This is a genomic window from Pseudomonas emilianonis, assembly GCF_023072625.1.
GTDB lineage: Bacteria > Pseudomonadota > Gammaproteobacteria > Pseudomonadales > Pseudomonadaceae > Aquipseudomonas > Aquipseudomonas paraveronii.
Window position 1 is genome coordinate 1 of the sequence record NZ_JAKNRV010000011.1, and the last position, 40,824, is coordinate 40,824.

At 56.7% G+C, this 40,824-nt stretch carries 28 protein-coding genes and 8 pseudogenes; 22 read left to right on the top strand and 14 right to left on the bottom strand.

What is annotated here, in order from left to right:
• The 3 genes and pseudogenes from L9Z73_RS02680 to L9Z73_RS02690 form a co-directional block, all read left to right on the top strand.
• Positions 1-653, top strand: a pseudogene (locus tag L9Z73_RS02680) (flagellar biosynthesis protein FlhF); the annotation flags it as partial.
• Between the two features lie 2 nt (positions 654-655).
• Positions 656-1,078 (top strand): hypothetical protein, encoded by a 423-nt coding sequence (locus L9Z73_RS02685; RefSeq protein WP_247396088.1) that lies wholly within the window; start codon positions 656-658, stop codon positions 1,076-1,078.
• A gap of 158 nt (positions 1,079-1,236) precedes the next feature.
• Complete coding sequence (locus L9Z73_RS02690) at positions 1,237-1,929, top strand: RNA polymerase sigma factor FliA (RefSeq protein ID WP_247396090.1); 693 nt, start codon at positions 1,237-1,239, stop codon at positions 1,927-1,929.
• Positions 1,930-1,980: 51 nt separating this feature from the next.
• On the opposite strand, the gene L9Z73_RS02695 is transcribed toward L9Z73_RS02690, so the two are convergent.
• On the bottom strand, positions 1,981-5,337 hold the full coding sequence (locus L9Z73_RS02695) for a tetratricopeptide repeat protein (RefSeq protein WP_247396092.1): 3,357 nt from the start codon (positions 5,335-5,337) through the stop codon (positions 1,981-1,983).
• A gap of 171 nt (positions 5,338-5,508) precedes the next feature.
• Positions 5,509-6,561 carry a FliC/FljB family flagellin gene (locus L9Z73_RS02700; protein WP_247396094.1) on the bottom strand — a complete coding sequence of 351 codons (1,053 nt, stop codon included), beginning with the start codon at positions 6,559-6,561 and terminating at the stop codon, positions 5,509-5,511.
• Positions 6,562-6,803: 242 nt separating this feature from the next.
• Between L9Z73_RS02700 and L9Z73_RS02705 the strand changes: the two genes are divergently transcribed.
• From L9Z73_RS02705 to L9Z73_RS02715, 3 genes are all read left to right on the top strand, one after another.
• Entirely contained in the window at positions 6,804-7,628 is an 825-nt protein-coding gene (locus L9Z73_RS02705) for a motility protein A (RefSeq protein WP_247396097.1), read from the top strand.
• On the top strand, positions 7,625-8,407 hold the full coding sequence (locus L9Z73_RS02710; protein ID WP_247396099.1) for an OmpA/MotB family protein: 783 nt from the start codon (positions 7,625-7,627) through the stop codon (positions 8,405-8,407). The genes L9Z73_RS02705 and L9Z73_RS02710 overlap by 4 nt, the downstream gene beginning before the upstream one ends.
• A 73-nt stretch (positions 8,408-8,480) precedes the next feature.
• Positions 8,481-8,810 carry a hypothetical protein gene (locus L9Z73_RS02715; protein WP_247396101.1) on the top strand — a complete coding sequence of 110 codons (330 nt, stop codon included), beginning with the start codon at positions 8,481-8,483 and terminating at the stop codon, positions 8,808-8,810.
• 44 nt (positions 8,811-8,854) lie between these two features.
• Here the strand turns inward: L9Z73_RS02715 and L9Z73_RS02720 are convergent, their stop codons facing one another.
• Positions 8,855-9,490: a LysE family translocator gene (locus tag L9Z73_RS02720; RefSeq protein ID WP_247396103.1), complete on the bottom strand. Its 636-nt coding sequence runs from the start codon at positions 9,488-9,490 to the stop codon at positions 8,855-8,857.
• Positions 9,491-9,613: 123 nt separating this feature from the next.
• Here L9Z73_RS02720 and L9Z73_RS02725 point away from each other — a divergent pair, with 123 nt between their 5' ends.
• A complete protein-coding gene (locus L9Z73_RS02725) occupies positions 9,614-9,880 on the top strand; it encodes a hypothetical protein (protein WP_247396133.1) in 267 nt (88 codons plus the stop codon).
• Between the two features lie 159 nt (positions 9,881-10,039).
• On the opposite strand, the gene L9Z73_RS02735 is transcribed toward L9Z73_RS02725, so the two are convergent.
• Positions 10,040-10,552 carry a type VI secretion system amidase effector protein Tae4 gene (locus L9Z73_RS02735; protein WP_247396107.1) on the bottom strand — a complete coding sequence of 171 codons (513 nt, stop codon included), beginning with the start codon at positions 10,550-10,552 and terminating at the stop codon, positions 10,040-10,042.
• Between the two features lie 369 nt (positions 10,553-10,921).
• Positions 10,922-11,299 carry a c-type cytochrome gene (locus L9Z73_RS02740; RefSeq protein WP_247396109.1) on the bottom strand — a complete coding sequence of 126 codons (378 nt, stop codon included), beginning with the start codon at positions 11,297-11,299 and terminating at the stop codon, positions 10,922-10,924.
• Positions 11,300-11,324: 25 nt separating this feature from the next.
• Between L9Z73_RS02740 and L9Z73_RS31155 the strand changes: the two genes are divergently transcribed.
• The 10 genes and pseudogenes from L9Z73_RS31155 to L9Z73_RS02785 all read left to right on the top strand — a co-directional run bounded on the left by L9Z73_RS31155 (position 11,325) and on the right by L9Z73_RS02785 (position 22,043).
• Positions 11,325-11,447 carry a hypothetical protein gene (locus tag L9Z73_RS31155; protein WP_282598495.1) on the top strand — a complete coding sequence of 41 codons (123 nt, stop codon included), beginning with the start codon at positions 11,325-11,327 and terminating at the stop codon, positions 11,445-11,447.
• Positions 11,448-11,685: 238 nt separating this feature from the next.
• On the top strand, positions 11,686-12,057 hold the full coding sequence (locus L9Z73_RS02745; protein ID WP_247396111.1) for a response regulator: 372 nt from the start codon (positions 11,686-11,688) through the stop codon (positions 12,055-12,057).
• 254 nt (positions 12,058-12,311) lie between these two features.
• Positions 12,312-12,506, top strand: a complete 195-nt coding sequence (locus L9Z73_RS02750) for a hypothetical protein (RefSeq protein ID WP_247396113.1) — start codon at positions 12,312-12,314, stop codon at positions 12,504-12,506.
• A gap of 124 nt (positions 12,507-12,630) precedes the next feature.
• Positions 12,631-13,578: pseudogene (locus tag L9Z73_RS02755) on the top strand (alkaline phosphatase family protein); the annotation flags it as partial.
• A gap of 82 nt (positions 13,579-13,660) precedes the next feature.
• On the top strand, positions 13,661-15,127 hold the full coding sequence (locus L9Z73_RS31270; RefSeq protein WP_247396114.1) for a tyrosine-type recombinase/integrase: 1,467 nt from the start codon (positions 13,661-13,663) through the stop codon (positions 15,125-15,127).
• Entirely contained in the window at positions 15,124-17,082 is a 1,959-nt protein-coding gene (locus tag L9Z73_RS02765) for a hypothetical protein (protein WP_247396115.1), read from the top strand. Before L9Z73_RS31270 ends, L9Z73_RS02765 begins: the two co-directional genes overlap by 4 nt.
• Entirely contained in the window at positions 17,079-19,088 is a 2,010-nt protein-coding gene (locus L9Z73_RS02770) for a hypothetical protein (RefSeq protein ID WP_247396116.1), read from the top strand. The genes L9Z73_RS02765 and L9Z73_RS02770 overlap by 4 nt, the downstream gene beginning before the upstream one ends.
• On the top strand, positions 19,085-19,519 hold the full coding sequence (locus tag L9Z73_RS02775; RefSeq protein WP_247396117.1) for a hypothetical protein: 435 nt from the start codon (positions 19,085-19,087) through the stop codon (positions 19,517-19,519). The genes L9Z73_RS02770 and L9Z73_RS02775 overlap by 4 nt, the downstream gene beginning before the upstream one ends.
• A gap of 323 nt (positions 19,520-19,842) precedes the next feature.
• Positions 19,843-21,216, top strand: a pseudogene (locus L9Z73_RS02780) (transposase).
• Between the two features lie 395 nt (positions 21,217-21,611).
• Positions 21,612-22,043 carry a hypothetical protein gene (locus tag L9Z73_RS02785; protein WP_247396118.1) on the top strand — a complete coding sequence of 144 codons (432 nt, stop codon included), beginning with the start codon at positions 21,612-21,614 and terminating at the stop codon, positions 22,041-22,043.
• Positions 22,044-22,166: 123 nt separating this feature from the next.
• On the opposite strand, the gene L9Z73_RS02790 is transcribed toward L9Z73_RS02785, so the two are convergent.
• The 4 genes and pseudogenes from L9Z73_RS02790 to tnpA form a co-directional block, all read right to left on the bottom strand.
• On the bottom strand, positions 22,167-22,613 hold the full coding sequence (locus tag L9Z73_RS02790; protein ID WP_054071054.1) for a GNAT family N-acetyltransferase: 447 nt from the start codon (positions 22,611-22,613) through the stop codon (positions 22,167-22,169).
• 67 nt (positions 22,614-22,680) lie between these two features.
• Positions 22,681-24,141, bottom strand: a pseudogene (gene tnpC, locus L9Z73_RS02795) (IS66 family transposase).
• A 113-nt stretch (positions 24,142-24,254) separates the two neighbouring features.
• Positions 24,255-24,590: an IS66 family insertion sequence element accessory protein TnpB gene (gene tnpB, locus L9Z73_RS02805; protein ID WP_177009613.1), complete on the bottom strand. Its 336-nt coding sequence runs from the start codon at positions 24,588-24,590 to the stop codon at positions 24,255-24,257.
• Positions 24,587-24,904, bottom strand: coding sequence for an IS66-like element accessory protein TnpA (tnpA, locus tag L9Z73_RS02810; protein WP_247396119.1), 318 nt, complete (start codon positions 24,902-24,904; stop codon positions 24,587-24,589). Before tnpA ends, tnpB begins: the two co-directional genes overlap by 4 nt.
• A 118-nt stretch (positions 24,905-25,022) precedes the next feature.
• Here tnpA and L9Z73_RS02815 point away from each other — a divergent pair, with 118 nt between their 5' ends.
• Positions 25,023-25,634: an HAD family hydrolase gene (locus tag L9Z73_RS02815; protein WP_247396121.1), complete on the top strand. Its 612-nt coding sequence runs from the start codon at positions 25,023-25,025 to the stop codon at positions 25,632-25,634.
• A gap of 551 nt (positions 25,635-26,185) precedes the next feature.
• On the opposite strand, the gene L9Z73_RS02820 is transcribed toward L9Z73_RS02815, so the two are convergent.
• The 4 genes and pseudogenes from L9Z73_RS02820 to L9Z73_RS02835 all read right to left on the bottom strand — a co-directional run bounded on the left by L9Z73_RS02820 (position 26,186) and on the right by L9Z73_RS02835 (position 36,065).
• Positions 26,186-26,605, bottom strand: coding sequence for a contact-dependent growth inhibition system immunity protein (locus L9Z73_RS02820; RefSeq protein WP_247396123.1), 420 nt, complete (start codon positions 26,603-26,605; stop codon positions 26,186-26,188).
• Between the two features lie 214 nt (positions 26,606-26,819).
• Positions 26,820-27,167: a DUF3969 family protein gene (locus L9Z73_RS02825; protein ID WP_247396125.1), complete on the bottom strand. Its 348-nt coding sequence runs from the start codon at positions 27,165-27,167 to the stop codon at positions 26,820-26,822.
• Positions 27,167-34,306, bottom strand: a complete 7,140-nt coding sequence (locus L9Z73_RS02830) for a DUF637 domain-containing protein (protein ID WP_247396126.1) — start codon at positions 34,304-34,306, stop codon at positions 27,167-27,169. The genes L9Z73_RS02825 and L9Z73_RS02830 overlap by 1 nt, the downstream gene beginning before the upstream one ends.
• Positions 34,307-34,339: 33 nt before the next feature.
• A pseudogene (locus L9Z73_RS02835) lies at positions 34,340-36,065 on the bottom strand (ShlB/FhaC/HecB family hemolysin secretion/activation protein).
• A gap of 683 nt (positions 36,066-36,748) precedes the next feature.
• On the opposite strand from L9Z73_RS02835, the gene L9Z73_RS02840 reads away from it, so the two are divergent.
• The 4 genes and pseudogenes from L9Z73_RS02840 to L9Z73_RS02855 all read left to right on the top strand — a co-directional run.
• On the top strand, positions 36,749-37,201 hold the full coding sequence (locus tag L9Z73_RS02840; RefSeq protein WP_247396129.1) for an Abi family protein: 453 nt from the start codon (positions 36,749-36,751) through the stop codon (positions 37,199-37,201).
• Between the two features lie 237 nt (positions 37,202-37,438).
• Positions 37,439-38,395: pseudogene (locus L9Z73_RS02845) on the top strand (alkaline phosphatase family protein); the annotation flags it as partial.
• A gap of 140 nt (positions 38,396-38,535) precedes the next feature.
• Positions 38,536-39,537 (top strand): sensor domain-containing diguanylate cyclase, encoded by a 1,002-nt coding sequence (locus tag L9Z73_RS02850; protein ID WP_247396131.1) that lies wholly within the window; start codon positions 38,536-38,538, stop codon positions 39,535-39,537.
• Between the two features lie 144 nt (positions 39,538-39,681).
• A pseudogene (locus L9Z73_RS02855) lies at positions 39,682-40,707 on the top strand (aspartate aminotransferase family protein); the annotation flags it as partial.
• On the opposite strand, the pseudogene L9Z73_RS02860 reads toward L9Z73_RS02855, so the two are convergent.
• Positions 40,702-40,824 (bottom strand): annotated as a pseudogene (locus tag L9Z73_RS02860) (ubiquinol-cytochrome c reductase iron-sulfur subunit); the annotation flags it as partial. The pseudogenes L9Z73_RS02855 and L9Z73_RS02860 overlap by 6 nt on opposite strands.

Consider the following 40,824-nt stretch of genomic DNA (forward strand, 5'->3'; position numbering starts at 1 on the left):
ACGCCTGGCCGTTGATGGCGTTACCGGCGGCGCAGCAACCTGCGCGCTGGGACGCGTTTATCCGCGCGCAAGAACCGTGCGCGCCCGTTGTAGCGGTGTGGGTCACCGCGACCCAGAGCAGCCAGCGCGTGGTGTATCGAGGTGAACGCCAACGCCTGGGCAACCTGGCCGGGCACGCTGAAGCCTTCGGCATCCGCGAGTTGCGCTACCGCAACCGCACTGCGCGACTGACCTTAAGCCATCTGCCGGTGGTGCTCAAAAATGCCCCCGCACGCGCCTGGTTCGGCACCTTGCAAGACAGCCACAGCGGTCAACACTTGGGCCAACGCTACTGGCTGAGCGTGGAGTCGCAAGGGTTGAAGGAACAGGCCGCCAACCTCCTGCTGCAGTTGAAGCACGATGAACTGGCCAGCCTGACTGCACGCGGCAAGACGCAGTTACTCGCCATGTCTGCGCATCTGCACGCCGAACTGCGCCTGTACCTGGCCGCCGGGCTCGCCGCCAGCGCCATGCGCCTGGCCAACGCCAGTGACGATTGGGCTTTCCAGGCCCGCACGCAACTGCTTGGCCTGCTGCCGAAAAAAACCAGGGGCCATACCGGTGAAATCCTCGAAGGCTTGCTGCACTTGTCCGCCGTCACGGGCAGCCTCTGAGCATGCACGACCAGGCCACCGGCCTGCGCCACTGGGCCAGGCAACAACAGGCTCCGGTCGTGGATCGCACCCTGATGCTATTCGGCGCGGCACAAGCGACCGTCCAGGCGCACAAAACCCTGGAGCGTTGGCACTGCCAAGGTCATCGCTGGGTCGGCGACCCCGCGCGCTGGCGCGTTCAGGCGGTGGATAACTATCACCGCGATCTGCCCGAACGTTGGAGCGTGTGGGTCGACAGCGACCTGGGCGCCTTCTGCCGCACGTTCAGCGCGTTGAGCCTGTTACGCGAACAGGGTGGCCCCGCGCAGGTATTGGCGCTGCACACCGGTTTTTCCCAGCAGGGCCTGCTGAACAATTTGCGCGAGGCCGCGCAGCGGTATCTGGGGATGCGGTTGTTGGTGATCGATGAGACTCGCAAATCCTGAGAACACCGCAGCGGCATTGTCCTGCCGACCACATTTCATTCCATTCACCGTGGGCTAAGCAGCGAATACGTCACCTGGCACACACCTGTTCCGCGCTTAAGCGGCCAGGACCAGCGGTAATAATCCCGTGGATTTTCTGTCTTTCGCAGGCGCGCACGATGTATACGGCACAGGGCAAGATTAACCAGCAGGAAGTCCTCCAGCAGTACCTCCCGATGGTCCGGCGCCAGGCACTGGGGTTGAAGACCCGGCTGCCTTCCAATATTGAACTGGACGACTTGATTCAAGCCGGCAGCATCGGTCTGCTCGATGCCATGACGCGGTATGACTTGAGCGTCGGCGCGACGTTCGCCACCTTCGCTTCGCAACGTATTCGCGGGGCGATGATTGACGAACTGCGCACCCGCGACTGGGTGCCCCGCAGCGTGCGCCGCAACGCGCGGGCCGTGGAAGACGCCATGCATCGCGTGGAACAGAACCTGGGGCGTCCGGCCCGGGAACGGGAAGTGGCGTCGGCCATGGGACTCACGCTGGAACAATACCAGAAGGTGCTCGATGACACGAACGGCAGCCAGATGCTGCCCTTTGACGACGTGGATGAAGAGCACAGCGAAGACGCCAGTTCGCGGCTGCGCACGCCCTTTGCCGAACTGATCAACGACCGCAACCGTGCCAACCTCACTCGGGCCATTGACGCCCTGCCTGCGCGCGAACGCCTGCTGCTCGCGCTGTGTCACCACGAGAAACTCAACCTGCGCGAGATTGGCGTGGTGCTGGAAGTGAGCGAATCGCGTGTGTGCCAATTGCATGCCCAGGCCATTGCCCGACTGCAGGCCAGAATGAAGGAATAGACCGCGCCTGCGGTGGTGGCGAGGGAGCACGCGCCCTCGCCACACATTTCCTCACCCCTCGGCGTACGCCACCTCGTTATAGCTTGCGATCAGCCAGGTCAACTGCTCACGCGGCAGGTGCATCATCGGCTGCAGATCGAACCGCGCCATACGCCCGACAAACTCGGTAGGCGCCAACAGCCGTTCGATCACATGGTAGTGCGGGCGGTCCAGGTAGTCGTCGAACAACACGATGATCGGCTTGGTCGCCCGCAAGTAAGCGGTGACAAAGCAGGCGATGCGGAAACGCCCATCGATCAGAATCACATCGGGTTGCTCGAAGAAGGGTTCATCCCAGACCTTCAGCGGGTAAGTGTGGAACTTCTTCCAGTGTCGGGCGTTCTTCGGCCGCGCCCATTTACCGGTCTCGCCTACATCCACCGCGTAAATCCGTGGCCGCGAGGGCAGCGTGGCATTGGCAATCCAGGTTTGCATGTCCTCGGCCCAGCGGGCGTCGTTCTCCACCGAGATCACGGTTTTGTCCGGCATGCTGGCGGCCAGTAGGGTGGAACCGCCGCTGCCGTATTCCAGGATCACTGAGGCCTGGGTATAGAGCGTCTTCACATAGGCGGCCACTTCTGCCGGAAAGGTCACTTGGGGCGCCTGCATCGGTGCCCGGGGCAGTTCGAGCGGTTGCGGCATGGCGCTCGGGTTCTGGCAGTGCTTGAGGTACTGCGCGGCCAGGTCGCTATCGATGGTGTTGAGCAGTTGCGTCGCCATATCAAAGGCGGCGTAGACCGTGTGCAGCACAAAGGCCAGCTTCAGACGCTGGTTGTCGGACAGTGCTGCCATGCGTGTCGCATCCGGCAAAAACAGTGCATCGGCGCACACCAGGTGGGAAGCGCGCAATTGATCCAGGCTTTGCCCTTCGGCCGGATGGCTGATGTGCTGCAGGTTATTGAGCCGGTAAAAACTGAACCCGCGCCGGGCCAGGCACCGGCTGATCAAGCCCACATCGGCTTGCTGATCATGCGTCGGTGCGAAGTTGACCCGCGCTTGCACCAACAGCGTATCGGCGAGGGTGCGTTGGCCATGTTCGATCACGGCCAGGCTGTCGTTGAGGTTGTCGAGCAACAACCAGTCCACCGACGGCAAGCCGTTGATCGCATCCAGCTTGAGTGTGGGCACCGCCAGTTTGGCCAGTACTGCGGACGCCGCCAGCGGTGCCAGCGTGGCGCTCATGGCCGGATCGAGGCAGGCGTAGAGCGTGGCGGGCTGACCATTGCCCAGCGCCGCATGGGGGTAGTAATGCAACTCACCCAATTGCGCCAGTTGTCGGGCGTTGTCGATACGGCTGGCGGGGTCAAAAGCCACCGTGGAAAACGCCGCCATTTTTTGCAGCGCGACAAACTGCGCCGATGCGATCAGCGTGCTGCCGTGGTCCAGGGTCACCACTTTGCCCTGGAACTTGAAGCCAAAGCCCTCGTCCCTGGCCGGCGCCACCGGGTGCTGAAGCACCACGCTTGCGGCCTCCCCCTCAAACCTGGCCAGCCCTTGCGGGCTCAACGTCAGCGCGGCAGCCGGCTTGCCCTCGCAGTAGCGCTGCCAGATCGCACGCATGGCGGTGCCGAAGTGGTTGGCGAAACCCTGGCTGTCACACACCGGCGAGCCCATCAGCACCTCGCGCAGATGGCTGCGGATGCGCGCCAGGCTGTCCAGGTCACTGCCCAACTCGATGACGCGCTGCTGGTATTGCGCCCAACTATGCACCACCAACTCCGGCAGGCCGGTGTTGACCAAATGGGTGGCCGAGTGGCGCCCGGCGAAGGTCGGCCCGGGGAAGGTGACCACCGGTACGCCCATCAATAAGGCTTCGCAGGTGGTAAGGCCGCCGGAATAGGGCCAGGGATCAAGCGCGATATCGATGCGGCTGTAGGTTTCCAGCAGGGTCTTGTGCCCCACCGGACCTTCGATCAGCACCCGCTCCTGGGCGATGCCGTGGGCAGCCATAACGCCGTGCACATGGGCACGCAATTCGGCGTTGCCGAAGGCGCCCCCCTTGAGCAACAGCCGCGAACCGGGCGTAGCGCGCATCAACTCGGCCCAACGTGCCAACAGTACATCGTTGACCTTGGTCGGGTTATTGAAGCAGCCATAGGTGACAAAACCGTTGGTCAACGCCGGCAGGGGCTTGATGTCCGGCGTGTAGGGCGGCGGGTCGTAGCAAATGTAGTCGTCGGGCAAGCGGATGAGCTTTTCGGTGTAGAACGCGTCCTCCCCCTCCGGTGACTCGATGCGGTCGGTCAACAGGTAGTCGATCGCGCTAACGCCTGTGGTGTTGATCAGGCCACCGACCCATTTCACCAGCAAGGGCGCCGGCTGCAGCGCCATGGTGCGCATGCGGTTGCCGGCGTTATGACCACAGAGGTCAATCAGGATATCGATGCGGTCATCGCGGATGCGCTGGGCCAGCGTGAGGTCGTCCATATGTTTGATCGCCAGCCATTGCTGCACCGACGCCTGGATGCGCCGGGTCAGGTGGTCGCACACCTGACTGGTGCTGTAGGCGAACAACTGGAACTGATGACGCGGCAGTTTTTCCAGCACGCCCACGATCATATTGCCCACCGGGTGCTGGCGCAGGCCGTCGGATACCAGGCCGATACGCAAGCAACGGTCGGGGGCGCGGTCGAGCACTTCGGGGCGCGGCGGCACGGCTTTGGGGCCGAAGCGCGATTGCCATTCCTTGCACACCTCGAAGATAAAATCGCGGCTGCGCTCGGGGTCGTAGTGCAGCGAGGTCAGGCGGTTGGAGTACGGCAGCACGTCCTTGCGCTTGGCCAGCGTCACGGCCTTTTGGTAATAGGTGTCGGCCGTGGCCAGTTGACCGATGTCCTTGTACAGGTTGGCCGCATTGTTCCAGTGGCTGTAATCGCCAGGTTCGCGTTCGATCAGCTTGTCGAACACGACGATGGCTTCGCCGTGGCGTTCCAGGCGATTGAGGATCAGGCCTTTGCGCGAGAGCATATGACAGTCATGGGGCGTCAACGCCAGTGCCTGATCGATATGCGACAGGGCTTTGGCGAACTGGCCTTTTTCGAAATACAGCGTGGCCAGGCGGTGATGCCCGGCGGCGAAATCCGGGTTGATGCCCAGCGCCTTGAGGACAAGTTCAAGGGCGCGATCTGCCTGGCCGAGCTTTTGCGCGGCCTTGGCCACCAACTCCAATGCCTGAGGTTCATTGGGCAGCAACTGCAAGGCGTGCTCGAAACTGCTCAGCGCTTGCTCGGGATCACTGTGCAGTTGCTGATGGCCCAAGTCTTTCCACACCTTTGGGTCATGGGGGCGTTGCTCGCTGCGCCGTCGCGCCTGGGCAAGCGTAGGGGCAGCAGGATGGCTGGGAGAGCCGGGGCGCGGGGATCTGGGCATTCAGGAGCAGCCTTGTGCAAAGAGATTCTGGGCGAAATGCTATCGCGCCACCCTCCCCGCCAAAGCCCGGATAAACCCACCTCAATGCCGCAATTACCAAAGATTGTGCTGCGAACGCGCACAAAAAAGGGGCTCAGCGTGAGCTGGCCCCTTCGTACCGCGCGGTTGCGATTATTGCAGCAGCGACAGCATTTGCTCCGGCATGGAGTTGGCTTGGGCCAATACCGACGTACCTGCCTGTTGCAGGATCTGGGCGCTGGTCATGGACGACACTTCCGTAGCGTAGTCCACGTCCTGAATGCCCGAACGCGCGGAGGTCAGGTTAGTGGTCGTGGTGGAAATGTTGGTGATCGCCGAGTCGAAACGGTTTTGCACCGCACCCAGGTCCGAACGCATCGAGTCCACCGTGTTCAGGGCGTTGTCGAGGGTGGTCAGGGTGCTGGTGGACTTCTTGGTCACCGCATTCTCGGTATCGATGCTGACGCTGGCCGAGGTGGTAGTGCCGCTGGTGGTCAGAGTCACTTCCGCCGCGTAGGTCTTGCCGCCCACGGTCAGGAAGTAGTCGCCGTCGGCGTCGGCGGACAGCGTGCCGCCGGTGACCGTGGTACCGGACTTGTCGACATAGCTGGTGTTGGTCGACGTGATCGCGGTGCCCGAGGAATCCGACAGAGTGCTGGCGGTCAGGGTGGTGTCGTAGCCGTTCACGTTGAAGCTCTCCAAGCCCAGGGTCTTGGCATTGATTTCGCTGAGCTTGATGTCGATGGTTTCGCCATCGTTGGCGCCGACCTGGATGGTGATGGTCTGGTCTTTGGACAGCACGTCCACGCCGTTGAACGCGGTTTGCGAGGAGATACGGTCGATCTCGTCCAGACGCTGGGTGATCTCGTCCTGGATCGATTGCAGGTCGGACTGGGAGTTGGTGCCGTTGGACGCTTGCACCGACAGCTCACGGATGCGCTGCAGGTTGTCGTTCACCTGGTCCAGCGCGCCTTCGGTGGTCTGCGCCAGGGAGATGCCGTCGCTGGCGTTACTGCTCGCCTGCGACAGGCCGGTGATCTGCGAGGTCATGCGGTTGGCAATCGCCTGGCCTGCGGCGTCATCGGATGCGCTGTTGATTTTCAGGCCCGACGACAGGCGTTCGATCGAGGTGCTCAGGCTGTTCTCCGAGGAGTTCAGGTTTTGTTGAGCGATCATGGACGTGATGTTGGTATTGATAACTGACATGGTGCAGTTCCTTTTCGTGGGTGAGCCGCTTGGGACAGATTCAGGGCCCGGCGTCGATGCAATCACCGCCGTTGCCGTACAGACAAACCGAACATCGGCGATCCGATCAGCCGTCTTTAGGCAACCCCCAAAAAAATTTGCGCAGCCGTCCGATTTCGCCACGCAAAGTGCCTGTATTAGCCGATTTGAATCAGCACCCACCGCGTTATAAAGCCTGCCTTGGCCCACAACAGGAGTGCTGCATGAACCCCTCAACCCTGATCGGCATGCTCGCCAGCCTGCTACTGCTGGCGGTGCTGCTCATGTTCAGCGCGCAACAACCCGGCTTGTTCATTGACCTGCCGGCCCTGGGCATTGTGGTGGTCGGCACCTTTGCCGCGACCTTCATCAGCTACCCGCTGCGCGAAGTGCTGCACATCTTCAGCCTGATCAAGACCGTGGTGCGTCACGAGCGCGAATACACCCAGGAAGACATCGACGAACTGGTGAGCCTGTCGCGCCTGTGGATCGACGGCGACCTGCGCGCGGTGGAGGAAGTCCTCGACCGGGTGAAGAACCCCTTCCTGCGTTCCGGCGTGCAACTGGTGATCGACAAGACACCACTGGACGACATCCTCGACCTGCTGCAGTGGCGCATCGCGCGGCTGCGTGCCAAGGAACACGCCGAGGCCCAGCTGTTCCGGGTCATGGCCAGCTATGCGCCGGCCTTCGGCATGCTCGGTACCCTGGTGGGGCTGGTGAACCTGATGTTCGTGCTGGGCGACGGCGACATGGTGACTATCGGCCGACAAATGGCCGTGGGCCTGATGACCACGCTCTACGGCGTGTTGCTGGCCAACCTGCTGTGCAAACCGGTGGCGGTGAAACTGGAACGCCGCACCGAACAGCGCGTGGTGGTGATGAACATGGTGCTGCAAGGCGTGGCGATGATGGCCAACAAACGCAGCCCAGGGCTGATGCGTGAAACCTTGAAGTCGTTCGTGGCCCACTACCAGAACGACTTGCGCGACGAACCCTTGCGCCCGGCACGCCCCCTGATTGCGCTGAAGTGGAAAACCCGGGCATGACAGCCATCACCCGCAACCAGGCTGCCGCGATCGCCAGCGGCACGCTGCCCGTAGAAGATCCAGGTGGCGAAACCTGGATGATGACCTACCTGGACATGATGACCCTGCTGCTGGTGATGACCATGGCCATGCTGGCGTTGGCCGGCAAGAGCCATGAGCTTGCGCGGCACAGTGCCAAGCTCACTGTAGCCCCCGTTTTTAGTGCAAAAAGCCTGACCTCGATAGACCCGCCGGGCGCGTTGTTGCGGGTACATCAGGCGCCGGCACCCGTGGTGGAAGCCGAGCCCGCCCCCGTGGTCGCCGTTGAGCCCGAGCCCGTGACTGTGGTTGAGCCCGAGCCGCCCAAGCCCACGACGCAAGACCTGCTCAACGAACTGCCACTGGACAAGCTGGGCAATGACATCGAAGTGGTCACCAACGACAGCAGTGTGAGCTTTCGGATCAGCAGCGAAATCCTGTTCCCTTCCGGCCAGTCCGACCTCAGCCTGGGCGGCCTCGCCGTGCTGCGCAAGCTGATCCCTGTACTCGACAGCGTGCCGCACAAAATCATCGTCGCCGGCCATACCGACCCCCAAGACATTCGCAACTCGCGTTTCCCCTCCAACTGGGAGCTCTCCGGCGCCCGCGCCGGCAGCGTAGTCCGCTACTTGCAAAGCAACGGCATCCAGCCCAACCGCCTCGCCGCCATCGGCTATGCCGACACCCGTCCCCTGGCCGACAACGCCCTCGCCGAAGGCCGCGCCCGCAACCGCCGCGTGGAACTGATCCTGGAGCGCTGACGCGTGGGTCTTTTTTTTCCGGCGCAGAACAGTGATCATCGCCCTCCCCACCCAAGCCTGAGGAAGCGAGACCATGGAATTGACGCTGGAAGCGGTTGCGCTCTTCGCACTGAAACTGGTGCACGAGACCGACGGCGGCAGCCCGGTTTTGCGTGACGATCTGGTGATGGACGGGTACGAGCGGGAAGTGTTTGGGTTATTGGTGCGACGGGGGGATCTGCCTGCGATTCAACTCAAGATCGAGGAGTGCGCGGTGCAGGCGCTGGATACAGTGGGCGGCGCCCAGACGGTGCTGGGGCGGGAATTGCGGCGGTTGGCGACTGACGTGCAAAACGTCCGTCAACTCGATGCACTGCCCGCGCCGCTAACCACCCTCAAGGACTATTTGAAAGACATCCAGTGACTCGGTGATCAGCGTGCCGGCCAGCGTCAATAGCGCATGCCCGATTACCGCCGCCCTTCAACTGCCATACGCACGGCCAAGCCCATCAGCACCGAGCCCATCAGCCAGCGCTGCGCCACCTGCCAACCGGGCCGGGTGACGAAGAACACCGCGATGGAGCCCGCCATCATGGCAATCATTGCGTTGACGCCCACGCTAATGAAAATCTGCGTAAAACCCAGCACCAACGATTGCGTCAGCACGCTGCCGTGGCCGTTCGGGTCGATGAACTGTGGCAGTAGCGACAGGTACATCACCGCGACTTTGGGATTCAGCAGGTTGGTCACAAAGCCCATCATGAACAGCTTGCGCGGGCTATCCTGGGGCAAATCCCGCACCTGAAAAGGCGAACGACCACCCGGCTTGACCGCCTGCCAGGCCAGGTAGACCAGATACAACGCACCGCCGAGTCGCAGCGCGTCGTATGCCAAGGGAACCGCCATGACCAATGCGGTGATACCCAACGCCGCGCACAGCATGTAAACGATAAAACCCAACGCAACCCCGCCCAGGGAAATCAAACCGGCCGTGCGCCCCTGGCAAATCGAGCGGGAAATGAGGTAAATCATGTTCGGCCCGGGCGTCAGCACCATGCCCAGTGAGATCAGGCCATAGGCAAGCCAGTTGGACAGTTCGGGCATCGTGCAGCTCCTGAATGAGGGTGTTGTCGGCGACGTTGTCGTGTTGAGCGCCATGGTAGGGCGTGCGACAAGAGCGCGTTAGATACAGATCCGCGAGCAAAACGTCATACACAGGACAGGCACGTGATCGACTTCACCTCGCTGCCGTACAAAACAGCGTGGCCTGTTCCGTGGAAACGTCCGGAACGTTCGATCTGGATTTCCAAGCGCCTGCTGACCGGGTCAGCGGGCAAAAAAAGACCTTGGCGTCCCAAGGTCTTTTTTACTGCAGGCACGCCTGATTCAATGGAGGCACACCGTCAAATGTGGGCGCTGGCCATCAGCCCCGCGGCCGCCCCAAATACCGGCAATACCAAACCACCCCACCCACAACCGCCCCCACAACAGTGACGCCATTCCCCACCAACCAAATCCCAAAATTCCGAGTCTGCTCCGCATCTCCTTCATAGAACGGCCCAAAGTACGCCGACACCGCGACCACCACCCCGTTAAACACCCCAACAGCCACGGCGACTACCAAAACTACAAACACAACCCCCTTACAGACCTTCATATAACGCTCCACAACCAAATCTCCCTTGACTGGTGATAATCCGAGAACGTCCCTTCGATCGAGAACCCTAACTGAATTCGCGGATAGCTCAGCCAATCCGTCAATCGCCGCCCATTCCATAAATCAATGTGGTCACCACTACGGTTACCGAACGTTTCGTTGCCCCGGCGCCAAAAATCCTTGAAGAAGATGATGCCTTGCTGCCCGACCAACATATCCTCAAAGTCTTCAGGCTTTACCTTCTTTACGGGCTGTATACCGGGGATATTGGCGCGACTTAATGCCTTGGCCATTTCCTCTGCGGCCAGCACATGACCTTCACTTTTGGGGTGCTGCCAACAATAGCGCACCCCTCTGAATCCGCTCAGGTCGGCACCAGACCTGCGCAATGCCACGCCTAGGTTGATCGCGCATTGATCACTGAAATTTTTCGCGCCGTTGGTTCGGCACGGGGCGGCGTCTCCGAAGATTTCCGGATGATTTCTCCATAGGGTATTGAATGTCAGCATTCAGCATTTCCTTCGCGTTTTTTTCGCGACCGTAGCAAACGCTTTGCTGCTTAAGAGGGGATCAGATAGAAATCAGAACGGTCCTACTTGCCTGTCAGTTTTGGCTGCAGGGTATAACTCACATGCCCTCACAGGGGATGTTCTTATTGGTGTGAAAGTAAGTGCTAACTGGGCCGGTGTTTGTAAGGAATGCTCCGCAGCAGAATAGGAAGCTGGGCGTTTAGGTATAGGAACTTCAGAACGACGCAGGTTTCATGTGGGAGTTGTCGAGCACCTGCGCTGCGGTCTGCCAGGTATCACGCGGTGATCCCATCGCAGCCTCGCTGGGGCTCGACAACTCCCACATTGGGTCAGGGATGCCTGAATCGGTCACTGGGGTTGAAACGTCTCCAGGTACGCCAGGATGTTGTCGATCTTTTCCTGATCGCTGATGCCCCAGAAGATCATGCGCGTGCCGCTCACTACCTTCTTCGGCGCCTCGATATAGGCCGCGAGTTTTTCGCGGGTCCAGACCACCCCGGAGTTTTTCATCGCATCCGAATACTGATAGTCGGCGGTAGTGCCGGCAGGCCTGCCGATGATGCCGTTGAGTTCGGGGCCAAAGCCGCCGCGCGCGCCTTCGCCGATGTTATGGCAGCCGCCGCAGGTTTTGGCGAAGAGCTTGCCGCCCGCTTCGGCATCGCCGGCGGCGCAGGCCGCGCCAGTGTTGAGGATCAGGGCGAAGGTCAGTAAGGCGCGGTATTTCATAAGGGCTCCACATCGGGTGATACGGGTGATTATGCCGGTTTGTCAGGAGCGCATGCCCATCCAGATCACCGCGTCGGTCCACGCCGTCACCACCGATGCCAGCGCCTTGAACCACGGGGCATCCCGGTCGATCTGCGCGGCCGAGTGATCATGGTGCTGCTGTTGCTCCTCGACACGTGAGTGCTCACGGTTGACGGCCTTGTGTCACGGCCTGTGGGAAGCAGGCCGGTGGTTGGTTGAAAAACGCCGGTATCGTGCAGCAGCACCCGGTAGATGCGCAACCGGGTCCCTCAGAACGACCATCCATCGTTCCAGGCATATCTGATCGAACCTAATGCGCTGCGCCCCACTCCACCCTACTGAACCCTGATGGTGGAGTAAGGATCATGGCTCAGCCATCGATTTTAGTGCTGGAAGACGACGAAATCATTCGCGCGTTAATGGTCGACGTACTGGAGGATTTCGGCGCGCATGTCACCTCGTTTCCTTCGGCGGATGAAGGAATGATTTACCTGGAGCGGGCCGATGACCCGGTGGACCTGATTGTGAGTGATATCCAGATGCCTGGATTGCTCAACGGCTATGACCTGAGTCGAGTGGTGGCCCATCGTTGGCCAGCGGTGCCGGTGGTGCTGACGTCCGGCAACACCAGGCTGGCGGCGCAGTTGGGGGGATCGGTACGGTTCCTGCCCAAGCCGTGGAGCACCGGCAATCTGCTCGAATGCGTACAAACCGCACTGACCCAGCAGGTGCATTAATAGCTTCGCGACATCACTTTGCCGAACATTGCAGAAGGCTCGGCGGCGGTTAGGTGTCGGAAAAATCGTTGCGAAAAGTGAGCTGGGCCGCAGCCGTGAGTTCCGATTTAGGGTGCCCAAGGTGAATGACGATTCCCACACCTGTGTCGTCTCGTTTTGACGCGATTTGTTTATAGCTCAGGCTTCCCACGCTCTGTAGTTTCGGTCCGCGTCGACATCCTTCGACGCGAACTGAACTTACAGAGGGTACCGTGATGGATATTTTTTCCAGTAATCTGAGTTTCGAAAACAGCCTTTTGCAGACCTACTTGAACACACCAGAAGAAAACCCTCCTCGCCCGAAAACGCCCTCTCAGGGGTCGACCATTGATTTCAGTGGCGAGCGGCTGCCAAAGAAGGACAACCGTTCGAGCGGCCTGGACAGCCTGGGCGGTGGAAACATCATCTAAGTCGTCAAACAGAGAGGCTGCAACCCTGCAGTCTCTTCCACCTTTCGATCCACCCGACCTTAACAAAATACTGACATCCCCCGGGTTAACCTTCGCAACCACCCTGCACAGAGCTTTCAACCCTATGCCTCACGCCGGCACCTTGCCCGACGTCCTCGCCGGCCCGCTGCTGCGGCGCCTTGAACCCCAGCGCCTGGTGATGTGGCTGGTGGGGACCAGGGAACTGCCGTTGACCCTCAGGCTGTACGTCGCCGAGCAGACCCGCGATATCTCGCTGGACCAAGGCCAGTGCCAAATCGTGCCGGTGGGGCGCCGGGCCTTTATCCACTTGATCGACGTTGCGTTGGACGAGGCTCTGCCCCAGGACGCGGTGATCGGCTATGACCTGCTGATCGACGGGCGCGGCATCGGCCAATGGGCACCGCACCTGCTCTATTGCGACGCGCAATCGCCGAGTTTCGTGCTGCATAGCCGTATTCATCAATTGGTCCACGGCTCCTGCCGCAAGCCCCATCACCCGGCGGACGAAGGCTTGCTGTGCGTCGACCGCCTGCTGGCCGACGCCCAAAGCCCAGCGCAACGCCCGGCGTTGTTGATGATGAGCGGCGACCAGGTGTACGCCGACGATGTCGCCGGGCCGATGCTGCGGGCGATTCATGGGCTGATCGCGCGCCTGGGGTTGTTCGACGAATACCTGGACGGCGCCGTGGTGGACAACAGCGCCAGCCTCTATGAGCACTGCGCCAGTTATTACCATCGGGCCGAACTGCTGCCCGCGCTGGACAGCAACGAGACCCTGCGCGAGCGTTTTTTCGGCGGTGTGAAGAAGCCGATTTTCACCAGCAGCACCGCCGACAATCACCTGGTGACCTTCGCCGAAGTGATAGCCATGTATTTGCTGGTCTGGTCCCCCACACCCTGGACGCTGATCACACCACAACCGCCGCAACTGAGCGCCGACGCGCAACAGCGTTATGCCCGTGAGCAGGTGCAGATCGATCAATTCCGCAACGGCCTGCCCGGCGTTGCGCGGGTGCTCGCCCATCTGCCCACGTTGATGATCTTCGACGATAGTCCGTACGTAGGCCTATTGACAGCATAATCCGAGTGAAGAACTGTATGCCCATACAGCATCCATTCGCGAGTGAGTCGTCGTGCCAAGAAATGAGATCAGGAGCAAAACCGGGCAAGGGCGTTACGACTCAACCGCACAGAGAGTCCTGATTTCCGAGTTCAGGCCGGTAACACTGTGCTTCCTCGAAACGCCCGATCGCGACGCCTCGAAAAGCCTGCCGGATTATGAGTTCGTAGCGGGCGAAAAGGGCTATTTACCAAATTTTCCCGTACTCATTCAGAGCGACGGTGAACCGTGGATCATCGGAAACCTTTACCTAGTTACGAAATTTCATAAAGAGGTCGGTTATGAATCAAGGACATTCCGAGGGATTGCCGACCATCTACTCGACTACCTGCGCTTTCTTGAAGAGCAAGACTTGGATTATTTGTTTTTCCCTAAGAATGACCGCCTTAAAGTCACATTTCGCTACCGACAACGGCTGATTGAGTTTGTAAATAATGGGCAACTTTCTGCAAGCACAGCAAGCGCCAGAATCAATGCAGTGGTCAATTTTTATCGAGGGCTAATCAACTGGAATTTCATTGATGGTGAAAAAATCGACGGAATTGCGTTTATAGAGATAAAAAGATATATCAGCGTAACGTCGAACTATGGCATCCAGAAGAATCTCAAGATTAATTCGCACAATTTAGCTATTCCGAATCACAAAAAGCAGCCCCAGAGCGAGTATATCAACGATGGCGGAATGCTTCGTCCGCTTACCGTTGACGAACAATCATGCGTATTGAAAGCTCTGCTTAAATCGTCCCGCGAATATCAGCTTATGTTCTATTTCGCCTTGTTCACAGGTGCGCGAGTCCAGACTGTCGGAACCCTAAGAATTACGCATCTTAAAGGCGACTTTGACAGCAATGGCTATCTGAGACTTCCCATAGGGGCTGGCTCGCAAATTGATACGAAGCGCGGCAAGCGTATGACGCTACTTGTCCCTGGCTGGCTTGTGCAGGATATGCGAATTTATGCAGGCAGCGACGAAGCTAGAAAACGTCGCGAGCGGTCTTATTACGGAGGTATTGATGATAATTATGTATTCTTGAGTAAGAGTGGTGTGCCGTATTACACAAGTAAAAAGGAAATATTCGATCACTCAGATAGCCGTATTAGCGAAAGCGCGGGAATGATCGATAGGGCGCGTAACGTTGCCATACAAGATGGCGCAGCTTTGCGGACTCACATCCAACAGATACTCTTTCCGCGTATTCGTGGTGATAGTCCTAGTTTTCAGGATTTTACCTTTCATGACCTACGCGCCACATTTGGCATGAACTTGCTCGAAAGCCAGTTGCAACACATGGACGACCAGAGTATCACAGCTGCGGTGGAGTACGTTCGACAGCGCATGGGGCACGCCAATATAGAAATGACCATGCAGTACTTGAAGTACAAGTCTCGTTTGAACTGGAAAAACACTGTGCAGCACGAATTTGAGAATCAGCTATTCAGTCACATAAATACATCAGCGAACGCGGATGGACTTGCATGAGTAACAGTTTCATTCATCGCCAGGTCGTAATTATTGACGCCAGGGAAACAAATGTTGAGGTCATTCATCCGCAACTCGCTGTGCTGATGGTTAATAATGGTGCTGACATCGGCAAGAGATACTTGGATATTGGATCGTTGTGCTATATGCGTCGGGGCAAGCCACTTCACACCCAAGTAGGCTGCCCAGTCGATCTGTCGTCTCTCGACAAATCACGAATTCCTTTCGCGCAAGCGTTAATTGAGCAGTTTAGTGCTGGTCGCATTAGCCCCACCACGGCCATGACCTTCCATAAAAATAAAAAGTTTGTCGACTGGATTGATAATCAGAAGTCTCATTATGCTTTTGATGACGTGTCGGCTATGAAACAAGCCTATGGAGACTATACCGGATACTTGCTGCATAGCATGAATAGCTCGGGGATCAGTGGGCAGCCGATTAAACAAATGACTGCATCGAGCTATCAATCTAGCGCGCGAAAATTAGTGATGTTGGCTACGGGCCTGAGCGAACCTGAAGTCAGTAGAATTGCCACATATATTCCCAGGAGAAGTGCTCAGGCGAACCATGTAAACTTGAAGTTGCCGAATGCCGACACTCAAGCACAGACATTTGCCGCACTGATCAACTACATTGAAGAAGCGCATCGCGTCCTTGTTAAGGGTGACGCTCTTCCGCTTCATCTCGTATCGCCTAAAGACGACCTCTGTTATCTATACTCGTTGCAGCCCAATAGCGCAAAATCTCAATCCGCAGAATTTAGTACCGCATCCATATTATTTAAGTCTCCCACGTTCCCTACTTGGGAAGAGGCAAAAGCACACTTCGGCTTGATGGGTGATAGCGCAGCACTGCAAAATAAAAGAGCCAGTTATGACGACGCAAGACAGCGGCATGAGAAAAGCAACAATAATTCGCGCTCATGGCTAAGGGTACGAATCGGTGCTCATGCTGTGGTAGCAGGCATGCTGGTATTTATCGCCGCTACGGGCTGCAATCTCAGAGTGGCTCAAAATCTTCAAGTCGGTACACTAAAGATTGTATCCAGCACGCAAGGTAAGCGTTTCTCAGGAACTAAGGCGCGGGCTGGCGGAAAAACCGTTGAGCCGGAGTTTGGAGCTCGTTTTTCACCTATATTCAAAAAATATCTTGAATTGCGGACGTGGGTTTTGAATGGCGCAGATAGTACTCTGGTGTTTCCGGTTATCTCAAACGGATATGGAGTTGCACCAGTGGGTGCCTCAAGTATTAATGGCCTCAAAAGGCTTATATCTAGAGCGCTGCCCAAAACAATTTGGGTCACGCCAACGCAATGGCGAAAAAACGTCAGCTATCAATATGTGAAGTTGAGCGGTAGCGATATGTCACTCACAGCGGAAAAGCTGGGCAACACCGAAACGACCTTGCGGCAGAGCTACAGCCGGCCTGCACTGGAAGACTACGCGACGGAAATCAGTCACTTCCTCGAAGCCCAGTACCACTCCGCTATCACACGCACGCGTACAGTAGAGCTAATCCCAGTGCGTATCCTTGGCAAAAAGAAAGACGAGATAGCTACTACTGGCACAGGGTCATGTGAGAAAACGCCTGAATCGCAACCTGAGCACGCCCAAGGCTTTACTGCGCGGGCCCCCACGCCCAACTGCGTTGACCCGGAATCCTGCTTGTTTTGCGCGCACTACGCCGTTCACGCAGATAAAGAGGATCTTCGTCGCCTGCTGTCGTTGCGCTATCTAATTCAGGCCATTAAAGCAAAACAGCCCGCTGACCATTGGCAAAGCAAATTTGGACCGACAGTCCATCGTATTGACGAAGTGCTCTCGGCCATTCAAGACATAGATACTAGCTACGAGTCAATTATCAACCAGGTGCGCGATGAGGTCGAGCGCGGTGCGCTCGACCCATTTTGGGCCATTCATTTCGATACATTGGTTACACTAGGAACCGTGTCGTGAGCATTATTACCAATCTTAAACTCAATCATTATCAAGCGCATCAGTTACCCGATAGCTGCGCCAATGCATCGCACTACCTTACCGTTGACGGGAACTTTGTTGTTTCACGCACGGCGGCTGGAGAGGTCGTTTCGCGCTACCAAGATGATTCGTGGAACATGAAAATGTACTCCGCGCAAGGCATATGTGTCTACAACTTCGTTAGTTGGGCCGAGGACTCGAAGAGCAGTCCGCTGATAACAGTCATTGCCGAGGAAATGAAGCGGATTCAACTGGCGCGAATGTATTTATTTCCCGTGCCGCGCAAACCAAATTCCATTGGAACTACTGAGCTTAACAGGCTAGCGCGTCTAGCGCTCAATAACAACATGTCACTGATTCAATTGTTCGAAGAGGCAAACATCAATCGCTTGCTGCTGCCAAGCTTTGCCGAGTTAGGCCAATATCAAATGCGCAGTATGCTTATTCTTATAAAGGAAGCATTTGATCTAAGGATAATGCACCCGGATTTCGGATTTGCGCCGCCGAGCTACGCCATTATTAAACGCATGCAAGACATGTACGACAAACATCCAAAACTACAAAAAGATGACCCGCAACAAACCAAGCTTATTCCGTCGCGCCTCTACGCTGAGACCATTGCTGCGCTCAATGCTGAGTTGGATGCCTTCAATAGCAACGGCGAAGCGATAGTGGGGCTTTACCGGCGGAGAAAAGAAAACCCAAAATTCGGTCTCCCTGTAACTCATGCACGCGACTACAAAGATAGCATTGCATGGCGCGACGCAGTCGCCCAGAACGGACTTGGCTCGTTTTTTGAGAAGTTATCCATTACGAACTGGATCCAGCTCGGCGGCTATCTTGGTGAAATTCAACAGGCTGCGAAATACTGGATTCATTTGTTCTCCGGCATGCGTGAAAATGAAGCCCGGCACCTGCCTGCCGACACATATACAACGATAAGCGCGGGCGGCGCAATTATTAGTATTTTGCGCGGCTATACGTCGAAGATTGCAGGTCAGAATCATACTGAAACATTCTGGGTCACAGCGCCCATTGTCGAGAAAGGCGTGATCGCGGCCCGGACCGCTGGACAGATCGCTGCACTGTTGTTCGAACATGATGAATCCGATTTGAGCCAGTACCCGCTCTTCGCGGCGCGAAAAAAGTGCGGCGCCCCACACCAGGCATTTAAGGGTGCTCCTGTTACAAGAATGGCTAGTAAAGAGCAGCTATATCGAATAAAAAGCCGATGGCCCGGGTTAGTGGTTCAGGAAGCAGATATTCGTGAGTTGGAGCAGTTTGATGGTTTTCGGGATTGGCGGAACGACCCTGACGTTAAAGTCGGTCAAGTTTGGCCTCTGGCAACTCACCAGTGCAGGCGTTCCCTCGCGGTTTATTCAGCGCGCTCGGGAATGGTTTCCGTAGGTTCGTTGGGGCTGCAATTTAAGCATTTGACAGAGGTTATGGCCTCGTACTATCGCAGGGGTAGTGCATTTGCCACGAACTTTCTCCAAAGCGAAGAATCGCAGCGTTGGCTGGATGAGCTGGAGTACGAGCGCCGCAAAGCACAATTTATCGGCTACGAGGCAAATGTTATCAACAGCACGAGCCGGCTTTGGGGCGGCGAGGGACATCGCATTCAAGTGTCCCGAGATAAGGGTAAGCCGTTGATCATTACAACGGATCGCGCTTTTACACTAAAGAAGTTCGGTCGGGGCGAAATGGTTTATAAGCCCAGCCCGCTGGGCGGTTGCACAAATCTCGGACCTTGCGACAAAATTTCCTTCACCAGCATATTTGTCTGTCTCGACTGCGATAAATCCCTTCTCGATGAAGACCGCAGCCTGAAGAACATCAAGCGTGGCGTGAACAATCTGAAGCGTGGGCAATCCCTGTTCGTGCCGGAGAATCCTCAGTACAAACAGATTGAATCTGAAATCAGTGCGATATACGAAAAGCTGGAGAATCGGGGGCTGTTGGAGAAAATGGAGGCGATCACATGAGTGCGCTTGAAAACTATCGGGCGGCGCTGCATCGGTTAATGAATGGGAGGCCACAGATTGTCCCGAAAGGTTCTGCGATCAACAAGGATACTGTGGCTCTTGAAGCGGGCCGTAAGCGCGGTTCAATCAAAAAAAGTCGCGCTGAAAATGCGGAGCTGATCGCGGAGATCGAAGCCGCTGCCACCACTCAGAGCGCGCATTTAAAGCCAAGCGCGGCACAGGAAGTCGAGAAGCAAAAGTCCCTTAAAAAGGCCGCCCATGGGAAGATTGCGAATCTCCGGAAGGATTATGAGATAGCTCTCAGCAGGATTGTGTCACTGGTCCATGAGAACTACATGCTGAAGCAACAGCTCATTGAGCAAGCAAGGGAGCAGCAGCAGCAGGGTAACGTGACAGCGCTGGGCGACTTTCGTAACCGCCATTTGAGTTGATGCACGCGGCATAGTCGTTAGAGTTATAGAGCAACACGTGCCTTTAATGTCAGTGTCGACTGTCATCGCTACCAGCCAGGTTTGTCGTCTGAGAATACACAGATCGCCCACCTCCTGTTTTTTCTAACGCGTTCGGGCACTTCTGTGTCACAAGCAAGCTCCGTCAGGAAGGTGTGAGCTTGTGCGACGGACCTGCTCCATTCAGCTAGACGCTGGAAGCAAATCTATCGAACGTTGGTTATTGGCCGATTCTGTTGAAAAAGTAGCTCCCCTGGCCGACCTCCGGCAAAATCTCTTCATTGGCCGGAGGGGGATCACACAGCATGATGGGACAGTTATCGAGTGGGCAGGAGCGACTGTTTTACTCCTTCAACCTTGAAGATCACATCCCAGCCAATCACCTTCTGCGCAGCATTGATCGGTGTCTCGATCTGAGCGAGCTGCGCCATTACCTCGCTGATTTCTATAGCCCGATTGGGCGCCCTTCAATTGATCCTGAACTGATGATCCGCATGCTGGTCGTGGGCTACTGCTATGGCATCCGCTCCGAGCGGCGGTTGTGCGAAGAGGCCCATTTGAACCTGGCGTATCGCTAGTTCTGCCGGTTGAGCCTTGAAGATGAAGTACCCAATCACTCGACGTTTTCCAAAAATCGACACGGCCGTTTTCGGGACAGTGATCTGTTCCGCTGGTTGTTCAATGAAGTACTGCGTCGCTGCATGGATGCAGGGTTGGTCAAAGGCGAAGGCTTTGCCGTGGACGCCAGCATTATCAAAGCGGATGCCAGCCGGCAGCGCGGTGTACCGGGCGATGAACAGGTCAACTGGAGCGATCCGGCCCTGAGCACCCGCGCCGTGCGTGAGTATCTTGAGGCACTCGATAAAGAGGCTCTGGCCGAAACGCTACCGAAGCGCCTATCGCTGACTGATCCTCAAGCCCGCTGGACCGCAGCTCCAGGTGGCCCAGCGTTCTACGCTTACTCCACGAATTATCTGATCGATACCGAGCACGGTGTCATCGTGGATGTGGAACCCACACCGGCTCATCGCACGGCCGAGGTCGAGAGCACCAAGATCATGATCGACCGGGTCGAGACGCAGTTCGACATCAAGCCGGAACGCCTTATTGGCGACACCGCTTACGGAACCGCGCCGATGCTGGCCTGGATGGTGGAGGAAAAAGACATAGAGCCGCATGTGCCGGTATGGGACAAAACCGAGCGCAAGAACGACAGTTTATCGAGCAACGATTTCCACTGGAATGAGGAGACTGAGGAATACCGCTGCCCAGCCGGCAATGCCTTGCGCAGCGAATGGCGTGCCTTCAAGAATGAGCGTTCGCACGTCACCAAAGCCAACACCATCATCTTCCGATCCCGGCAGACCGACTGCGTTTCCTGTCCGATGAAAGCCAAGTGCTGCCCGAACACGGCGTTCCGCAAGATCGCTCGCAGCGTCCATGAAGCCGCTCGTGATGTGGCTCGGCGCATTGCAGCAACGCCGGCGTATCAGCGCTCTCGCCACGAACGTAAAAAGGTCGAAATGTTGTTTGCCCACCTCAAGCGCATCCTGAAATTGGATCGCTTGCGGCTACGTGGCATGAGTGGCGCGACCGATGAGTTCACGCTGGCGGCTGCGGTACAGAACCTGCGTCGACTGGCCAAACTCACATCTCAAGGGCCACCTGCCACGGGATAGGTGCGCCTGCACGAAGCAAAAAACCTCAAATTAACCCAATAACAGAGCAGCAAAGGTCAACGAAGGGCCGAGAAACCACTCAATGTGGTGAGTAGGTTCTCCGGGGGTAGCCGTGCCTGAGTTCAGGCGAACTGAAAATCCGACTTTTTCAACAGAATCGGCCGAAAGCCATCTCTCATGAATGGTTGCTGCCCTTCTCTTTGGGCAGCAATCGGCCACTGGCGGTCGTGGCAGATACCACCCAATCCCAAAATGAGCGTAAGCGTATGGTAAACCCGTCTTGACAAGACGACTTTGGGCCGCTGCGACAATTGGTTGCATAACGTCGGGCAAGAAATGTAGGTTGTACCAGTAGGCCTAACGTTCACATAAATACGTCGTTTAACTGGAGCTACATGGACGAGCTAAGAGTTTTCAGGAACACCCACTGGATAGTGACTCATCGGCGAGATGCACGTTACGACGGGTATTTGATAATTTCATCTGAAGAGACGGCTTCAGATCTCAGCGATTTGAGCGACGAAGCCATGTCGTCTCTCGGTTTGGTGATGAAAACCTTGGAGCGTCTGCTGGCAAAGGTGTATTCCCCCTACAAAGTAATGTTCTACAAATTGGGATTTTCTCCTGGTTTCAACGCACATTTTCATGTCGCTCCAGTCTCGGAAGACTTGCTAGCAGAGATATCAAAACACCCCGGTTATTCCGACAACCCTGATGGTAATGACGCAATTATTTTTCTAAGTCGAGAATACTGTGAAAGACCTCTTACCGCTGGCGAAGCAGAAAAACAGCTCTCGGCGGTTCATTTGCTCAGGGCCTTTCTTTGACTAAGATACTTTCGCGTGGTTAGGCGTATACCCACTTGTGCGGTAGCAGTTCTGCAACCTCACTCGCCCGCTGCGTAAGCGTCTGGCAGATACACCTTGTTAGCAATATGATGGCTGCCTACATCAGCTGTTGCCTAGCTGCATGACATGGGTAGCATGAGGAATATCTGTTCGTATGAAACCACAGTGCAGATAAAACGAATCGCCCTCGGGAGTATCAGTAGAAAGGTGCACACTCCGAAAGCGAAGAGCCGCATGTGTCAGCAGCGCTTTTACTAAAGCTTGGCCAACATGCTGTCCTCTTGACGAAGCTGCGACATATACCCGGCGTAGCCTTGCCGTATTGGCCTCCGCATATGGATCAATGGACAAGCCCCCGACGCCTATCAGTTGCTGGTTCAAGCACGCCACCATAAGACACTCGCCGGGTGCATCGAAACGGTTCGTCCCCGAGTGCCACTCGTCAATCAACCGGGTGATAAACCTGAAACCTTCCTCAACCGCCTCTTTTTCCAATGCCAGAATCTTCGGTGGCAAGTGCGTGATCTGATGGATCTCGAATTGTTTCATTCATCGTCCTTGTTTTTTTTGGGGGGGGACCTATTGGTAATCGTACTTGGAGCACGTCTCGCCCAGATCAAGCAGGCATCCACTGATGCGGTAAAAGCTGCTCAATCTCAATAGCCTTCTGCGTTGGCAACCGCCTCAGCACATCTTTGAGGTAAGCATACGGATCATGCCCATTAATGCGCGCCGACTGGATCAGGCTCATGATCGCCGCCGCCCGCTTGCCGCTGCGCAGCGACCCAGCAAACAACCAGTTCGACCGCCCAAGCGCCCACGGCCGGATCAAGTTCTCGATCTGGTTGTTATCGATGGGTACAGCCCCATCTTCCAGGTAGCGCGTCAGCGCTACCCAGCGTTTAAGGCTGTAATCCAGGGCCTTGGCCGTAGCCGAGCCCTCGGGCACAAGTTCGCGTTGGGCCAGCATCCACTCATGCAGTTTTTCAGCAATGGGCACCGCTGCTTCCTGGCGTAGTCGCCAACGATCTTCGTCGCTCATTTCCTTGGCGTGGCGCTCGATTTCGTACAACCCGCCAATCGAGTGAAGCGCTTGCTCCGCCAACTGGCTTTTATTGGCGACATGCAGGTCGAAGAACTTGCGGCGCGCATGCGCCATGCAGCCGATTTCGGTGATGCCCAGCTCGAAGCTGGCCTTGTAGCCGGCGAAGTCGTCACAGACCAACTTGCCGTTCCACGCACCCAGGAAATTACGCATGTTCGCCGGCACGGCTGAGGCTGAAGTCGTAGACCACGGCCTTGAGTGTCGAGAATGGCGTGCTGCTGTAGGCCCAGACGTAGGAGCGGTGAGTTTTCTTCTCGCCGGGCGCCAGCATTTGTACCGGCGTTTCATCAGCGTGGACTACGCGCTGGGCCAGCACCGCTTCGCGCAGCGCATCGACCAGCGGCTGAAGCTGTACACCGGTTTGACCCACCCACTGCGCCAGTGTCGAGCGCGGGATGGCCAGGCCGGCACGGCCGAAGATCTTTTCCTGCCGGTACAGCGGTAAATGGTCGGCGAACTTCGCCACCATCACATGGGCCAACAGGCCTGCGGTCGGGATGCCCTTGTCGATCACTTGGGCCGGCACCGGGGCCTGGATCAGTGTTTCGCACTGCCGGCAGGCCCATTTCCCACGAACGTGCTGTTCGACGGTGAACACGCCCGGCGTGTAGTCCAGCTTCTCGCTGACGTCTTCACCGATGCGCTGAAGCTGGCAGCCGCAAGCGCACTGAGTGTTGTCCGGCTCGTGATGGATCACAGTGCGCGGGAACTGCGGCGGCAACGGCGCACGCTTGGTTTGCTGGCGTGGTTCCGTTGCCGCAGGTTCTGGCCGAAGTGCGTTCAGCTCCGCCTCGATGGCTTCAAGATCGGTGTTGAGAAGGTCATCGAGCAAGCTACCTTGCGCCGGGCTGATCTGTTCGCTGCGCTTGGCGAACTTGTGCCGTTTGAAGATGGCGATCTGTGGGTAAGTTGCTCGATGATCGTCTCATCACGATGAATCTTTCTGTCCTGGGTGTCGATCTTGGACATCAACTGCGCAGCCAGCGTGCGCAGTTGTTCGGGAGTCATTTGGTCGAGATCGGGCAAAGAAGTCATGCCGTGGATTTTACCAAAGCAGCCCGAGTGCTACAGCTAAAAGGCGGCGTTTAAAGTAATGTAATTGCGCCGCCAGCACCGACTCGTTGCCAGGGCAATCCAAGTACCAGCGCCTGAAGTTGTTCGGGGTCGAGCTCGACCTCCGTTCCACGATGGATACCTGGCCAATGAAACTTACCTTGATTCAAGCGCCGCGCCGCCAGCCAGATACCAACGCCGTCGTGCACCAGGACTTTCATGCGGTTGGCCCGGCGATTGGCAAAGAGGTACGCGCAGTGCGGCTTCGCCGCACCGAACACCGCGACCACTCTGGCCAATGCGGTCTCAGTGCCGGCACGCATGTCCATGGGCTCGGTGGCGAGCCAGATGGCATCGACGCGAATCATTGGGCCAGGCCACGAATGAAACACGCGCAGCCATCCGGATCTGAGGCTGGCCATTTTACGGTGATGGATTTATCACCTAGAGGTAGCGAGATGATCACCATTTCTTCTGTTGCGCGCCTTGGTGCCGGTTTTATGGGAACGAACGCTGGCAGGGTTGCGGGGGATTGATCTCGGTAAATCGGCAGCCACTTGCGGATCACGTTGGCGTTAATGCCGTGATGGATGGCTACGCTGGAAATCATCGCTCCAGGTTGCAGGCACTCCTGGACGACCTGGGCTTTGAACGATTTCGGGTAAAAGCTTCGTTGGCGCATGAAAATCCTGGCGATAAGGGCGATCGCGTCCGCTTAAAAATACGCGGACACCATCGCCCTAAATGCTGGAGTTAGGTAGGTGTGTTCGCCATCCGCTTACAAATGAGCGAATTTTTGTATGCCTGTTTTAGCGGCTATTTTTGATGCGTTCGGTACGTTGGTGAAAATCAGCGAAGGGAGTCATCCCTATCGAAAAATTCTCAAACTCGGCATTGAACAGGGCCGCCGCCCCCAACCCACCGATGCGGAACATCTGCTTAGCATGCCGTTGGACCTGCGCCAGGCTGCCGATTTTTTTGGCATCCAGGTCGATCCAGGCGTGATGGCACGATTGGAATCCGATCTGCGCAATGAATTGGCCGATATCCGAGCCTACCCGGACGGTCTCATTGCGGTAGATGCTCTTCAGGCCGCTGGAGTAAAAGTGGTGGTGTGTTCCAATTTGGCAAAACCATATGCAGCAGCCATCGAACACCTCTATCCGGGGTTAGACGGCTACAGTTACAGTTTTGCCGTGCGCGCCATTAAGCCATCCTTCGACATCTACCACCATGCGACACAACTGGTGTCAGTATCGCCGTCTGACGCCTGGATGATCGGCGACTCAAGGCGCTGTGATTGCGAAGGGCCCACTGCATTCGGTATGCGCGGTTTTTGGCTCGACCGACAAGGTGGTGGTCCATATACGTCACTGCATCAATTCGCTGAGGCCATTTTACGCACCCGCTGAAATTGGTTAAATAGTCGGCATCAATCTTCAACGGGTGAAGACATTGCGAGCATACCGGCCCATTAGCGGGCGTTGTCACTGCACCAAGCGTATAAAAAATCTGGACGACTCAGAGTGCTATTTTTCGAATCTCCTGGGCTTGTCGCATATAGTCTTCGTCTCTGCGTTTCAGGCATAACTTTAGGACTCGGAAACGTCCAAGACGAACACATCAATTAGCCCAACTAGCTCAGGCGGGAGCGTCTCTTCGATGCTGGCCTTCAGTTCCGAAGCGGAGTTTAAGGTTGTATTTTTTGTTTGCGACCAGTTCATCGCCGCCGAACCAGATTACAAGATAAATTCCCTGCTGCTCTGCGTCGGGATGGATGGAATATCGGTCATACAATTGCGCAGATGCGGTTGTGTATAGTCCTTTATGTCACTGACCTTTTCGCAACTATCATCGTAGACCGAGGGCGGCCTTTTTTTATTTTTTTGTAATCAGATCAGCCTGTTAGCTGTTAAGTAAGTGCCATTCAAATCTGTCCCCCTTTCCCCTTTTCCTTCTTGTGTCATTTACCATTAAGCGCTGCCAGCAGTTTCCTCTCTAGAGCCTGAGCATATTCGACAGCGCGAGGCTCCACAGCAATAAGCTCTTTATCTCGCCTCAGAATATTCAACATTTTTTGCGTCAGCAGTAAATTTTTCACCCAGACTGCCTCCGATAATTTTGAGGTTCCTTTTAGCAACTCGGCGTCATCCAGAAATCCTACCAGCACTTCCTTATCCAACTCGCGAACCACGATAGGCAATAATTCCGACGTATACATATCTTGCCTGACCGATCTGCAAAGGTCGCCGATATCGAGCTCAGTTATCGGAGTGTCCAGAATTGACCTGTGCCATGACTCAAGCGCAGACTCATCAGGATCAGGCTCTACTTCCCACTTAAACCCATTACTCTCATCTATTTGACGAAATGTCTTTTTCATATAGCTTTTCATTTTGGCAAACTTCGCCCTTCACTAAGCGCCACTCTAGACTTTTCATCATTATACGACCCATCAAGATTCAAGACACTCTTAACTCTTCCCTTGCTATCAAAAACCTCAAGATGTTTTTTATGCAGCCCATCTAAATAATACTTATCACCTTTCGCAATATTATCTCAAAATCATCGGGATTCAGTATCCTTTTTCCACAATTTCATTTTAATCTTGCATGGGCAGCGTAGGGGTCCTGCGCGACCGTACCAATTATATAATTAGAAAAACGCTCAATCATTTTATTCAATTCAACATCAAACTTTAATGGTAGCAAATCCAAGATATCGTCCAATTCACAACAGTCCATAATAATTCCACACAGCTCTGAAGAAATGCCTTTTTCACCCAGCACCCTTACAGTTCTAGGCGAAAACAATAAACGTTCAGCTTCGGCAAGTGTCATGATTTTATCACTAATCGACTTCAACAACCCGATAGATGCGGCAGCTAAAAATCGTGCAGCCTCCTCTGGCTCATATAGCTCTACGACTAAAACTGGATTTTCCATCAATAATTACTCCAATCTGGTTTAGTTTTCACATTAAAAACTTTCCCACTTTCACTTTGAAAGTAATGAATCGACACTTTATTTCCGACCGCATCATAACCGTCCTTGTAAATCTTAGTCCATTTTCCTGCTTCCACTTGCCTAAGATCGCTTAGCAGTTCGCTATTGTTTACCACATTTTTGGTTGTTGATCCCGCCCGTTCCCTAAAACCTGCGGGAAACTCAGGTGCTTTACGAATGGAATCGTATACGTTCTGAATACCTCGATTCTTCCCGACATCACCAATGATGCCCGTTTTGATCCCAGCTCCAGCAGCTCCACTTTTACCCGCTGTTGAGGAAAAAAGATCCATCCCCGGGTTTAAAGCGTCCATAACAGAAGGAGCGGCATTTCCAGCAATATCACCACTCTTAGCCCGGATGCTTTCGACAATATTTATATTGATAGCTTCCTGATTCCTGTCCATCGCTGTCAGGAGTGCTATGGCGCGCCCAGATACATTGTCTACACCAGACTTTCTCAGCTCCTCCACTAAAGCCCAGTTTGAGGGAATTTCATTTTTAAGCCGCTCATAAACTTGCTCGCACATCGTCGGATTATCACGACATAAACTTGGAAAGCCTTTATTCCTAGTTGCATCCAAGTCGTTGTAATAATCGCGAACTTTTTGACAGGCATCTTCAGTCGCACACGTATTAAGCTTCCGTTCTTTCTCAACAAGTTCCTCATGAAAAAGATAATTAAATGTAGTGGCCTTTTGAGCGATCACTGAGCCAGTGTTGAGGTCTCCCCCGACAGCAGCAGCTCCCACCAGACCAGTGAGCTGGGAAAAAACCAACTGCAGCTGTTCATTTTTACCAGCCGCACCGGCCATGACGTTAATCAAAGCCTCGTTCAATCCCGCAGCAGCTGCACCAGTTTTGAAGTCACTCCCCGTCAGCTCTGCCAATAGGCCACCCATGATGGCGTGGGCAGCAATTTTCTGGACACTTCCGTTTGGAAAGGTGATTTGGTCCCCAACCCAATTGAAGCCGGTGGCCATGGCCATGTTGCCGGCCTCGCCCAGCAGCGCTGCGTTGAAATTGCTACTGAAACTGCCACCACCAATCGCAGTGGATACACCACTGCTGATAACTGCTCGCGTTACTGTACGAGTCGCCGCATCAGTCGCATTGCTCCAACGGAAGATATCTTTGGAAGGATTAGCTGCGCTTACAGCAGCACCATCTATGGGTTGAATACCCTGTGTGGCGGACCCAGCACCATCGGCTGCCGTAAACCATTTATCGTCGGCGTAATCAAGAAAACCAGCAGAAAACCCTGCAATCGCAGCGTTCTTCAGGCTACCCGCGCTGAATGTATCTTTAATCGCCAGACCCAGGTTGCCCTTGTTATCGATGGTGCTTGTGACTGCAGTAGTGCTCAAGCTGGCCGCGACAGCCAAGTTAGTCCCACTCAACCCAAGACCCGCAGGGCCAAGTATGAAAGACATCAGAATTGCGATGGCAATCTTGGCGCCGGCTCCCAGCCCGGAAGATTCATACTTGAAGCTGTCGTGAATTTCTTTTACTTGGCGCCAATCGATATCGCCCCGAGCTTCCGCCTGCTTCATCCAAGCAAGGTTCGGATCAGCTTGAACCATCGCGTCGATGGTTTGGCTAACGCTCTGTTGATCGACCTGTTTGATGTCAATACGAATGCCTTCGGCCGCTTTAATGACAAGCTTGCCTTGAGCGATCAGAGCGCTTTGCCGAAGGGTCTCATCCGTTTTCCCTTCGCCTTTCATCTTGTACCAAGCCAAGTCCCCCTTGCTCTTGGTATGGCTCTCATCGTGGAAGTCCTTCACGCCCTCAAACACGATGCGGCCGCCGCTATCGAGCGTCAGGTCCTTGCCGCTGTCCAGGGTTGCCACTTGATAACGTTGATCGCCGCCACTCTTGAGCGTGAGATTGCCGCCCGTCTTGATTTCACTACCGACGTTTGTGTGCTGCGTCACCTCATCCCGTTTCGCCGCGTTACTCCCCCAACTGCCTTTCTTGGTCATGTCATAAAGGGAGTAGTCGCGATTGAGCTCAGCCAGTAAATTCAGCTGGTTACCGGCAACCAGATACGCCTCATTACCGGCGTTGATTTTGCTGGCCACCATCGTCACGTCGTTCAGCGCAGCGATATTTACATCACCACCCGCCTCAATCGTCGTGCCCTGCTGCCGAACATGGTCCTCCTCCTGATTGATCTTCTTGCCGCTGCGTTTATAGCGATACTCACTTGCCTCCTCGTTGGCAGCCGCCAGGAGGTTCACATCCTTGCCAGACAGGTTGACGTCACCACCCGCCTTGACATGGCTGGCAACCATTGTCAGCTCATTTGTGGCCACCACATCAAGATCCCCACCGACCTTGACCTCACTGGCATGCTGCACCGTCTGGCTTTGTTCCCAGAAATGCCGCTTGTCCTGGCGCATCGACCCGGTTTCTTCGCGAGCCGCTGCAATCACCACATCGTTACCCGCGCTCAACTCCGCATTCTTGCCTGCTGTAAGGGCCCCGCCCACATTCAGCAGGTCCCGCGCGGCATGCATCGTCAGGTTGTTTCCGGCTTCAATGCTTGCGGCGCTATCCACAACCGCAGCCTTGGAGCTGAACCCTTTTCCACTGTTTTCAATCGTGGTGATGGTCCGGTCATTGCGGATATCGCCGGTCAACGTGCTCAGGTCAACATCCTTGCCTTTGAGGATGCCGCCTTGCATGTTCACCAGGTCCTTGCCCGCCACCAGCTTAAGCTTCTCCCCAGCCTCGGCTAGCCGCGTGTTCACCAGATTGTTGCCTGCTGCTGCCGACAGATTTTCACTGGCACGCAAGGTCCCGGCGTTCTTCAAGTCCGCCCCGGCAATCAGCGTCACATCCTTGCCCTGAATCAACGCCCCATCCGCCGTCAGGCGTTTGTTCGCCTGGGCCATGTACAGCACGGGCACCAACACGTGCTCGCCGTTTATCACCTGGTCTTCCATCCAGACGATGTCATGGGTCAACGCCGCGACTTGTTGCGAAGTCAGGGTCACACCGACGGCGAGATTGAGTTGGTCCTTACTGGCGATGGCGTTGTTCATCAGGTACTTGAACATGCCTTCATCGCTGGTCTGGCCGTCGATGTAGCGCTGGCCCGTGCGCGCGGTGACCGCCTGTTGGATCAGGCGCTGTTCATAGAGGCCGTCGCCCAGACGCTTCCACGCGGTCTGCGGGTCGTAGCCGAGTTTGTCCAGCATGTAATCCGAACTCATGAATTGCTTGAGGTCGGTAAGCGCCGGATCGGTGACTACCAAATACTTGGGAGTGGTGATCGTGCGGCTGGCGTTGGAGCCCTGGATGTTGGCCTTGCTCAGGTCCTGGCTGCTTTGTGCAACGGCTGCGCTGTCGACCAAGTGAAACAAGCCGCTTTGGCCGGTTGGCAAAGTGAAGCCAGGCATCGTGGTTGGGTTGACTTGTTGTTGCGCCAGGGCCGGTGGCAATTGTGGGTTCAGCACGACGACGGCAGGCTGGGTCACGGTGGTGGCACCGCCTTTGTCCGCGACGGGCGTAGGCGGTGTGAACTGTACGATGCTGCTGTTTTCCATCTGCTGGGTAGCCTGGATGTTGACACTGCCTGCCGCTTGAATCACTGCGGCAACCGGGGCGCCCGGTGTCACGGTGGTGGTATCACCCACCAGGTTGAAAGAGTTGAGCGCGCCGACGGGTAAGACCTTCGGGTTAGGCTGCGCGTTATAGGGGTCTATCCAGTTGCCACGGAAGCGCTCATCCGTACCATCACTGACGCGACCGGTGTTCCAGGTGCGTGTGCGGGTACTGGTACCGGTAGTGGCGCCGATGTTGGCAACGTTATCGGCAGTGATTAGCAAGTCTGCGCCCGAGGCCATGGTGCTGTATTTGTTGAGCACGCTGGAACCATCGATGGTCAGCTTGGAACCGCTCTGAATCGAGGCGCTGGCCGAATCCGTCGCCACCACGCTTTTGGAGACTTCGTTGGCAATGTAGTCGACGTTGTGGTGGTCACCGCTACAGTCGTAGCACCTCACACTGAGGCTACCGGACACCACTTGGTCGACAGTGCTGAATACATCCTTACGGTTGATAACGGTGTCGCTGCGCATCAACAGTTCATTCGCCGCTTCGATATGACTGGAGATGTTTTCCACGGATGCGCTACGGGCCACACCATCGCGGGCCATCATGCTCAGTCCGCCAAGGCTGTAGATGTCGGCATAGTAGTTGGTCAGGTTCTTGAAGCGCAGCGCCATGTCGGTGCCGCTGAAAATCAGACCATGATCGTTACGCACGGCATCAGCGTTCAGCTCAACTTTTCCTGCGCCACCGAGGGTGCCGGTGTTGGTGACGCTGGCGGCGGTCAGCGAGAAGGTCCCACCACTGGTGATGCGGCCAGCGTTGGTCCAACTGTCGCCCTTGCCGGTGAAGCTCTGGCTGGCGGCGAGCTTGCCGGTGGCGGCCTGGTTGAATTGGCCAACGGTCACATCCAGCACTGAGGCCTGGATGTCAGTGTTGTTGTCCCACTTGGACGCGTCGACGGTCAGGATGCCGGCGGTGGCGATGCTTCCGCCGATATTGCTGAACTTCGCCAGATCGACCCCAAAAGTGCCGGTGCCGACATGGAGGATATTACCGTCGGCGTTCTTGAAACTGGCCATGCGCAGGGACACGTCATGGTTGGCGGCTTCGATCATGCCGCTCTGGTTATCGAGCAACTGCGCGCTGGCCACGCTGGCGGTACCTTGCTGGCCAAGAGAACGCAGCTTGCCGTTCTGGTTGTTGATGGACGCGGCGTCGATCAGCAAACCGCTGCTGCCTTCGACCAGGCCAGATTGGTTGCTCAACTCGCCAGTGAGGCCAAAATCGATGGCGTCGGCGGCCGCTCGGCCTTGGATGTTGTTGAGGTCGTGAGCACGGACCGTCAGCTTTTGCTTGGCCAGCAGGGCGCCGTCTTGGTTGTCGAGGGTGGCAGTGGTGATCAGTGCATCGCCACTCAAGGCGGACACTTGGCCGCCGTTATTGAGTACTGATTGTTGCGCACCCAAGTCGAGCGAGTCGGCCTGGATCAGCCCCGCGTCGCCCACGACAGTCAACGACTTGCCGTTATCCAGCACCGTTGCCAGGGTGGTTTTAAGCTTGCCTGCAACGCTGGCTAAAACGCCGCCACGGTTATCGACACTCTTGGCATCGATATCGAGTTCGCCGGTCTGGGTGATGACACTGCCATCTTGGTTGTTCAGTCCCTCACTCAGAGTCGCGGTGATTCCGCTCTGACTGAGCAGGCTGCCGGTGGCGTTCTCCACCGCACCGCCGTTGAGGGTCAGGCCCTGCTGGGTGCTGATGATGCCTTTGCCGGAGTTGATCAGTTGCTGGTGGGCCGTGAGGCCCATTGCATGGGCGGACGCGATGTAGCCGTCGAGGCTGTTGTCGATGATGTCGGCGGTCAGAGTGAGCTGGCCTTGGCTGATCAGTTTGCCGCCTTGCTGATTGAAGATTTTGGCGGTGGCGAGAATGTCGCCCTGGCTGGTGATCTGACCCTTAACGTTTTCGACGGTGGTGCCGTCCAGGGTCAGCGCACCTTTGGCGGTGATTTTGCCGCTGCTATTGTCGAGGCTGGCCACGTCCAGGCCCAGAGTGTCCTGGCTGCTGATGATGCCGCTGGTGTTCTTCACCGCTGTCGCTTTCAGCGTTTGCTCACCACCGCTGGCCAGGGTGCCGTTGTCGCGGTTATCGAGCGTACCTCCAAGGGTAGTTTTGGCCGTCCCCTGGCTGGTCAGGGTCCCGCCGCGATTGTCGATGTCCTTAGCATTGAGCGTCAGACCTGTGTTGGCAGAGAGTGTGCCGGCACGGTTATCGAGGGTTTCAGTGGCAGTGACCTTGAGGTCGCGGCTGGCGATGACGCTCTGGCCACGGTTGTCGATGTTCTTGGCGGTGAGGCTCACATCACCGGTCTGATTGCGGGTGTTCTCCGGGGTGACACCGGCCTCGACCATGCCGAGGTTGTCGAGCTGACCGTCGCTGGTCAGCTTGACGCTGTCCTGAGCAGCGATGGAACGGCGGTTGGTCAGTGTGCCTTGGGTGGTTGCTTCGACTCGAGTACCGCCATAGATCGCACCTTGGGCATCGAGGCTCTGGGCGTTAATGACAACCGCTTCAGCCGCCGTGGCTTGCGCCAGGCTCAGGTGACCATTGGCATCCAGCTGCATATCGCCGCCACTGGCGAGCATCTTGCCGTCGAGTTTTACCCCGACACCGGCTTCGCTACTCACCAGCCTGATCGCTCCTGCATACATGCCACCCAGCGTCGAGGAGTCGATGGCCAGTTGAGGGGCGGTGGCTGGATCAGCGACACGCGCAGTGGTTTTTAGGGTCTTGGCATCAACGTCATTGGCACCGGCGATGATCGTCAGCTTCTTGGCCTGGATCTCGGCATTGATCTTGGCTGAGCGGGCGATGATTTCGAAGCTGTCGATGTAGTTGGCATTCAGGCCGGCGCCTTCGATGGACACGCTGCCTTGGTCGACTTGGTAGCGGCTGACCTGGCCGTTTTCGATCACTGCTTTACCCGTGGTCAACGTGGCCTGCGGGGTGTTGATGAAGCCGCAGCCGTTGCAGGTGATGCCATAGGGGTTGGCAACAATCACGTGGGCCGATTGCCCCGCCACTTCGGTAAACCCGCGTAACTGGCTCGGACTACCACCGTTCACCTCGTTGAGGATCACATTTGCGGCATTGCCCTTGAGGTTGGAGTTGCCGAGGATGATCCCACCCAACTGCGTGGACTGGGTCCGGCTGGTGGCGTTGTTGAGGATCACGCCCTGCTGGCCGACGTTGTAATCCTTGAACTGGTTATGCGACAGACCACTGCCATTGGGCGCAGCAATATTGACGATCGGCACGCCATTCGCCGCCTGCCCCAGGCTGGTTCCCGGTGCGCTGACTACAATACCGTCCGCCTGGGCCAGCAACGGCTGCCAGAACATCGCGTTGGCCAACACCAACGCTAATCCACGTTTGGGCAACCCCAAGAAGTTGGAACGGCTTTTCAGGGCTGCAGAAGGTTGGCGCGCAAGAAAGGCGAACTGGCGAACGTCCATGTCATGTCTCGATGCCCAAGGGGCGGTAAAGATTTAAAGGAAGAAATCCATACGGAAATAAACCGGCGCTTCACGTTCAGTGATCGGCCCCGGGCGTTCCAAAGAGTGTGCAAAGGTCACCGTGGCGGCGACGTTCTGGCCACGCGCGAACAGCTCCACGGAGTTGCTGGTCATGCGTCCGTGTTGTTCGGCGTTATAGCGACCGTGGCTGATCACGCCCTGGTCATAGCCAAGGCTGGTGCCGTATTCATTGAACACCGGCTGCAACCACGCGATGGTCACCGGGCGGCTCCAGCGCAGGTCGTTGCGCCAGTAGCCGCCGCTGTCGCCGGCCAGGCTTTGATCCTTGTAACCGCGAATCGACGACTGCCCGCCCAGGCTCATACGCTGTGGGCTGAACAGCACGTCTTCGCTGCGCTGGCCGGTCATCAGGCTGCTGAAACTGAACGACTCGCCCCACAGCTTGAACGGGTACAGGTAGCTCACGGTCGCGGTGTATTTGCGGTAGCGCGCATCGGCCTGGTCGGGGCGCGGATCGTGGTTGGCCTGGGCGTCGAACGCGCCAATGCCATCCTGCATGCCCAGGTCGATGTTGAGGAATGAGCCGCCGATACGTCGACCATGGTTGATGCCGAACTGGGCTTCGCTGAGGCGGTTACTGCTCAACGCTAGCTTGCTTGCTGTCTTCGATGAAGTTGTTGGTGCGCAGGTAGGCTACGCCGGTGCTGAGGGAGGTTTTGCTCAGGGCGTCGCGGTGGATTACACGTTCCAGGCGCAATTGGTGGCTCTGACTGTCTCCGGACTGTTTGAAATTGAACCCTCTGGCCTGTGCCAGAGAGCGGTATTCGGTTTCGCTGTAGCTGTAATTGAGGTTCCACCAGCCGAATGGCAGGCTGTAATTGAGCATCGAGTTGCGCGAGGTTTTTTGGTGATCGCTGACCGCATCGTGGCCGCCGCGCAGTGAGAGTTGGTCGGCCAGGCCCAGCGCGTTGTCCCAATCCATGCTGGCGCCCCACTGCTGTTCCCCGGTGCTGCGCTGGCCGCCGTTGTGGCGTGACAGACCGACGCGCCAGGGTTTCTGCGGGGTGTTTTTGACCAGCACGTCGCTGCCGCCCACTTCTTTGCCGGGCGCTAATTCCATCTGCGCCTGGTTGGACGGCAGACGGTTCAGTTGGTCGACCATCTGTTCGATTTCTCGCAGATTGAGCAACTCGCCCGATTTGCCCGGAAAGCTCATGGCCAACTGTCGATCGGTAATGCCGCTGCCTTCAGCGCCCTTCAAATGTTCCAGCTTGCCCTCGACGACTTGGATTTTGAGGACGCCAGTGGAGAGGTCTTGTTGTGGCAAGTACGCGCGGCTGGTCACCAAACCTTTGGCCAGGTAGCGATCAGTGATGACCTTGAGGACTTCGTTGAGCTGGGGCACGCCAAGGCATTGGCCGATGTAGGGCTTGATCAGTTCGGCGCGCTCGCCCTCAGACAGGGCTTCGGCACCTGCAAGCTCAATGGTTTTGATCGCAAAGCAGCGCGTGTCAGCGGGCGCTGCCGGCTTGGCGAGAGCGGCGGCTTTGCCGGGCAGATCCTTGAGCTCTTCGAGACGACGCTGTTGCTCTTCGAGCAGGCGATCCTGGCGATCACGGATCAGATCGGTAACGCCCGGCGTGTTTTGCGGGGTAGCGCCTTGAGCTGTCCCAGCAAAGCCCAGGCAAAAAAAAGCGGACAACAAGCTGAGCCTGGTCCGGTGTACCGAACGCCACATTTCTAGATCCCTCTACATGGCCTAGTGCCACTAATTGACGGGGATCATATGGCGGCATTTTGGTGGCGTCAATTAAATGTACGGCTTGGTTTCAGCGTTGACACGTGATCAGTTTTAGCATTAAAGAATATTTATTTAAAATCAAACACTTAACAAAATCCACGAACATCCAATCCAGGCCGGTACCTGATAAGTCAATAAGGAGGTAGGTTCGCACCTTTGGCTTGGCCAGCAGTTTTAATGGCAGAAACCCGCTCAATCGTGATTGCGACTATTTGATTGACCTGTTCTTTGACGCGTGCGGCCAGTGATACATACCCCTTCAACCGGCGCGGTCGGAACCTGTACCGGCACTTGAACACCTCCGCCCAGCAGGGCTGAAGCTTCACTCCTCTCCAGGCCACTCAAAATTAATCAAAAGTGACAAATTCATAAATTCACCAAAGCTCTCAGGCTCTGATAGTCCTATACACTCAGCCTACTCACGCACGCTGCCAGTCGATTGACACCGAGACGCTGATAGCCGAAAATCGGACCCAATAGCGCCCGATCCTCTGGGGCTGGCTTGTCCAGCTCTATGTTTTGGCCTTCTTGTTTATGGAACATGGAAGTTGCAACAGCTCTTGCCACCGAAGCCCTTTCGGACTTACCCGGACCTCGTTGCGTTACTGATTGAACGCGGTATGGGCATTACCAACCCAGCCCGTTCGGAACGTAAACTCGCTCAGGTAGGCTACTACCGTCTCAGCGGTTACTGGTTCCCGGCTCGTAATTTTGTACGAGACCACCTGCAGAATGTCGTGCTTTGTGATGTAACCCAAAAGCCCCTTCGACAAAACTCCTTCCTTCCAGATACCACTTTCGACGACGCGTTTAGCCTTTATCTGTTCGATAAAAAACTGCGCCAGTTGATGCTTGATGCCATTGAGCGAATCGAGATCCACGTTCGAACTGTCACTGCCCATGAAGTCGGGTATCACGGGGCATTGGCCTATACGGATCCCAGTTTCATCGTTCCAAAGCGTACTTTTCTGCCGTGGAATTCGAAGCCGACTTTTTCAACAGAATCGGCTAAATGCTGGCTGTCGCGAAAGGCCGCAGTCGCCCCACCCATTACTGCCGTTCATGAAGGTTGAGATTGGCAACAGCGGATGTCAGTGACGTGCCTAGAATATATCCTCTTTCGCTATAACATCTGGCAGGGAGGAGGCTGTAGTGGTCTAAGGCCAGGGCAGCTGCGAGAGTTAGATATGGACAAAGGTGGTAGTAAATGTCCATACGCAATTAATGTCCATACGGACAGAGGCCGACTTCTTGAAAAGCCGCGGTTTTACTGATCCTGAGGCGTTGTCTGCACCTCTCTGGCATTGGACTACGATGGTCACGACATCACCGACGACTGGAACCTCAGTGCCCAGTGGGAAGAAACTGCCTACGGCCATCCGTTCTCCAAACGCATCATCGGTAACGCGTTGCTGGCGTACCTGCTGTGCCAGGGCTGGGGCAACCAGCCGGATGTGTTTGCCAAGCTGATCAGCCAGACACAAGCGCTTGCCGCCCAGGCACACGACAATCATCTGAACGCGAGCGCGCAGGATGAACTGATCCAAACACTACTGGCCTTCCAACAGTGGCATTACGTCCTGCCGACCACCCCCGCGCTGGTCGTGCTCGACACCCGAACCCGACGCTGGCGCAGCGAATTCAACCTCAAACAACCATCCGGCCTGCTGGACTGGGAAGCCTTGAGCGAACTGCAACAGGAACTGCTCGACCACCCGTGCGCGATCATCGTCTCCCCCGCGCCGATCTTTGGCGTCAAGCTGATCGAGACCGTGCAAAAAGTCTTCAGTGGGTGCGGCTACCCGCTGCTGGTGGACGCCGAAAACTGGATGGCGCATCGCGGCGCCGCCGAGGTGATCCTGAATATCTTCCGCCACTCCCGCACGCCGGGTAACTACGTCATCCTCTCGGGCGACGTACACTATTCGTTCGTCTACGAAGTGCTGATCCGCCATCGCAACGCAGGCCCCAAGCTCTGGCAGATCACCAGCAGCGGCATCAAGAACGAATTCCCACCGCGCCTGCTGGAATGGTTCGACCGCCTCAACCGCTGGCTCTACTCGCCGCGTTCTCCGCTAAACTGGTTCACCCGCCGCCGCACCATGCAGGTGGTGCCGCATATCCCGGAACACGCGCAAGCCGGTGAGCGCTTGTGGAACTCGGCAGGGATCGGCCAGGTGTTTTTCAACGAACAAGGCCAGCCTGAAGCGATTTACCAGCACAACGCCGATGGAAAGGCGCGGACGAGGATGCTGGCGCCCAGATAATGGCCTATCGCCACACCCCCTGAAGCCGCAAAGCCCCTCTATTCAAAGCGCGCAAGCCCCGTTGTACAGTAGCGCCAGCCACGGAGTATCGGCGGGAATTTGAATGCCCTTCTGGGCCTGCCCACGCAGGAAGCACACACATGGACGATACATCCGGCAACAAACCCTCAACTGACCTCAATGCCGACATTCTGCATGCGGTCATGGAACTGGCCAGTGACGGAATCTGGGACTGGAACGCGAATACCGGGTTCGTTTACCGCAACCCGGGCTGGTACGAAATGCTCGGCTACCCCAGCCACTCCCTGGAGAACAGCGTGTTCACCTGGGAGAACATCCTCCACCCCGACGACTACCCCCGGGTGATGACGCTGTTCGATGACTACATCAACCGTCGCTCGCCCCATTACCAGACCGAATACCGCTGCCGCAAAAAAGACGGCAGCTACCTGTGGATAGAAGACCGCGGCTATGTGGTTGCGCGTAACTTCGACGGCTCGGTGGCGCGCATGGTTGGCGCCCACCGCGACATTAATATGCGCAAATGCTCCATCGAACGGCTCGAACGGCGTAACCAATCGCTTGAAGCCTTGGTTGCCGAACGCACACGCGAGTTGTCACGGGTCAATCAGCAACTGCAATTGCAACTGGACGAAAACCGCTCACTGGCCGAGCGCGACGCCCTGACCCGCGTGGCCAACCGTTATCGCCTGGAGAAAGTGCTGCTGGAAGAATGCGACCGCGCCGAACGTTTCCGCCTGCCGTTGGCGCTGCTCGCCATGGATATCGATGATTTCAAGCCGATCAATGATCGACACGGCCACGGCGTCGGCGACAAGACCCTGGTGAGCGTCGTGGAGAGCCTGGAATCCTGCATGCGCCCCGGTGACTTGCTGGCGCGTTGGGGTGGCGATGAGTTTGTGGTGGTGCTGCCCAAAAGCACCCTGAAGACAGCGAAAGCCCTGGCCGAGCGCATTCGCCAAAAAATGACCGAGATGCCCGCCGTGGGAGACTTCAAAGTGACCCTGAGCCTGGGGGTGGTGGAGCGTCTTGCGGGTGAAGCCCCCGCCGCGCTGATGGCGCGGGCCGATCAGGCGCTGTATCGGTCCAAGGCAGCAGGGAAGGACGTCGTCTCGGAATAAATGCGCGGGGTTTGTTGCCCCGAACGACCTGCTGGCAACCGCTCCTTCCGATTTGGAATGACCCGGCGACTTTATTTCGTTTGCGGCACAGCCTGGCTCGCGGCTTAGATAAAAAGAAGCCCGCCACTGCCGAGTCCGAGATTCATGAGCCGCGAAACCATCAGCCAGTCGATTTCCATCGTTCACCCCATCAGCCTCAGCCACGGCAAGAACGCTGAGGTCTGGGACACCACGGGCAAGCGCTACATCGACTTTGTCGGCGGCATCGGCGTGCTCAACCTCGGGCATTGCCACCCGGCAGTGGTCGAGGCGATTCGCCAGCAGGCGACCCAACTGACTCACTATGCCTTCAACGCCGCACCGCATAGGCCTTACATTGAGCTGATGGATCGTTTGAGTGCGTTTATCCCGGTGGACTACCCGGTCAGCGGCATGCTCACCAACAGCGGCGCGGAAGCCGCGGAAAACGCCTTGAAGATCGTGCGCGGCGCCACCGGTCGTACCGCGGTGATTGCCTTCGACGGCGCGTTCCACGGCCGCACCCTCGCCACCCTCAACCTGAATGGCAAGGTCGCGCCCTACAAGCAAAAAGTCGGTGTCCTGCCGGGCCCGGTGTATCACCTGCCCTACCCGAGCGCAGACAACGGCGTGACCTGCGCCGAAGCGCTGAAGGCCATGGACCGCTTGTTCAGTGTGGAAATCGACGTCAACGACGTCGCCTGTTTCATCATTGAGCCGGTGCAGGGCGAAGGCGGTTTCCTCGCGCTGGATATCGAGTTTGCCCAGGCCCTGCGCCGTTTCTGCGATGAGAAAAACATCCTGCTGATCGCCGATGAAATCCAGTCCGGTTTCGGCCGCACTGGCCAGCGTTTTGCCTTCTCGCGCCTGGGCATAGAACCGGACCTGATCCTGCTCGGCAAAAGCATCGCCGGCGGTGTGCCGTTGGGCGCTGTGGTGGGGCGCAAGGCATTACTCGACAACCTGCCCAAAGGCGGGTTGGGCGGCACTTACTCTGGCAATCCCATCGCCTGCGCGGCGGCGTTGGCCACCCTTGAAGTGATGACGGATGCACAGTTGCAGGCCTGGGGATCGCAGCAGGAAGAGGCCATCCTGCGCCGCTACGAAACCTGGCGCGCGCAACGCCTGTCGCCTTACCTGGGCCGCCTGACCGCGCCACTCAGCAATCATCTGCTGGCCTGGCTCAATCTTGCCAATATTCACTTTCACCGGTGCACCTGCGGCTTTCGCCTTGGCACTGGGAAACCATGACCCCACGAACGGGACCGC

Coding starts and splice junctions, on each gene's coding strand:
- L9Z73_RS02685 (WP_247396088.1), top strand. CDS start 656: ATGCACGACCAGGCCACCGGCCTGCGCCACTGGGCCAGGCAACAACAG.
- L9Z73_RS02690 (WP_247396090.1), top strand. CDS start 1,237: ATGTATACGGCACAGGGCAAGATTAACCAGCAGGAAGTCCTCCAGCAG.
- L9Z73_RS02695 (WP_247396092.1), bottom strand. CDS start 5,337: ATGCCCAGATCCCCGCGCCCCGGCTCTCCCAGCCATCCTGCTGCCCCT.
- L9Z73_RS02700 (WP_247396094.1), bottom strand. CDS start 6,561: ATGTCAGTTATCAATACCAACATCACGTCCATGATCGCTCAACAAAAC.
- L9Z73_RS02705 (WP_247396097.1), top strand. CDS start 6,804: ATGAACCCCTCAACCCTGATCGGCATGCTCGCCAGCCTGCTACTGCTG.
- L9Z73_RS02710 (WP_247396099.1), top strand. CDS start 7,625: ATGACAGCCATCACCCGCAACCAGGCTGCCGCGATCGCCAGCGGCACG.
- L9Z73_RS02715 (WP_247396101.1), top strand. CDS start 8,481: ATGGAATTGACGCTGGAAGCGGTTGCGCTCTTCGCACTGAAACTGGTG.
- L9Z73_RS02720 (WP_247396103.1), bottom strand. CDS start 9,490: ATGCCCGAACTGTCCAACTGGCTTGCCTATGGCCTGATCTCACTGGGC.
- L9Z73_RS02735 (WP_247396107.1), bottom strand. CDS start 10,552: ATGCTGACATTCAATACCCTATGGAGAAATCATCCGGAAATCTTCGGA.
- L9Z73_RS02740 (WP_247396109.1), bottom strand. CDS start 11,299: ATGAAATACCGCGCCTTACTGACCTTCGCCCTGATCCTCAACACTGGC.
- L9Z73_RS02745 (WP_247396111.1), top strand. CDS start 11,686: ATGGCTCAGCCATCGATTTTAGTGCTGGAAGACGACGAAATCATTCGC.
- L9Z73_RS02750 (WP_247396113.1), top strand. CDS start 12,312: ATGGATATTTTTTCCAGTAATCTGAGTTTCGAAAACAGCCTTTTGCAG.
- L9Z73_RS02765 (WP_247396115.1), top strand. CDS start 15,124: ATGAGTAACAGTTTCATTCATCGCCAGGTCGTAATTATTGACGCCAGG.
- L9Z73_RS02775 (WP_247396117.1), top strand. CDS start 19,085: ATGAGTGCGCTTGAAAACTATCGGGCGGCGCTGCATCGGTTAATGAAT.
- L9Z73_RS02785 (WP_247396118.1), top strand. CDS start 21,612: ATGGACGAGCTAAGAGTTTTCAGGAACACCCACTGGATAGTGACTCAT.
- L9Z73_RS02790 (WP_054071054.1), bottom strand. CDS start 22,613: ATGAAACAATTCGAGATCCATCAGATCACGCACTTGCCACCGAAGATT.
- tnpB (WP_177009613.1), bottom strand. CDS start 24,590: ATGATTCGCGTCGATGCCATCTGGCTCGCCACCGAGCCCATGGACATG.
- tnpA (WP_247396119.1), bottom strand. CDS start 24,904: ATGCGCCAACGAAGCTTTTACCCGAAATCGTTCAAAGCCCAGGTCGTC.
- L9Z73_RS02815 (WP_247396121.1), top strand. CDS start 25,023: ATGCCTGTTTTAGCGGCTATTTTTGATGCGTTCGGTACGTTGGTGAAA.
- L9Z73_RS02820 (WP_247396123.1), bottom strand. CDS start 26,605: ATGAAAAAGACATTTCGTCAAATAGATGAGAGTAATGGGTTTAAGTGG.
- L9Z73_RS02825 (WP_247396125.1), bottom strand. CDS start 27,167: ATGGAAAATCCAGTTTTAGTCGTAGAGCTATATGAGCCAGAGGAGGCT.
- L9Z73_RS02830 (WP_247396126.1), bottom strand. CDS start 34,306: ATGGACGTTCGCCAGTTCGCCTTTCTTGCGCGCCAACCTTCTGCAGCC.
- L9Z73_RS02840 (WP_247396129.1), top strand. CDS start 36,749: ATGGGCATTACCAACCCAGCCCGTTCGGAACGTAAACTCGCTCAGGTA.
- L9Z73_RS02850 (WP_247396131.1), top strand. CDS start 38,536: ATGGACGATACATCCGGCAACAAACCCTCAACTGACCTCAATGCCGAC.